Source organism: Pseudomonas sp. ARP3, from assembly GCF_001029595.1.
In the GTDB taxonomy this organism is placed as follows: Bacteria; Pseudomonadota; Gammaproteobacteria; order Pseudomonadales; family Pseudomonadaceae; genus Aquipseudomonas; species Aquipseudomonas rhodesiae.
This window is the reverse complement of the sequence record NZ_LEKF01000011.1, coordinates 111,432-169,102: the sequence shown is the minus strand read 5'-3', so window position 1 is coordinate 169,102 and position 57,671 is coordinate 111,432. Positions and strand designations below refer to the sequence as shown.

Sequence of the window (57,671 nt, the reverse complement as noted above, 5' to 3'; positions counted from 1 at the left end):
ATCGGCGATAAAGCGTCGCTCGCGACCTAGCAGGTCCTGTAGCTGCGCGAGCATACGGTTCAGGGCGGCCTGCATGGGTTCCAGTTCGGTCGGCAAGGGCGTCAGTTGCATCGGCTCCAGGGAGCCGGAGTGCCGGGCGCGTAACGTTGCGGCCATATCAGCCAGGGGCTTGAGCCCCCAACCGATGGCCAGCCAGACCATCATCGCCAAGATCAGGCTGCCCAGCACGTTCGGCCACAAGGTGTGGCGCACGATACGACCGACCAGGTCGGCGCGCACATCGTCGCGTTCGCCGACCCAGATGCGCAGGCCGCTGTTCTTGTCCTTGAGCAAAAAACCGCGCCATTGCCGGCCATTGAGGTCGTCCACATTGCTGTAGCCTGGCTGTTCGGGCGGAGTGGCGAACGTGGGAGCGCTGGAGGTGAACACCAGGCGTTCGCCCTGGGGGCTCCAGACCTGGAAAGCCACCTTGCTTTCGTATGGATGCCCATCGACTTTGGGGTTGGCCTCGGCCAGCGCCTTGTTGAAGGCGCGGTACAGGTCGGCTTGTTGCTCGTTCGCCAGCGGCAGGCTCATCAGGCCTTGCAGCAACCGGGCGTTTTGCGCCAGTTGCGCATCGTAGACTTCGGCAATTTCGTGGTTGCTGTCATGCAGGTTCAATGCGCTGATCAGCAAAAAACCGCCGAGCAGCAGGCCGATAATCAAGGTCAGGGTGCGGCGGCGAATCGAGGTCACACGCGATCCTCCACCAGATAACCCACGCCTCGCACAGTGCGGATCAATTCGCTGGAGAACTTTTTGCGCAAGTGGTGGATATGCACCTCCAGGGTGTTGCTTTCGGCTTCTTCGTTCCAGCCATACAGCAACTGGATCAACTGATCGCGGGTCATGACCCGCCCCGGGGGCGAAAGCAGTTCATGCAGCAGTTGGTATTCCTTGGGGGTCAGCGACACCGGTTGATGGTGATAACTGACTTGCTGGGTGCTGGGGTCCAGGCAAATGCCCGCATGTTCGATCAGCACCCGCGCCCGGCCGGCGCTGCGCCGCAGCAGGGCGCGCAAGCGGGCCTTGAGTTCGGCCAGGTCGAAGGGCTTGATCAGGTAATCGTCGGCACCGGCGTCGAGCCCGGCGATGCGGTCTTCGGTGGCATCCCGTGCGGTCAGAATCAGCACCGGTACGGTGGCACCGCTGTCGCGCAGGCGGCGCAGCACCTCCAACCCGCCCATGCGCGGCAGGCCGAGGTCGAGCACCACCACGTCGAAGGTTTCGCTGAGCAGGGCATGCAGGGCGCTGCTGCCGTCCTTCAACCAGTCGACGGTGTACCCCTCGCGCGCCAGGGCCTGGTGAATCCCTTCGCCCAGGGCTTCGTCATCCTCAATCAGTAATAGCCGCACGCGCGTTCCTGTCAGTTAAGTTGCTTGGCGATCTCGGCCAACAGGCTCTCGATCTCTTTGCGCCGCCCGGCGTCGGCGCGTTCCCGACCTGGGCGGGGACCCGCCAGTAGGGCCTTTTGCAGGGCATCGCGGGCTTGCTCATAACGTTTTTGCCGGTACAGGTGATCGCCCCAGAAGTACAGACTATCAATGCCTGTCGGGTTGACTTGCAAGGCCTGTTTAAGCAACTGCTCGGCCTTGTCGGCGTCACCGAAACCAATCGGCCAGCCCGGAACGCGATCGTACAGCGCCGCCAGGCTGGTATAGGCCGAGCCTTGCAGGGCGGTGGGGTCGAGGCCGAGCGCGCGTTCCAGGTCGGCCTTGGCGGTCTTGGCCTTGCTCAACGCCCCGAGGCCGCCCTGGGCACCGGCCCAACTGCTGGTGACGATACCCGACCAGATCCAGGCTTCGGCGGCCTGCGGACGGGCCTGGGTGAAGGCATTCGCCTGGCCGGCCAGTTGCTCGAAGGCCTGGGTGCGTTGTGCCTCAGGCAGGCCGTATTGGATCTCGGCCCAGCGTTGTTGGATCGTGGTCAGCCGTTGCTGGTCGGCGGCGTCCAACGCCCAGGTGAGGGGGCTCAGGGCACTGAGCACAAGGGCGGCAATCAGTGTTCTCATGGGGTTAGTCCTTGTTAACAGGGTTATCGCTCAAGCGGCGCACCAGGGGCAGTTGTTTACGCAGGCCACGGTCGACCAGCTTCGGCAGCAGGCTGTTGAGGCGCACGAAGAAACGCTCCGGCCAGCCCAGGTACAGGTCGCGACGGTCGTCCACAATCGCCTTGATCACCGCCGACGCCACGGTGTGCGGGTCGTCGACGTTGGACTTGAGCGCCTCGTTCAGCGCTTCGGCCGCCGCGCTGTTCATTGAGGTGCGGGTGGCGCGCGGCGCTACGTACAGCACGCCGACGTGGGTGTCGGCCAGTTCGCGGCGCAGGGCTTCGGAAAACCCGCGCAAGGCAAACTTGGTCGCGCAGTAGGTGGCATAACCGGGGTAGCCGATGGAGCCATAGGTGGAACCGACATTGACCACCCTGGCGCCCGCCGCTTGCTTGAGCATCGGCAACAGCAGCCGAGTCAGACAGATCGGCGCGCCGATATTCAACGCGAGCATCTGGTTGATGTCGGCGTCGTTCAGTTGCTCAAGCATGGCGAAGTGGTTGATCCCGGCGGTATTGATCAGCAGGTTGATACCGCCGATGGCTTCGGCCGCCGCCAGTACCTTGCGCCGGTCGGCCAGGAATGTCAGGTCGGCGCTGACCCAGCACAACTGCTGCGGGTATTGCGCAAGCAGCACATCCAGCGGCGCACGGTGGCGCGCCACCGCCAGTACCTGCGCGCCACTGGCGCACAGCATGGCAGCTATCGCCAGGCCGATGCCGCCGCTGGCGCCGGTCAGCACCACGCGGGCCTCAGACAGGCGCATGGGTGGTCTCCCCAAGGCGTGGCAGGTTGCGGAACATATCGGTATAGAGCGCGTAGACCACCTTGGACGCACGGATCACCGCGGCTTGATCCTCCGGGTCGTCGAGACGGTTCATCAGGCCGCGATAGGTCTGCATATGGCCGATATCCAACGCCCCGTGGGAGTTCAGATAGCTGAACGCCTCGGCCGGCAGTTGCAGGCGCTCGCGGATGCTGCCGGCGGCGTGGGTGGCCAGGGCGATACTGGTGCCTTCCAGTACGTTGACCATGCCGAACAGGCCGACCGGGTTATCGCGGGCGATCAGGTCGTAGAGGTAGCTGACCATCAGCTCAATGGGCAAGCCAGGGCGTCCGTCGCGCACGGCTAGCCTATCACCGCCGCAGGCCTCGATATCATCCAGTACCCAATGTTCATGGCCGTATTCGTCTTCGATGTACTCGCACACCGCCTTGCGCAGCCATTCCAGGCGTGACGGCAAGCGTGCGCCGCAGGCCATCATCAACGGCACTGTGTGGCGGACGTGGTAATAGGCCTGGGCCAGAAAGGCGCGGTAGCTGTCGAGGCTGACCTTGCCTTCCAGGGCATCGCGGATGATCGGCAGGCTGAACAATGCCTGGCGTTCTTGCTGGGTGGCGTCTTGCAGGGTGTCGAAGAAATTCACGATGGCGTGTCCTCATTCAAAGGTTGAGTAAAGTAGGCGTGGTAACGGGCGACGATGGCGTCGCGCCGAGGCCGGCCATTGGCGGTGAGCAGGCCGTTGGCGGCGGTGAAGGGGGCGTCCAGGCGCGTCCACTGGTGGACCTGGGCATAGTCCGGCAGGCCGGCATTGGCCTCGGCCACGGCGGCGGCCAGTTGGGCGTCGCTGCAGTCGGCACGATGGGGCCAGAGCAGGGCGTGGTTGTGGGGCAGGGCTTCGCCGTAGACGAATGCCTGGGCAATGTCGCCGCCCTGAGTCAGTTCGGCCTCGACCCAATCCGGGTTGACGTTGCGCCCGTAACTGGTGACGAACTGGTGTTTCTTGCGGCCCTTGAGGTACAGAAAACCGTCTTCGTCGAAGGCCCCCAGATCACCACTGGGCCACCAGGTGTCGGGCTCTTCGGCCTGGCCGAGGTAACCGAGCAGGGTCGAGCCTTTGATCAGCACTTCACCATCCTCGGCCAGGCGGATATCCACATGGGGCAGGGGTCTTCCGACGCTGCCCGGGCGCTGCGCCTGCGGCACGTTGAGGCTGACCACCGAGGCGCACTCCGACAGCCCGTAGCCTTCGAAAACCGGCATGCCCAACTGCTGGGCGCGCTGCAACAAGGCCTTGGACACACGGGCACCGCCCACGGCGGCAAACCGCAAGCCCCGGGGGCTGAAAGCCTTTTGCTCGGCGGCGATGACCAGCATCAGCAGCAGTTGTGGCACCAGGATCAGGCTGTGGGGTTGGCGCGCGGCCAGGCAACCGAGCAATTGCGCCGCATCCACCGCGCTGGCGCCCTGGATACCCAGGCTTTTTTGGCCCGGCACACTCAAGGTGGCGCCGGCATACAACGCGGCGTAGCAGCCCAGGTTCTCCAGCAGAATCGCCAGGGGCAGCAGCGCCAGGTGATGGCGCGGTTCATTGACGTGACTGGCCTGGTACAGCTCGCGGGCTACCCGCAGCAGGCTCTCGCCACTCAGGCATACACCTTTGGGCGCGCCGGTGGTGCCGGAGGTGAAGGTGACTTTGGCGGTGCCCAGGGGCATTGAGGGTCGCCCGTCGAAGTGCCGGCACCAGAAATCGCCGACCTTGTGGTAGCCCAGGCCCTCCAGCTCCTGGCTCAGATAGGGTTCGGCGATGACCCGCTCGGCGTGGCTTTGCTCCAGGCAGTGGGCACGTTGAGCCGCGCTGAAAAACGGTGGCAACGTCAGGCAGGTCAGGCCCTCGAACAGCACTGCCAGGTCCCAGAGCATGGCATCGACGCCATTGTCCAAGGCCAGCGCCACCACCTGTACGCCCTCATCGCGCAGACGTTCGCGCCGATAGGCCACCTCGGCGAACAATGTGGCGTAGTCCATTTTCAGTGAGTCGCCCCACAGAGCGATGGCACCGTCGTTACGTTCGGCATGGCCACGCAGAACGGCGTGGAATCGCAGGGTTTCAGGCGACATGGCAAGTGTCCTCAAGGGTGGTAGGCAGGCCCAAGCGCGAAAACAGGCCCATGTTGCGTAAATGCGTGAAGCCGGCGCGGATATTGCCCACATGCACCCACGGCTGGCTTTCGTAATAACGGCCCCAGTTATGGCGCTCATCGCCCAAGCGTTGCGGGTCGGCGGCACACAGGGTCACGGGCTTGAGCCCAAGGCGATGGAAGCTGTTGACCAGCCCCGCATTGCCGGTAAAGGCCACCCACTCCAGCCCCCCCATGGCCAATAACCAAGTGATGGCGATGATGCTCAGGCGTGCACTGCCGTTATCACTGGCGGCCAGGTTGCCGACCTCGGCGATGGCGCGCCGCTCCACTGGCTGGCCGGCGGCGGCGCTGACCAAGGCCTCGATCGGATGATCCAGGTATTGCTCCAAAAACAGCGCTTCGCTGCGGGCCAGGCGTACCCCGGCGACGGCGCACAGCTCGCCGTCGGCCTGGCTGACGCCAAACAATTGCGGCATGAAGTGGCGGATGTCCGCGCCATGGGCCAGGCGAAAGCGCTGCTGGATGAACGCTTCGAAGGCCGGGCGCCGAGGGTCGTCGGGCAAGGCGCGGCTCAGGTGCAGCGGGGCGCTGTCGGCGTGGCCGAACAGCAGGGGCAACGGGATGTTCCAGTCGAAATCGGGCATTTGGCGGTTCGCCTCCCACGTCAAGTTGGGAGGAGTATCAGTAGCCTTTCTTAACGAAGTCTGAAGGTGGGCGTAAACATCGTCGTTCGGTCTTCAGACTGGCTTAAGACTGCCAGGGCAGGGTGGCGCGGACTTTCCAGGCCGGCCTCGGCCATCACTTCCTCAAAGGCGACTTTTCCATGAACCAATATTGGGTAACGCAGCGCTACGCCCGGTTATCGATGACCCTGCACTGGCTGATGCTGGCGCTGTTTGTCGGTGTCTATGCCTGCATCGAAATCAAAGGCCTGCTGCCTCGCGGCAGTGTGGCGAGGAGCTTCATGGCGGGCACTCATGGGCTGCTGGGGATGGGTATTTTCCTGTTGGTGTGGGTGCGCTTGCTCGGGCGTCTGGCTCCTCGTCCGGCCATCGTGCCGCGGCCTCCGGTCTGGCAAACGGCGTTGGCGCACCTGATGCACCTGGCCCTGTATGGCTTGATGATCGTGACGCCGCTGCTGGCCTGGCTGATGCTTAGCGCCGGGGGCAAAACCCTGCCGTACTTCGAGTGGTCGTTGCCCGCTCTGGTGGCGATGGACCCGGACCAAGCCAAGGTGTTCAAGCACTGGCATGAGTGGCTGGGCAATGCCGGTTATTGGCTGATCGGCCTGCATGCGGCCGCCGGGCTGTTCCATCACTACTGGGTGCGCGACAACACGCTGATACGCATGCTGCCTAAATCGCGTAATCGCTGAAGTTGCGACAAATCAGCTTGATGAAACGTTTCTTCTAGCGACAAATGGCGCACGCAAGCGCTTGCGTAAGTAAATGTATCTGATTAGAGTCGGTGCCAATCGGCTCTGATCCAAAGGGGGCCGAACGACAAAAATAATAAAACCAGGAGCTCAGACATGAGCCTTGAACCCTTGCTGGAGATGCAGGGCATCAGCAAAACCTTCAACGGTTTGCGCGTGCTCAAAAATGTCGGCCTGAAGGTTTACCCCGGCGAAATCCACGCCTTGATGGGGGAGAACGGCGCCGGCAAATCCACTTTGATGAAAATCCTTTCCGGCGCTTATCAGGCCGATCCCGGCGGTGAAATCCGCATCGGCGGCGAGCCCATCGCCACATTCAATCCCGCCACCGCCAAAGCCCTCGGCATCGCCGTGATCTACCAGGAACTGAGCCTGTGCCCGAACCTGAGCGTGGCCGAGAACATTTACCTGGGCCGCGAACTCCGGCGTGGTTGGACCATCGACCGCGCCGGCATGCAGGACGGCTGCGTCGAAGTGCTGCAACGCCTGGGCGCCGAATTCACCCCGGCCACGCGGGTCAGCAGCCTGTCGATTGCCGAGCGCCAACTGGTGGAGATCGCCCGCGCTTTGCATGCCCACGCCAAGATCCTGGTGATGGACGAGCCCACTACGCCGCTGTCGTCCCGCGAAACGGATCGCCTGTTCGCGCTGATCAAACAGCTGCGCAGCCAAGGCCTGGCGATCATCTATATCAGCCACCGCATGGCCGAGATCTACGAGCTGTCGGACCGCGTATCGGTGCTGCGCGACGGTCAGTACATCGGCGAACTGACCCGCGAGGAGCTGTCGGCCGAGGTGCTGGTGAAAATGATGGTGGGCCGCGACTTGTCAGGGTTCTATAAAAAGGACCACGCGGCGTACGACCCCGGCGCCGTGGTGATGCGCGTGCGCGACATGGCCGACGGCAAACGCGTGCGCCAGTGCAGTTTCGACCTGCATGCCGGTGAGGTGCTGGGCATTGCCGGGCTGGTGGGGGCAGGGCGCACCGAGCTGGCGCGCCTGATCTTCGCCGCCGACCCGCGCACCAGCGGAACTCTGGAAGTGGTGGGCAAGACCGTCACCCAACTGCGCACCCCGGCGGACGCGATTCGTGCCGGCGTGGTGTACCTCACCGAAGACCGCAAGGCCCAGGGCCTGTTCCTCGACATGAGCGTGGCCGACAACATCAACGTCTGCGCCTGTGTGCCGGATGCCCGCGCCGGTGGCGTGCTCGACCGGGCGCACGCCGCGCAACGCTCGAATGACGCGATCAAGTCGCTGTCGATCCGCGTGGCGTCGGGCAAGGTCAACGTCGGCGCGTTATCCGGTGGCAACCAGCAGAAAGTCCTGCTGGCGCGCTTGCTGGAGGTCAAGCCCCATGTGCTGATCCTCGACGAACCCACCCGTGGCGTGGACATCGGCTCCAAATCCGAGATCTACCGCATCATCAATCAGCTGGCGCTGGCCGGGGTGGGCATTGTGGTGATTTCCAGCGAGCTGCCGGAAATCATCGGCACCTGCGACCGCGTGCTGATCATGCGCGAAGGCCAATTGGTGGCCGAAGTCGGCGGGGCTTCCGGCCACGCTATTTCCCAGGAACGTATTATCGACCTCGCCACCGGTGGCGATCAGGTGGCTGCCCATGGCTGACTCAAACAACACAATGACCCTCACACCTATAGGCAAAGCCGAACGCGCCCGCGAGCTGATGCGCACGGTCGGCATGTTGCCGGTGCTGGTGTTGCTGCTGGTGGGCTTTGCCCTGGCCAGTGAAAACTTCCTGACCTTGCAGAACCTGTCGATCATCACCCAGCAAGCCTCGGTGAACGTGGTGTTGGCGGCGGGCATGACCTTTGTGATCCTCACTGCCGGCATCGACCTGTCGGTGGGCGCGATCCTGGCGGCGTCGGCGGTGGTGGCGTTGCAGGCGTCGATGTCGCCGCAGTTCGGTATGTTCGGCATCGCCGCCGGCATCGGCTTCGGGCTGTTACTCGGGCTGGTCAACGGCGGGCTGATCGCCTTTATGCGCCTGCCGCCGTTTATCGTCACCCTCGGCGCGCTCACCGCCATGCGTGGGCTGGCGCGGCTGTTGGCCGACGACAAGACGGTGTTCAACCCGGATCTGCCGTTTGCATTTATCGGTAACGACTCGATCCTTGGCGTGCCATGGCTGGTGGTGATTGCCGTGGCAGTGGTGGCGCTGTCGTGGTTCATCCTGCGGCGCACGGTGATGGGGGTGCAGATCTATTCGGTGGGCGGCAACCCGGAAGCGGCGCGGCTGTCGGGGATCAAGGTGTGGAAGGTGTTGCTGTTCGTCTATGCCATGTCCGGGGCGTTGGCCGGGCTCGGCGCGGTGATGAGCGCTTCGCGCCTGTTTGCCGCCAACGGCCTGCAACTGGGGCAATCCTACGAGCTGGATGCGATTGCCGCGGTGATCCTCGGCGGCACCAGCTTTACCGGCGGCGTCGGCACCATCGGTGGCACGCTGATCGGCGCGCTGATCATTGCCGTGCTCACCAATGGCCTGGTGCTGCTGGGGGTGTCGGATATCTGGCAATACATCATCAAAGGCATCGTGATCATTGGCGCGGTGGCACTGGACCGTTATCGCCAGTCCGGCGCGCGCACCTGATTTATCTCCTACAACAATCACAAGAGAGAAGCGCATGAACTTTAAACGTATCGTTCCCGTCATCGCTCTGGCTGCCCTGATGTCCCAGGCAGTACAGGCCCGTGAACTCAAAGCGCTGGGCATCAGCATGGGCTCGCTGGGAAACCCGTATTTCGTGACCCTGGCCGACGGTGCCACGGCGCGCGCCAAGGCGTTGAACCCCGACGTCAAGGTGACCTCGGTGTCCGCCGACTATGACCTGAGCAAACAGTTTTCCCAGATCGACAACTTCATCTCGTCCAAGGTCGACTTGATACTGCTCAACGCCGTCGACCCCTCGGCCATGGCCTCGGCGATCAAGAAAGCCCGCGACGCCGGCATCGTCGTAGTCGCCGTGGATGTGGACGCTAAGGGCGTGAACGCCACCGTACAGACCGATAACGTCGAAGCCGGCAAGCTGGCCTGCCAGTACCTGGTGGACAAGCTCTCGGGCAAAGGCAATGTGATTATCCAGAACGGCCCGCAGGTCACCGCCGTGACCGACCGCGTCAAGGGCTGCAAAGCTGCATTGGCCGGCGCGCCGGACATCAAGGTGCTGTCCGACGATCAGGACGGAAAAGGTTCGCGCGAAGGCGGCCTGAACGTGATGCAGGGCTATCTCACCCGTTTCCCGAAAATCGACGGCCTGTTCGCGATCAACGACCCCCAAGCCATCGGTAGCGACCTGGCAGCCAAGCAGCTCAAGCGCAGCGGCATCATCATCACCTCGGTGGATGGCGCGCCGGACATCGAAAATGCACTGAAGAGCGATACGCAGATCCAGGCCTCCGCCAGCCAGGACCCGTGGGCCATGGCCCAGACCGCCGTGGACGTAGGCAATGACATTCTCAACGACAAAGCCCCGGCCGACGCGGTGACGTTGCTCACGCCGAAACTGATCACCCGCGACAATGTCGGCAGCTACAGCGGCTGGTCGAGCAAACACTGAGTCCGTCTGAGGAACCGCGCCATGGTCACCATGGACGATGTGGCAAGCCGCGCCGGGGTGTCGACTTCAACCGTGTCCCATGTGGTGAACGGCACCCGTAAAGTCAGCGCGGCGACGGTGCTGGCAGTGCAGCGTGCGATCCAGGATCTGGGTTATATCCCCAACACCCTGGCGCGCTCGCTGGCCCGTTCCAGCACCAGCACCATTGGCGTGGCGATTTCGGCGCTGTCCAATCACTACTTCAGCGAGACCGTGCACGCGATTGAAACCGAGTGCGCCAAGCACGGCTACATGATGCTGTTTGTCGACACCCACGATGACCCGCAGCAAGAGTTGCGGGTAGTGACGGCGCTGCATCATCGGCGTGTCGACGGTATTGTGCTGGCCCCGTCGAATGAGTCCCTGGCCCTGGATTACCTGCGTGCCAACCAGATTCCGGCGGTGCTGGTGGATCGGATGATGAGCGCGCAATTTGATCAGGTCGGGGTGGAAAACGCGCGGTCCACGCAAACCTTGATCGAACACCTGATAAGCCACGGACATAGCCGTATCGGCTTTATCGCCGGGCGTGCGGGGTTCAGTACCACGGATGAGCGGGTGGCCGGCTACACGGCGGCGTTGCAGGGGGCGGGGTTGGCAGTTGATCCGCAGCTGTTGGTAAACGGCGGTTCCAGTACCGAGCCGGCTCGTCAGGCCACGGTGCAACTGTTGGGCCTGGAGTCGCCACCGACGGCGATTATGGCCGGTAATAACTTGATGACCCTGGGCGCGATGCACGCTCTGCGTGATGCGCACCTGGAGGTTCCGGCGCAGATGGCGTTGGTGGGGTTTGATGATTTTGATTGGGCAGACTTTTTCGTGCCGCGCTTGACCCTGATCGCCCAGCCTGTGCAGGCGTTGGGTGCCCAGGCGGTCAATCTACTGCTGCAACGCATGGCGTCGCCCGCTGCGCCCACCCAGTGTGTGCGCCTGGCACCAACCCTGCGAATACGCAATTCCTGTGGCTGCCACTGATTGGAATCACATACGTATGAACAGTCCGGTTTCCTTGGGCATCGATCTCGGCACCTCTGAACTCAAAGCCATCCTGATGGACCTCGACGGCAACGTCCTGGCCCATGCCGGCGTGCGCCTGAGCGTTTCAAGACGCCACAGCGGCTGGTCAGAACAGGCGCCGCAGGATTGGTGGCAAGCCTGTATGCAGGCGCTTGGCCAGCTGCGCAGCCATCCGGCGTATGCCGATGTGGCCTGTATCGGCCTGTCCGGGCAGATGCACGGCGCGGTGCTGTTGGGTGCGGACGACCGGGTGCTGTATCCGGCCATCCTGTGGGATGACTCCCGCGCCGTGGCCGAGGCAGAACGCCTGGGCGCAGATTTCGCCTATGTCACCGGCAGCCTGCCGATGGCCGGGCTTACCGCGCCGAAGTTGCTGTGGCTGCAGGAGCATGAACCAGAGGTGTTCAAAGCCATCGACTGCGTGTTGTCGCCCAAGGATTACCTGCGGTTGTGTCTGACTGGCGAGCGCATCAGCGAGATGTCCGACGCCGCCGGTACGCTGTGGCTGGATGTGGCCCGACGCGAGTGGTTCACGCCGATGCTGCGCGCCACCGGCCTGGCGCCGTGGCAGATGCCTCGACTGGTTGAAGGCGGCGCGCCAAGCGCGCGGTTGACCGCGACGCAGCTGGGGCTTTCGCCCGAGGTAGTGATCGCCGGCGGTGGCGGCGATAACCCGGTGGCGGCGGTGGGCATCGGTGCGGTCCATGCCGGGGACGGTTTCATCACCTTGGGCACCAGCGCGGCGATTGTGGCGATCACCGACCACGCCGCCGGCAACCCGGCCAGCGCGGTACATAGCTTCTGCCATGCGCTACCGGATCGCTGGTACACCATGGGCGCCATGCTCGCCGGTGCCAGTTGCTTGCGCTGGGTCACGCGGTTGACCGGGATGGCGGATGAGCAAACCTTGCTAGCGCAGGTCCAGGCGCAATTACCGATCGAACAGGCCGTGCCGCTGCACACGCCGTTGTTCCTGCCGTACCTGGCCGGCGAACGCACGCCGCACAACGACCCCTTGTTGCGCGGCGGCTTTATGGGGCTGGGGCATGACTGCACACCGGCGATGCTCGGCTATGCGGTGATGGAGGGCGTCGGCTTCGGCCTGCTGGATGCGCTGCACGCGGTGCAATCGGCGGGCGCACAGGTCGGCGCCTGCGCTTTGGTAGGCGGCGGCGCGCGCAGCGCATATTGGGCGCAGTTGCTGGCCAATATCCTGCAACGGGAGATCTACACGTTGCACGGCAGTGAACTGAGCGCCTGCATCGGCGCGGCGAAACTCGGGTTCATGGCGGTGGGCGAGGGCGCAGACTTGCTGGCAGCAGGTATGCCGATCAAGGCGCGCTACTTGCCGGATGCGACGCAGCGGGCGGTGCTGGATGAGCGTTATCGGCGGTTTCAGGGATTGTTGGAGGCGGCGAAAGGGTTGCGGGCCTGAGCAATCAGAGCTTGCCGTCCAGAAAGCTGATCAGTCGCGACTTCGTGATAGCGCCGATTTGCGTCCCTTCTACATGACCGCCACTGAACAGCATCAGCGTAGGAATGCTACGTATGCCATATGTTTGCGGCGTGGCTGGATTCTCGTCGACATTGAGTGTGGCAACCTGCAACCGATCTGCGTATTCCTCGGCGATCTGTTCGATAGACACCGCAAGCATTTTGCACGGGCCGCACCATTCGGCCCAGAAGTCGACCAGTACAGGTTTGGTGCTGTGGATGACGTCGTCCTCGAACGAAGCGTCAGTGATGGCTTTGATCTGACTCATAAATGCCTCCTGTGGTCTTTGAACAGCATCAGCGTGGGCACCTCGTGCACCCCGTACCGGGCCGGTGTGACGCAATGGTCGTCGACATTCAGCGTCACAATGGTCAAGCGGCCCAGGTAATCCTCAGCCATTTGTTCGAGGTAGGGCAGATGGCCGCAGCTATTGTTCCAGTAATACACCAACACTGGGCCTAGGGCCTGCAACACCTGCCTATCGAAATTGGCATCGCTGACTTCTTTGATAAGTGAGCGCGTCATGGGCAACCCTCCAGCCACAGCACCGACGCTAACGCAACGAAGCGGCGAAGGCACCTGTGAAAAATGACAGGGGGTTAGATCGATTGGCGATAGCCCAAGGCGGTGCCTGTATGAGCGGGGTTGCGCCGCACTGGGCCGCGAGGCGGCCCGCGATCAAACTGCGGCGCAGTGTCAGAGCGAATGGGGACAGCCGGTTCCAGGGCTGCTTGTGCAGCCCGGCGCGGGGCAAGCCCGCTCACCACAAAACAGTGTTAGCCGTTGACGAAGTGCAACAGCGTCAGTGCGTGCCCTGATAGATAAGTTTGTCCGGGTTGAAGTGTTCGACCACGCTGCCGGGTTGCGGCAAGCCCAGAATGTGGCCCTTGATCTTGCCCACCACATGCATTTCACACGGCTTGCAGTCGAATTTCAGGGTCAGCACTTCGTCGCCGTGGATCAGTTGCATCGGCGCCACCTTGGTCTTCACGCCCGTGACGCCCTTGGCCTGTTTAGGGCACAGGTTGAACGAGAAGCGCAGGCAGTGCTTGGTGATCATCACCGGCACTTCGCCGGTTTCTTCATGGGCTTCGAAGGCCGCGTCGATTAACTTCACCCCGTGGCGGTGGTAGAAGTCGCGGGCTTTCTGGTTGTAGACGTTGGCCAGGAACGACAGGTGCGCTTCCGGATAGACCGGCGGCGGTGTGGTTTCGGCCTTGCGCCCACCACGGGGGTGCGCCGCGACCCGGGCGGCGGTCAGCGCTTCGATGACTTCGCGGCGCAGTGCCTTGAGCTGCGAGTTGGGGATGAAGAACGCCTGCGGCGCATCCAGCTCGATGGCAGTGGCGTGGTATTCGGTGGTGCCCAGTTGGCCGAGCAAGTCGCGCAAGGTATCCAGCGCCTGTTCCGGTTTGTTGGCCACGCCGAACGGGCCGGGCAGGGTGACGCTGGCGCTGATGCCTTCCTCGCTGGTAGCGGTGACGTGCAACTGCTCTTCACGCAAACGCGCGACCCACGCAAGGCTGATACGGCGCTCGGCCGAGGTCTTGAGCAGCGCCTGCTGCCAGTTGTGGTCGAGGTTGCGGTTCAGCGGATGGTTGGGGCGCAGTTGGTGCAGGCCGGCGGGCATTTCATTCGGCTCAACGCGATAGCGGTAGCGCTTCTGGCCGTCTTCCTCGAACTCGCCCTTGGGCTCGGCGATGTTGGCGCGGAACCCCACCACTTCACGCTTGACCAGCACGTTCAGGCCATCGCCATTGGACAGCGGCTCATGGGTGACTACCTGCAGGTCGCGCTTGCCGGTTTTTTCCACCACACCCACCGGCAGGCCGGTGAAGGTCGGCGTGTCGAAAGCGCCGATGTCGATCTTGCGCTCGCTGACAAAGTAGTCGGTGCTGCCGCGGTGGAAGGTTTTTTCCGGGTCGGGCAGGAAGAAATGCGCGGTGCGACCGCTGGAAGCACGGGCCAGGTCCGGACGATCTTCGAGAATGTCGTCCAGGCGCTGGCGGTAATAGGCGGTGATGTTCTTCACATAGCCCATGTCCTTGTAACGGCCTTCGATCTTGAACGAACGCACACCGGCCTCTACCAGCGCACGCAGGTTGGCGCTCTGGTTGTTGTCTTTCATCGACAGCAGGTGTTTTTCAAAGGCCACGACGCGCCCCTGATCGTCCTTCAAGGTGTACGGCAGGCGGCACGCTTGGGAGCAATCGCCGCGGTTGGCGCTGCGGCCGTTCTGCGCGTGGGAGATATTGCACTGCCCGGAAAACGCCACGCACAGTGCGCCATGAATGAAGAACTCGATGGCGGCATCGGTCTCGTCGGCGATGGTGCGGATTTCCTGCAGGTTCAGCTCACGGGCCAATACCAGTTGGGAGAACCCGGCCTGATCGAGAAACTTGGCGCGGGCCAGGGTGCGGATATCGGTCTGGGTACTGGCATGCAGCTCGATGGGCGGGATATCCAGCTCCATCACCCCCAGGTCCTGCACGATCAGCGCGTCGACACCGGCGTCGTAGAGCTGATGGATCAGCTTGCGCGCCGGCTCCAGCTCGTTGTCATGCAGGATGGTATTGATGGTGGTGAACACCCGGGCGTGGTAACGGCGGGCGAACTCGACCAGTTGAGCGATATCGCTCACTTCGTTACACGCGTTGTGGCGCGCGCCGAAGCTGGGGCCGCCGATATAGATGGCGTCGGCGCCGTGCAGGATGGCCTCGCGGGCGATGGCTACATCGCGGGCAGGGCTGAGCAATTCCAGGTGATGCTTGGGCAAGGACATAGTTTTTTTAGTCAGGCTTGTCACGGTTGAGGCGCGCATTGTAGCCGTGAAATGCCTGACCGGCATCACTTCAGGCCTTGGCCGCCATCGCGGTGACTTCCACGCGCATGCCTTCAACCGCCAGCGCCGCCACGCCAACCGCCGCGCGCACGGGCCAGGGCTTGGCGAAAAAGCGTTTGTAGACCTCGTTGAAGGCCGCGCGATCGGCCATATCCGTCAGATAAATGGTCAGGTGCATCACCCGATCCATAGAACTGCCGGCTTTTTCCAGGGCGACTTTCAGCGCTTGCAGCGTGCATTCGCTTTGCAGGGTGATATCCCCCAGTTCCAGGCTGCCGTCGGCGCGGGTCGGGATCTGGGTCGACACCAGGATGCCGTTGAAGCCGACAACGTCGGAAGAAATGGACTCGGCATCCGGGTCCGGAGTGTAGGACAGATCGTGGTTGGCCATGGGCACCTCTGGTGGGCAAAAACACAAAGGCGCCATGGTCCTCGAAATCATTGGCCAGGGCAAACCGGGGGCTATGGCAATACGTTTTTTTGACGCCAGAAAATAAAAATTAAAGCCGCGTAAAGTCGCTAAAACTGGGGCCGATAGCTACTTTAGAAGCAGGTTCTCCGTACGGCAGAGGGTTCGTCATGTTCAATAACGCATTAAAAACAGAACTGGCGGCCAGGAAGGCCGAAGTCACCGAATACAAAGGGCTGAACGCCGCGTTGGAACGCTCAATGGCGGTGGTCGAATTCGACCTGAACGGCAAGGTGCTGCGGGCCAACGATAACTTTATGAAAACCATGGGTTATAGCGCCGATCAACTGGCCAACAAATCCCATCGCGACTTTTGTTTGCCTGCACTCACCAGCAGCCCGGCCTACAGTGAATTCTGGGCGGATCTGCGCGCCGGCAAATTTGTCTCGGGCACCTTCAAACGGGTGGGTTCCAACGGCAAAACCGTCTGGTTGGAGGCCAGCTACAACCCGGTGTTGGATGAACGTGGCCAAGTGCTGAAAGTCGTCAAGTACGCCTTGGACGTCACCAGCAAGGTCGAGCAGGAGGCCGCAACCCGCAGCAAACTCGCGGCGCTGGACCGGGCCATGGCGGTGATCGAGTTTGATTTGAGCGGCCACGTACTCGATGCCAATCCCAATTTCCTCAATGTCATGGGCTACTCCCTTGCCGAGCTCAAGGGCAAGCATCATCGCATGTTCTGCGAACCGAGCCTGGTCAACAGTGGCGAATACGCCGACTTCTGGCGTCGCTTGAACAACGGTGAATTTTTCACTGGGCAATTCAAACGCATCGGCAAACATGGCCGCCCAGTGTGGCTGGAAGCCAGTTATAACCCGGTCTATGACATCGACGGCACGCTGCTGAAAATCGTCAAGTTCGCCAGCGATATCACCGAACGCGTGGAAAAATTCGAGGAAGACTCGCGCGGCGCCTCGCGTGCCTACCATATCTCGTCGGAAACCGAGCGGTTTGCCGAACACGGCACTCAGGTTATCCACGACACCGCCACGGAAATGCGCCGGATTGCCGAAAACATCGGCGCCTCCGCGCGATTGGTGGGGCAGTTGGGTGATCGTTCGGAGCAGATCACCGCCATCGTCAATACCATCCGCGGCATTGCCGACCAGACCAACCTATTGGCCCTCAACGCGGCCATCGAAGCGGCGCGCGCCGGTGACCAGGGTCGCGGCTTTGCGGTGGTGGCCGATGAGGTTCGCCAGTTGGCCGGTCGCACCAGCCGTTCCACGGCGGAAATCGCCGAGATGATCGGCATGATCCTGTCGGAAACCCGCGACGCGGTGAGCAGCATGAATGCCACCCAGGAGGGCGCGCAGCGTGGCGTCAACCTGGCGGATCAGGCGGGTTCGGTGATTCTGCAGATACGCACCAGCACCAGCGATGCCGTGAAGGCGGTGAGTATGTTTGCGTCGAAGCTGGATGAATCGGAAGTAATTCCGAAAACTGCGGTGGGCTGGGTTGGCTGACCGGGGGACAGACCCGCGTGGGAGGAGGGGGGCAGCCCCCTCGATCCACCGGGTAGTTACTCTTTTACGTCCATGAATTCTTTGGCCCAGGCTACGTAGCTCTCGGGCAACGTGTAGGTGTGGGTCAACTCGGTGGCACTGAGGTTCGAAGTGCTGTGGGTCAGCTGGCGTTGGGCGCGCAGGCTGTCGTAGGTCGCCTTGATCGCCGCGAAGTACGCGCCATGGCCGGCCACGATGACCCGCACACCCAGACTGGCCAGGCGTTGCGCGTCGTTGAGTTTGGGATTGCCGTAGGTCACCAGCATCAACGGCACCGTGAGGTTTTCCGCAATTTTCTCCAAGTGCTCGAAGTCGCTGACGCCCACCATGCAGATGCCATCGGCACCGGCTTTCTGATAGGCCAGGGTGCGTTCGATCACCGCTTCGGTCGGTAATACGCCGGCGTTGGTGCGGGCAATGATCGACAGCTCTGGGTCAACCCGCGCTTCCAGCGCCGCGCGAACTTTACCGATACCTTCGTCTATGGAAATCAAATCCGTGGACTTGCGCCCGAATTGCGCCGGCAGCAGCGTGTCTTCGATGGTCAGCGCGGCGACGCCGGCACGTTCCAGTTCTTCAACGGTGCGCATCACATTCAGCGCATTGCCGTAACCGTGATCGGCATCGGCAATAAAGGGCAACTGCGCGACACGACCGATGCGGGTGGCTTGCTCAACGAACTCACTCAGCGTGATCAACGCAAAATCGGGGGCCGCCAGAACCTGCAACGAGGCCACGGAGCCGCCCAGGATACCGACCTCGAAACCCAGGTCGGCGGCAATCCTTGCCGACATCGGATCAAACACGGAAGCGGTTTCAACGCACGCAGGCGTTGCCAACAATTCACGAAAATTAACGCGCAAGGCTGAGTGGGACTTTTTTGGCATGATCTTTCCTGGTTGGGGCCATTGACGACATACGATCAATGCCTATTGGTAGACGTGTGAGACTACCACGTAGGAAAACGCGGGATTATGACGTTTGAGAATGGGGTATGCGGGAAGCACATAGGACGGGGTTGATGATTTAGATAGAAGACCCCGACATATAATTGAACAAGTGGGCGATGTCAGATGTTCATAAATCGTCGCTGGCCTCGTAGCCTATAGCCTGCGCAAATGCCGATGATTCGGTACGTACACTGGAGGCCGAGAAGGACAACGTCCATATCGAAGCGCTGGACCAGGGCAAGGGCCATGTGATCGTGATCCTGTCCTCTAAGGGGCGCGGCGCAAATGATTATGACGAGGTCACACGGTACCTGGCCGATGGGCAAACATGGGCATACTCCGCAGACCACTTAAGTGATAGTGATCGTGCTATCCGCATTCACGCAGTGAACTTGAACGGCAGAAGCGGGAACCCGTTCGATTATCGAACCCTGAATTCAATGGCTCAGGTACATGGGCTGAATGGGGCGTGCACCGGCTTCAATCGAGCAGGCGACTGACCTCACGCAGACGCGCGTCGTTCAGGTTCCCCGTCGACGCCAGCAGATTGAGCTGCGCGAGCAGAATCGCGTAGCGTTGCTGGGCCAAACGTTGCTGGGTGTCCGTGACTTTCTGCTGTGCGTCCAGTACCTCCGTGTTGATGCGCGCACCGGCCTCGAAGCCGTGGGTCACCGACGTGAGGTTGACCTGGCTGGATTTCAGCGCCTGTTTGAGCGCCTGGTATTGGCTCATGCCGCTGGTCACTTGCAGGTAGGCCTGGCGGGCCATCAGCCCGGCGCTGCGGCGCGCATCTTCGAGTTCATCCAGGGCTTTGCTCTGCAACGCATGGGCTTCGCGCACGCGGCTGCTGGTACGGCCGCCGCCATACAGTGGCACGCTCAGTTTGACCCCGACCACCGTCTGGTTATAACGATTCTCCGGCAGGGTGATGTCGTACACATCGCCGCCGACCGAGGCAAAACGGCCATGGGCGGCGATCAGGTCAAGGGTCGGCAAGTGGCCGGCTTGTTCCTTGTCGATGTCCATTTCGGCCAGGCGCTGGGCAATCTGCGCCCGCTGCACGGCGAGGTTGCCTTGTTGTGCGGTGGTGGCCCAGGCGCCGATCGCGGCGGGCACTGGAGCGCTGAACTGTGGCTCCTTGCCCGACCATGGGCGCGCCTGGGCGGCGGTCAATTGGGTGAGGGCTTCGGTGGCGATATCCAGCGCGCCGCGTGCGGCGATTTGCTCGGCGAAGGCCTGGTCGTATTTGGCCTGAACCTGTTCGAGCGCGTTGTGGGTGCTGGCGCCGTCGGCCAACAAACGCCGGGTGCGGTCCTGGCTCTCCTGCAGGGTTTGCAACTGTTGCGTGCGGGTGTTCAGCAGTTCCTGGTTAAGCAGTACGTTGAAGTAGGCGCGGGCGACACGCAGCATCAGGTCCTGGCGCGCCTGTTCGGTCTGCACCTCGCTGGCGCTGATCATCAGTTTGCTTTGGTCGTGGGCAACCACACTCTGCCAGCGCAACAGCGGTTGGGTGAGAACCACGGCATAGGCGTTGGTGTTATTGCGGTTGCGATGGTAGTCGGACGAATCCTCGGCATCGACCCACGCCGCGCCGCCGGTGACCGACAGGTCCGGTAACAGGTTGGCACGGCTTTGCGGTTCTTTTTCCGCGGTGGCCAATTGTTGCGCCTGTGCGGCGGCGAACTTCATGTCGTGGGTCAGCGCCTTCTGGTACAGCTGGTACAAGTCTTCCGCCGCCGCATTGGCCGGGCAGCAGGCGAGGCTGAGGCCGCACAGGAAAGTGAGCAGTGTGATCGGGTCGAGATGCAGCCCTGGAATACGCAAGGGGATGTGCTCCACTGGAGAAGTTATCGGCTGAGGGTGCTTCTGCGCATCATCAGCACCATGGGAATGCCGATGGCCATGACCGCGCCCAATGTGCCGAACAGCATGCTGAAGGCCAGCATTTGCGCTTGTTCACGCGCTTGCAGGTAAGGCATCAGGGCCAAGGCTTGTTGATGGCTTGCAAGGTTCAGGGACAGAAACAGCGGGTTGGATTCCACGCCGCCCCAGCCACTGGCAACCAGGCTGGACTCGGTCACATGCTCGGACAGCAGGCGATAGCGCTCCCACGAGAACCGCGTGAGCAGGGTCGCGGCAATGGCGATGCCGACGCTGCCGCCCAGCTGGCGCATCAGGTTGAGCACGCCCGAAGCGCCCGAGATCAACGTCAGCGGCAGACGGCGCATGGCCAGGTTGGTCAGCGGTACGAAGATCATGCCCAGGCCCAGGCCGCGAATCACCAGGGGCCAATAGAGCGTGTCCGGGTTGCTGTCGAGGGTGAACTGGGTGTGCAGGAACATCGCATAGCAGTACATGACGATGCCCAAGGTCACGAACACGCGCTCGTCGATCTTGTTTTCCTGGGACAGCTTGCCGATCACCAAGGTGCTGATGGCACTGGCCACCGCCCCGGGGAAAATCACCAGCCCGCTCTGGTACGCGCTCTGTGCCAGCAACGTCTGCAAAAACAGCGGCACCATGAATAACGTGCTGTACAGCCCGAAACCCACGCAAAACGCGCAGATGCAGCCCATCACAAACTCGCGGTTCTGAAACAGCGCCACATTGACGATCGGGTTGGTCGCGCGCCGTTCCCACCAGAAGAACCCCGCCAGGCTGAAGCTGCTGAGCAACAGGCAGGCAACCGTCCAGTTCGATTCCATCCAGTCCCAATGCTCGCCGCGCTCCAGCAGGATCTGCAGGCTGCCGACGCCCAGGGCCAGCAGGCAGAAGCCGCTGTAGTCGACGCTGCTGGGTTTGCTTTCATTGGCGGAGTCGCCGATGCACAGCCAGCACAGCAGCAGGGCCACAGCACCGATAGGCAGATTGATCAGGAATATCCAGTGCCAGGACAAGGTGTCGATCAGATAGCCGCCGACCGTGGGGCCCAACGTCGGCCCCATCATCACGCCAACGCCGTACAAGGCCATGCCGCTGCTGACCTTCTCCTTGGGGAATACGTCGTAAATAATTGCCTGTGAGATCCCCAGCAACCCGCCGCCCGCCAAGCCTTGCAGTACGCGGAATGCCACCAGTTGCCAGAGTTCGGCGGAAAAGGCGCAGCCCACGGATGCCAGCACGAACAGCGCCGTGGAGACCAGGTAATAAGTGCGCCGCCCGAACCAGGCCGACAGCCAGCCGCTGACCGGCAGGATCACTACGTTGGCCACCACGTAGCCAGTGGACACCCAGGAGATTTCATCGACCGACGCCCCGTAGGTGCCCATCAGGCTGGGAATCGCCACGTTGACGATGGTCACGTCGAGCAGTTCCATCATCGACACCAGCGTCACGGTCAGCGCAATCAGATACGGCGACTTCATAACGTGTGGCTGCCGTGCTGTTGCGTGGCGACTTCGACGAAGGCGCTCATGCCGGGACTCAACAAGGCTTTGTAGTCATCCGGCACGTCTTTGAGGGCAATCCTGACCTGCACGCGCTGCACCACCTTGGTGAAGTTGCCGGTGGCGTTCTCTTGGGGCAGCAGTGAAAACTTTGCGCCGGTAGCCGGTGCGAGGCTCTCGACTACCCCGTCGAAAGCCTGCCCGGGAAACGCATCCACAGTGACCTTGGCCAATTGGCCGACCCGCACGCGCCCGACCTGGGTTTCCTTGAAGTTGGCGGTAATCCACAGCGGGTCGGTGGCAATCAGGCTCAACAGCTTCTGCCCGGCGACCACGAATTGGCCCGGCTCGACTTCTTTTTTCGAGACGATGCTGCGCACCGGCGCGGTCTGACGAGTGTCGTGCAGCTTGATCCGGGCCTGTTCAAGTTCGGCTTGCGCCGCCGCGATCCGGTAGTCCTGCACTTTCAGTTCGGCTTTGTTGGCCAAGGTGCTTTGCGCGGCAGCCTGGGCATTGCCGCGTGCCGCTTCCTGGGCGTGGCTCAGGGCGTCGAAACGCGCCTTGGCCACCTCGACATCCTGGGTGCTCAACACACCTTGGGCGCCCAGGCGGCGGGCGCGCCCGTAATCGTTGCGCGCCTGCTCCAGATTGGCGCTCGATTGTGCCAGCGCCGCTTGCGCCGCCTGGCGCATTGCGACCGCGCCGAGGACCTGGCTGTCCAACGCACCCGGACCGCCGCCGCGCCCTGCGGCGGCAAGCAACGCCTGCCATTGCGCCTCACGCTGCTCGACCTGGTATTGATATTCGCTGTCGCGGATCTGAAACAGCAGATCACCGCTTTGCACCGTAACGTTGTCTGTCACCGGCACGCTCATCACCACGCCCGAGAGCTTGGCGCGCACCGGAATGATCACGCCATCGAGCTCGGCGTTATCGGTACTCACGTACGCGTTGGAATACTGCCAACGCTGCCAGCCGAGCAGCAGTAACCCACCGACCACAACGCCGCACAGTGTCAGTTTTATCAATTTACCTTTGGTCATGTCCTGCTCCCTGTGGTCATGCGAGGCTTAGGCACTCAGGGCGGTCCGTGGAGTGTTGCGCTTTGTGCTGCAGGAAGTGATGCACGCCATCCCACAAATCGATGCGCGATTTGATCGCGGTCTTGGCGCTTTCGACCATGTGCTGGTGTTGCACAGGGGTGGTGACGATTTCAGCGATGATGCGTTTAGCGGCCGGGCCATGATCGTCGCCATCCATTTCGATGTGGCGCTTCAAGTAATAAGTGAGCATCGGCACCTCGGTTTCGCTGACCGACCATTGCGACAGCAGGCGTCCGAACATGTCGGGGATGATGTCTTCACGGCCAAAGAAGAAGTACGCCAACACCGCTTCGGTGGTGCCGTGTTGCGCCACATCGAGCGTCTGGCACATGAACACTTTGGCCGCCAATGGGATATCGCGGTCGCTGAGGGCCTTGGCCAGCGGTTCCTTGGCCTGGATGGCCGCGAGGAAACGGCGGAATACCGAGCTGTCGGCGCCGATTTCATCCATGGCGGTCAGATACAGATCCAGGTGGCTGATAAAGCCGCCATTGGGGTGTTCGTCGGTTTCTTCCCCGACCACGATTTCATTGATCAAGCGCGCAGCCGTGATATGCATTGGCGGTACCCACGGCAACTCCACACAGGTGAGGTCGCGCTGGATGCGCTTGAGCAGGGTCATGAAGTCCCATACGGCAAACACATGAAATTCCATCAGTGTGCGTACATCTTCAACGGTGCGGATATTGGCGAAAAGCGGGTGGCCGAATAACTGGGCGCGTTCGGTTTCAATGTGGCGGTCGATATCAAAAGGCATAGCAGCTCCTGCGGCCTGATGGTTCAGGCCAAAATCCATGGGGAAAGTAAGGACCGTTCAGTCGTTCAGCGTGTCGCCACGGTAAGGATGGCGACCGGAGGCGTACTTGAAGGACGGTATGAAGCGTGTCTCCAGCAGGTATTGCCGGTCTGCATACCACCCCGCGTCCAGCAGTTGGCGGTGGACCTTGGGCAGGCGCCAGCACGGCACCGCTGGATAAAAGTGATGTTCCAGGTGAAAGTTCGCGCCGGCGTGCAGCCAGGTGCTCAGGCGCGACGTACGCGAGCGGGCAGGGGGCTGGTCATGGCCCTCGCTGAAGGCATGTTCCTGATAGGCATTAACTGCCGAGAGCAGGAACGCAACCGCCAGGCTCAAGGCAAACCCAAGCAGCAGCCCGGCGATCTGCCACAGGGCGACCGCGTAGACACTCAACCAGCCGACCTGGCATGCGATATTGCAACGCGCCAGTCGTCGCACCTGGGCTGCGCTCAAAGGCGAAGGCAAGGGCGATGGGCTGACCGGCGGGCCGAAAGCCAGGCGCAACGTCGCCTGCAGATAGTTCGAGGTGGCCATCAACCGTGACAGCGCAAGGCGGCTAAACAGGCTCCGATAACGCGAGAAGTGCCGATAGTCCGGGTCCTGTTCGCTGTTGCTGTAGCGATGGTGTTGCCAATGGTCGACGAAGTAACCGGTCACGCAGAATCCAGGCAGCAACGAACTGGTGAAAATGCCCAGGTAGCAACTGTGCATAGGCGTGCTGCTCAGGTTGAAATGGAAACCTTCATGCCCGAGGATCGCTTGCAGAAACCACCCGTACCCGGCCAGCACCCAAAGGGGCGAGCACAGCAACACCCACAGGGTGGTGGCCGTGTTCGCCACCCACACAAACAGCGCGAGGGGCAGCAGGAAGAGGCACAAGGCGTAACCGATGATCAACAAGGACTCACCCGACCGGGCCTTGAACAAGGCCCGATCGAGGCGGACCTGAGGCTTGCTGTGGAGTTGTCTGGCCATTGGCAACGCGTTACTCGATCAGTTCAGGTTTGAGCGCGAGGTGCCCGCCGCGGGTCAGCGTGCGCAGGCGCAGGGCGATAAAGGCGTCGACCACACTTGGTGCGATACGCGCGGTGTACATGGCCAGCGTGCCCATAAAGGTCAGCCCGCGGTTGCGCAGGCCGTCTTTTTGGCAGGCGCGAACCAGGCCATCGGCGGCGGCATCGAGTTTCTCTTCGAGAGACAGCAGGGTCCTGTCACCCCACATGAACGTCACCAGGCGCTTGACCGACAAACCCACGCGCTGGGCGGGCAAGTGAATGGCGGTGTCGATAAAGCCCGGGTACACGGTGACCACGTCGAGCTGCCCGCGATATTGCATGCGCAGCACGTCCGAATAAGCACTCAGCGCGCGTTTGCTGGCAGCGTATGCGGCCACATAAGGCGCGTTCACCAGGGCAAACAGCGACGACACGTTGACCACTTTGCCGCGCTTGCGCAGCAACCCCGGCAGGAACCCGGCCACCAGTTGCCATGGCGCGAACAGGTTCACATCCACCGCGCGGGTGACTAAGTCGGTGACGCCGGTTTCGCCGCGTTCCAGGGTCAGGGTGCCGGCGTTATTCACCAGGATATCGATGTCGCCGAAGTCGGTGCTGATGGCGCCAATCACCTGCGCCAGCGCCGTTCGGTCACACAGGTCGACTTGATAAAACCCATCCAGCAACCCGGGCTCTTGTGGCGCAAGAATGTCCAGGCCGATCACGGTGGCGCCCTGTTTTTTCAATGTGCAGGCCGCCGCGTAACCGAGGCCGCGCGCGGTTCCGGTGATCACGACGATTTTTCCGAGCAGGTTCATGGGTGCGCTCCGGCGATGCTGAAGGTTGAGTGGGACAAGTAGGTGTCGAGGTTGCTCGCCATCGAGATCTTCGCCGGCGGGTGAAACTGCAGGCCACGGCAGGCCATCAACCAGTTCGAACTCTGGTTGCTGGTGATAAACGCCATCCCACCGAGCATGGCGTGGGCCTGGTCCGAAAGCTCGGTGAGCAGTTGTTCGATGCCGTAGCGCACCAGCAGCAGGCGGGCCAGCACGTTCGGCAGGTCCTGCGGGTTGCGTTCGATATCCAGCGCCGCGCCTTCCAGGGCACTGATCGCCAGTTGCAGCTGAGCCGCCAGCTCCACGCGGTGATGGGGCGTCCAGCGCCCGGCCTCGATCACAGACTCGACCAAACCGGCGCAGACCCCCACGTAGGACGCGCAAATCAACAGCTCGAACCAGATGAAACCGACGGTTTGCACGTCGCCCAACAGGTGTTTGTAGCCGGCGGAAAACAACATGCGTTCGGGCACGAAGACTTCGTTGAGGCGCACCTCGATGCTCTCGGCGGCGGCCAGTGCGCTGTTCTGCCAGAACGGCGACCGCGTGATGCCCGGTGCATTCGCCGGAATCAGTGCGACCATCAGCTCTTCGCCCTCGGCGGTCTGGCGGGTGTAGCTGGCGGTGAGCAAGTCCATCGACTGCCCGAGGCAGCAGGGCTTTTTGCTGCCACTGAGCAATACACCTTCAGGGGTTTGCAGCGCCTGCATGTTCGAATCGAGAATGCCGGCACCCGAGTTGCCTTCGGCAAACCCCGAGGACAGCAGCAAGCGCTTTTGTGCGACCGCCGCCAACAACAAACCTTCGGCACCGCCGCCGTTCTGGGTGAGGGCCAACAGGCTCGCCACGGAAAACTGATGCATGGTGCTGGCCACCGCCAGCGAGGGTGAGCGCGCGCCCAGGGCGATCTGCACATGCACGGCATCAAGGATGCCCGCGCCCAACCCGCCCGCGGCACGGTTGACCAACAGGCCGACCGGCCCTTGTTGCTTGAACAGGGCGATGACTTCGCTAGGCGGCGCTTCGCGTTCGGCGAATGCGATGCTCGCCAGGCGTTCGTCAAAACCTGGGGCGTAGCTGTGCAGCAAGGCACGCGAGCGATTCAACAGTGAAAGGGACATGGTTCAGGCCTTCAAGTAACTCGCCGGGAACAGACCGGTGATGATCGAGTGAATGTTGTCGCGGATGGCTTTGTGGGCCACGGGGTCGAGCATGTCGGCGAGCATCGGCAGGCCCAGGTCAAAGCGCGAGGCGAAGGTGATGACCGCGTCTTTGCCGTCCGGCAGTACTTGCCAGGTGCCGGAGAAGTGATCGACATCGCCGCTCATTTGCTCGAAGTGGATTTCCCGGGTCTGGGTATTGAACGTGTCACGCTCCTGCCACTTGAGAATGCCGCTGTGGAAATTGACTACCCAGGAAGTGAACGACACCTGCTCGCTGACCTTATTAATCGTGATATTGCGCACCGACTCGCACAGCTCGACGTAGTTGCTGAAGTCGCTGATCACGGCAAAGACTTCATCAGCGCAGGCACTGGGGATATGGGCCAGTACGTTGACTTCTTGCATGGGGGAAACTCCAATCAAAGGGATGGTATTGAGGTGGTCAGCGCGTGGGCGAACCCCTCGATCAACCGATTGCAATCCTGGGCTGTCAGCAGCGGGGAAGGCGTGAGCCTGACGACCCGGTGGTCATTGAGCGAGTGGCACACAATGATTTGCTGTTCGATCAGGGCCATGACCATGTTCGCGGCGACCGAGGCGTCGCTGAATTCAAAGCCCAGCAACAAGCCGGCACTGCGCAACTTGACGCGCTCGGCCAGGCCCCTCTGCTGCAACAGCGCGCTGAAGCGGGCGCGCAGGTCCTGGCCCATCAGCCGGGCACGTTCCACGAGGTCTTCCTGCACCATCACTTGCAACGTGGCCTGCACGGCCGCCATGGCCAGCGGGTTGGCGCCGAAGGTCGAGGTATGCACCGTGGGGTTGCGGTTGAACGGCGCGTAAATTGCCGCGCTGGCGACCATGGCACTGACCGGCACGCAGCCACCGGACAGGCTTTTGCCCACCAGCATGATGTCGGGCACCACCTGTTCCTGGTCGCATGCCCACCAATGGCCGGTACGGCCCATGCCGGACTGGATTTCGTCGATGATCAGCACGGCGCCGTATTGGTCGCACAGTGCGCGGACACGTGTCAGGTAGCCTGGCGGCGCGAGGATCACACCCGCTTCGGCCTGGATCGGTTCGAGAATCACACAGGCCTTGTCCGGCGAAGCGCGCAATTGCTGTTCCAGCGCGGCGCTGTCGCCGAAGGGGACGAACGTGCTTTCACTAAGCAGGCCGCTGAACGGCTCGCGGTAGCTTTCGCGGCCAGTGACGGCGAGTGCGCCGAGGGTCTTGCCGTGGAAGCCGCCGAGGGTCGACAGCGTGCGGCGACAGCCGTTGAGCCGGGCGAGTTTCAGGCCGGCTTCGGTGGCCTCGGCACCTGAGTTGCAAAAGAACACGTAGTCCAGGTTGCCAGGGCAATGCGCAGCCAGGGCTTGCGCGGCGAAAGCCTGTTGCGGGTTGAGCAACAGCTTGCTGGCCAGGGCGTTTTGCTGCAGCTGCCGGGTGACGGCCGCCACCACCACCGGGTGGCCGTGGCCGAGGAAAAATACGCCATAGCCGCCGGCATCCAGGTACTTGCGGCCTTGGCTGTCGTAGATATAGACGCCATGGCTGGACTGTTCGATCGGCAAATTCATCAACGACGCGAGGCGCGCATACCCTGAGTTCACGTGCCGGCGGAAGTACTGGTCCACCTGTGCGGCGTCGGCTGCGGGTTCGGTAAGAAGCGGGGTCATGCGACTGACGCCTGTGCGACGGTTGGCATCGGCTGCTTGAGCATGCGCGTCAACGCGCCCAGCTTGGGCGCCAAGTGGTTGAGCGAGAGCAGTAACTCACGGCTGACATCCCGTGCGCTGAACGCCGGCTCGCCGAGTAACTCAGGGAGTGACGTGGGCAGCGGTGTACGCAGGCAGGCATAGCGACACAGCTGGTTGGCGCGGCCCAGCGCGGCCTGGATATTGCCGGTCAGTGCCGGGAGGAACACTGGGCGGATCAGCCGCTCATAAATATCCGGCGCCATGCAGCGCGGCCGGGTGAAGGCTTGGGCCTGGGCTTCCATGGATTGGCACATCAGGTCCAACAGGCCGTTGAGATCAAGCGCCTGCGGGCCACTGGTGAGAAAGTAGTCTGCGCCGATCAGGCGCTGGCGCAACGCGTTGGCAATCGCCCGCGCCGCCACGTCACGGGCGATCAAGTCGATATACCCGGCAGGCGGGCAGGGCACGATAGGCAGCACGCCGGACATCATCAGCCCCATGGTCATATGAAACCCCTGGAAGTTGGGCATGTGCCCGCTGTCCGAGTCGCCGATGATGATGGAGGGACGAAAGATCGAAACATCGATACCCGCTGAGCGCACCAGCGTTTCAGCCTGGCGCTTGGCGACTTCGTAAGGCGTTTCTGCTTGCACGCCTTCGTAGTAGTCGCACGGATGGGTGAAGGCGGTGCTGATGTGGTAAAGCGGCACGTTCGCTTGCTGGACAAAGTTCACGACGTTTTCGGTGCCGAGGTAGTTCACCGAAAAAATCTGGTCGATATCGCCATCCATGCGGGTCACCGCTGCGGCGTGGATCACCCAATCGACACGCTTGAGCAGCGCTTCATAATCGCTGACGTCCAGCCCCAGTCGCGGGCTGCATATATCGCCCTTGAGCACCTCCACTCGCGGGTGGCAAATGCGGCTTTTACGCGCCAGGCATACCAGGTCAAAGTCCTCTGCCAGGCAGTCGATCAGTGATTCACCGAGTACGCCTGAGCCCCCCGTGAGAAGGACGGTTAATTTTTGCTGTTCTGACATGTAGGACGCTTCCTGCGGACTCATCGAAAGAATTAACGGTGCGTTCCGCCAAATCCCGGGCACGGATACCCCTGGCGAACACTCTTGCATTCACTGTCGGTAGCGCTGAGGTGCTGTGTGAGGCCGGCAATCAGCGCTTATCGTTTTCGCGAATAAGATGCGATCGATATTGGCTTTTTGATATCAATGCGTCTTGAACGAAACGCTTGTCTTTCGCAAAACCCTGGCAGCGGTGCGGGGCGTCATGCCAATCATGCGGCGCATGATGCGGGCCAAGTGCGCCTGGTCGGAAAAGCCGCCATCGGCGGCGGCATCCGACAAGGTGGAACCGTCAGCGAGGGATTTGGACGCGCGCTCGAGTTTGTTCCAGATGATCCATTGGGACAGCGACACGCCCATCTGGTGCGTGGCGACATAGCGCAAGCGCGGGCTGGACAGGCCGACCGCACTCGCGGCGCGGCTGACGGAGCCCGGACCGTCGCGGTCCAGGCGCAGAATGTTCAAGGCCTTGTAGAGGCGTTGGTCGATGGGCGACGTAATCGCCAACAAGCGCCCCAGCGCTTCCACAAACTGAGACAGGGAGCTGGAGTGGCGAAAGCACTCGAGCAGTTCGTCACTGGCCAGGGCGATGCCATTGTCTTGCAGCAACGCGTTGAGCGCACGCCCCAACGGGGTATCCGGGTTGACGTAGACAAAGGCCACCGGATGAATTTCGGGCACGGCGCGGTGCTCGACATTGGGCCCGATGATCACGCCGGCCGCGCGGATCGACTGGCCTGGCAGCTCCAGGGTGACGGGCTGGTGTACGCCGATGCACAGCTGAATGGCAACATGGGAGTGGGCAGTGTTCTGATCCGCGCGGCCAATGTAGCCGGCCCATGAATCACCAAAGGTAACGTTGCCATCCCACATGTAAGGTCTTCCTGACTCAGAGGGTGAATTTTCCGTGTGCAGGGTAGGCCTGCGCCGGCCTTGATTCAAGCATCGGGCAGCGGGTTATACCTGCAACGCGGCGCGCATGCCCGCCAATTTGATGCAGGTTTCGTCGTATTCGCTGGCAGGGTCGGAGTGTTCGACGATGCCACAGCCGGCAAATAGACGGGCTTGGTTGTCGTTGAGCAAGGCGCTGCGCAAACCGACGATGAATTCGCCGTTGCCGTGGGCATCCAGCCAGCCTAACGGCGCCGCGTACCAGCCACGGTCAAAGCCCTCGAATTGGCGAATATGCTCCAGCGCCTGGCCGCGTTCATGGCCGCCGACGGCGGGCGTCGGGTGCAGGACTGCGACCATGTCCAGCAAACTGCTCTGCGGGCGCAGTGCGCCTTCGATCAGCGTCGCCAAGTGCTGCACGCGGCTGAGCCGCTTGATGTGCGGCGCAGGGGGAACGTGCAACGGCCGTACCCAGGGCGCCAGGTCACGCTGAATGATCTGCACCACCACGGCATGCTCATGCTGGTTCTTCTGGCAGCCGAGCAGCGTTTGCGCCAGTTGCGCATCCTGCTCCGGGCAGGGATCGCGCCGGGCTGTGCCCGCCAGCGCCAGGGTTTGCAGGTGACCGTTGTGCAGCTTGACCAGGCGCTCTGGGGAGGCGCCGATAAAACACGCGTGGTGGCGTCGAAACGCGAACAAGTACGCCGTGGGGTCATTGATTGCCAGGGCAGCCAAGGTGCGCCCGGGACTGATAGGCCGGGAAAACTCGCTGACCACTTCCCGCGCCAGCACCACCTTGTTCAACGCGGTGTCGCGCAACACGTCCAGGGCATGCGCGACTTTGCTTTCCCAGCAGGCCCGCGGCAGGCTCTGGTCGCGGGTGTGCTGCCGTGCAGCCGTCGGAGGCGCGCCGCTGACGTAGCGATCCATCAGCGTGTTCCACTCCTTCAGTACGTGCTCGCAACAGCAACGTGCCGCATCGCTGGGCGCGACGCGCTGTTGGCACACCAGCCAACAGTCTGCACCGTCGCGCACCAGCAATAGCGTCATCAGCCACAGGGACGCATCGCCAAAACCCTGCCAGGCAGGGCTGGCCTTGACCTGATGATCGAACCGAAAGCCGCCGCACACCGAAGGCGCCAGCGGGCCGTGTATCACCGCGCTTTGCAGCCAGTGTCGCCATTGCGCATCGACCGAGGCAAAACGCTGAGGGCCCGCACTGCTCAGTTCCGCCGCCACCCCCCAGCCGAACAGGCTTTTATCGTCTTCCGGCGCCCGCCAGAACAGGCACTCGGCGCCAGGTTGGTCGACGCTGCCAAACAGTGCCAGCAAGTCCAGCGGGGCGATCCTCATCGAGTAACTGGCCAACACCGGCTCACCTTGTTCGACGGCACGCCGCTGGGCGTGCTCGAACACCTCGGTCATCCCCTCGGCATGGGCGTGCAACTGTGCAAAGGCCTTCATGCCAGCGTTCTCATCGCGCGCCAGTGCAACACTTGCTGGCCGATGTACCAATGGATGATCTGGGCAAACAGGGTTTCGACGAAGTGCGGGTCCAGCCCGGCCTGCTCGGCCCACTCGCGGCGTTGCGGGAGCATCTGGGCAACGCGTTCGGGCGCGGCGATGCTGCTTTCGGTCGGCTTGAAGCGCGCGGCGGCTTTGACGTAAGCCATGCGTTGGCGCATGAGGTCGATGATCTGGTGGTCCAGTGAATCGATGGCGTGACGAATGTCCTGCAGGCCATCACAGGCGTCGGGGGTTTTCATTGACAGGTTTCCTTCAAGGAGGGCGATGGGGTCGACAGCGTCGCGACGATGGCGTCGATGAGTGCCTGGCGCTGTTCGACCAGGTAAAAATGTCCGCCTTGCCAGCGCTGCAGGTGCAGTGGCCGGTGGCTGGCGGCTTGCCAGGCCATGGCTTCATCAAGCTCGATTTCCGGGTCTTGCTCGGGGTAGAACACCCCGATGTGGCTCTTGAGTGGCCGCGGTTGTGCGCAGGTGTAGGTTTCAACGATGCGGTAATCGTTGCGCAAGCCGGGCAGGAACAATTCGCACAGGGCCGGGTTCTCCAGCAACGCATTGGGGCGCTCGGCCAGGCGCCGCACATCGTCCAGCAAGGCCGCGTCGGGGCCCAGGTGCAACTGCCCGCCGCGTTGGCGCTGCGGCGCCGGGTGGGCGGACACGAACAGATGGTCGACGGCGATTGCCCGTTGTTCCAGGCGCGTCGCCACTTCATACGCCACCACCGCGCCCAGGCTATGGCCGAACAACACCAGCGGCCGGTCGGCGTAACACGACAACGCGTGCGCGGCACCGTCGGCGAGGCGCTGCATGTCGGTCAGGCACGGCTCGCTGAAACGGTCTTCGCGGCCCGGGTATTGGATGGCCAAGAGGTCGATGTCGGCGGGCAGGGCGTGGACCCAGTCGCGGAAGAAACTCGCACTGCCCCCGGCATGCGCGAAACACACCCATCGCCAGCGTGGCATGGGCGTGAGTCGATAAGCGCGTACCCAGCGTTTGTCGTGCAGGCTCACGAAGCGGCACTCTGCAGCCAGGCCTGGCGAAGGCGCTCGCGCAGGTCCTTGCGGCTGACTTTGCCCACGCCGGTGTGCGGGAAGTGTGCGACGAACTCGATACGATCCGGCACCTTGAACGCCGCCAGGCCGTGGCCGCGCAGGTAATGCTTGAGTGCGAAGGCCGAGGGCGCCGGGTCACGCGCGACGATAAAGGCACAGGTGGATTCGCCGAGCACAGCATCCGGCATCGCCACCAGTGCGGCGTCGTGTACCTGGGGATGGCCGATCAGCAGGTTTTCCACTTCTTCGGCAGCGACTTTTTCACCGCCGCGGTTGATCTGGTCCTTGTCACGACCTTCGACCACCAGGTAACCGTCGGCGGTGCGCCTGACCCGATCACCGCTGCAATAGAATCCATCGGCGGTGAACGCCCGGGCATTGTGTTCGGGCAGGCGATAGTAGCCGCGAATGGTGTAGGGGCCGCGCACTTGCAGTTCACCCACCTCTCCCTCGGGTACCGGTTGGCCCTGTTCATCGACAATGCGTACTTCGTCATCGGCGCTCAGCGGACGGCCCTGGGTATGCAGCAGCAGATCCGGGCGGTCATCCAGGCGGGTAAAACACAATAACCCCTCGGCCATGCCCAGCACTTGTTGCAAGGTGCAGCCCAGCGTCGGCGTGACCCGTTCTGCCGCGCTGCTGAGCAATTTCGCACCGCCCACTTGCAGCACGCGCAGGCTGGACAGGTCGGCCTGGCGCTGGTCCTGGGCGTCCAGCCAGAGCATCGCCAGCGGCGGCACCAAGGCGGTCACGGTGACCCGCTGCTCGCTGATCAGCGCAAAGCAGGACTCCGGGTCCGAGCGGCGCGTACACACCACGCGCCCACCGGCCAGCAGGGTGCCGATCACACCCGGGCAACACAGGGTGAAGTTATGCGCCATGGGCAACGCGGTGAGGTAAACGGTGCGCGCATCCAGTTTGCAGACTTCGCTGCTGGCGCGCACGTTATAGAGGTATTCGGCGTGCCGCCTCGGGATCAACTTTGGCGTGCCGGTGGTGCCTCCCGACAGCTGGAAACACGCCACGGCGTCGGCGCGACCGGCGTCCCGTTCCAGCGGCGCGCTGTTGTAAAGCTCACTCAACACGGTGAACTCCTGCGCATCGCCGTCGATCACCACGTGGCGCAACAGCGGGTTGGCAGCGGCCAGTCGGCGCGCCATCGAGCGGCAATCAAAGCCCTCTAATTGAGCGCAGCCGATGTAGGCCGAGGCCTGGGCAAACCCACAAACCCCGCCGATCTCATGTTGACGGTGGGCGGGCAGGGCGAGGATCGGCCGGGCGCCCAGGCGGAACAACGCAAAGCACACTTCGATAAACGCAGTGCCGTTGGGCAAGTGCACCACCACATTGTCGCCCTCTGCGATCCCTTGCGCGTGCAAACCGCCAGCCAGGCGCCGACAGCGGTCTGCCAGGCTGCGGTAATTGAGGTGCAAGGGGCCGTCGGTTATCGCGATGGCCGATGGGTTGCGCGCGGCGACCGTATCGAGGGCCTGAGCGAAGGTCTGGTCTTGCCAGTAACCGGCCTGGCGGTAGCGTTCGGCGAACGCGGCAGGCCAGCCGGGCGCGTCGCCAACGCTGTCTGAATCGGGTGCGCAGGTGTGCAATGACATGGAATCCCCTATTTGTAGAAATAATTGGCTACAAACGTCTAAATGAGATCTATTATCATTGTCCTTCGCCGAGCGCTTCTCAACGCCAAGGCTTTCGGACCTGTGACTTTTTCATTAGATGAAATACACAGCGGCTATAAACAGGGAGGTTTAAGGTTTAAAAGCCTCCTCCTCATTCAGGTCAGGCCCCGCGTAATGGCCTCAGGATCAAGGGAAAACCCAATGACTATTACGATCATCGCCCCCAGTCGACAAGAGACGCAGGCCGAACCCAAGGGCAACCAACCCGGAACGGTCTATCTGGACCCGCACATGACCCTGGTCACCGGCACGTTGTGGTCAGACAGCGAAAACTGGGTCGAGGACCCGCTGGAGCGCGGCCTCAAGTTGATTCTGGTGCAAAGTGGCGAGCTGTCGTGCCGCATCCCCGGGCACAGCGAGCAGTCGATCAAGGGGCCGAGCCTGTGCACCATCGTCAACGATGGCGAGTTCACCTCGTCGCAGATCTACGGCACCACCACACCACTGCGCTACACCATCGTCCAGCTGGACCTCGAATCCCTCGACCGCCACCTCGGCCTGGCCCCGCGCAATCTGCTCAGCAGTGGCGGCGGCGACCCGTACATGATGGTGCGCCCGGCTCCGCGCGCGATGCAGGCACTGGCCACGCAAATTGCAACATGCCCGATGCAGGGCCCGAGCCGCTCGTTGTACCTGGGTGGCAAGGCGCTGGAATTGACCGCGTTGAGCGCGCAGTTCCTGCTCGGTGAGCGCGGGCAGCCTGAGCATAAGCTGCGCATCACCTCGTCGGATGTGGAGCGTGTACACGCCGCCCGGGACCGTCTGGTGCGCTCGCTGCTCGAACCGCCCAGCCTGAACGCCCTGGCCAGCCACGTGGGCATGAGCCCGCGCAAACTGACGGCGGGGTTTCGCAAAGTGTTCGGTACCAGCGTGTTCGGCTACCTGCACGAACATCGTCTCAACGAAGCCCACCGCATGCTCAGCGACGAGGAAAGCAATGTGTCTACCGTCGCCTATGGCGTGGGATTCAGCCCGGCGCATTTTTCCATCGCCTTTCGCAAACGCTACGGTGTATCGCCCAGCGAAATCCGTTGATCACGGCACGGTGTCTCTGAATCGAATGAAAAGGCCTGTTTATCTAAAGCCCTGAGCGCTTCCTGAAAAACCGCTTGCGATAGAGTTCCAATTGAGAATGGCTTCCATCTTGGTGAGCCAGGGACTTTATCTAGACGGGTCACAGGAAGCTTTTCATGAGCGAGCTGACAACAGCAGACACCACCGCACTGCGCAGATGGCTGATCGAACACCTTGCCCAGTTGCTGGGCGCTACCGTGGAAGAAATCGACAGCCTGGGCGATGAGGAAAACCTCTTGGGCTGCGGGTTGGATTCCATACGCCTGATGTACTTGCAGGAGCGCCTGCGCAGCCATGGGTTGCGGGTCGACTTCGCCCAACTCAGCGCCGAACCCAGCCTCGCGGCCTGGCTTGACCTGCTGCATGGCCAGGCGGTGCGGCGTGTGGAGGTGACTGATGTCGCCCCGTTGAGCGCAGCCGACGACAGTTTTGAACTCAGCGCGGTGCAACAGGCGTACTGGCTGGGGCGCGGGCCCGCCGAAGTGCTGGGCAATATCAGTTGCCACGCATGGCTGGAATTCGATTGCCAGGGCATCGATGCGCAACGCCTGGAAGCGGCAGTCAAGTGCGTGCAAGCGCGTCACCCGATGTTGCGGGCCAGTTTCAACGACGGCCGCCAACGCATTCTTGGCGCAACGCAATTGCCGGTTTTCGACCATCAGGATTGGCGCCACCACACTCAAGCGGTTGCGCAAGACGCCTGGCACGCGCTGCGTGAATGGCGATCGCATGAATGCCTGGCCGTGGACGCGGGGCAGGTGTTGCTGGTCGGCCTGGTGCAGTTGCCCGAAGGCCGCGATCGTGTGTGGTTGAGTGTCGACCTGCTGGCCGTCGACGTGGAAAGCCTGCGCCTGTTGATGGCGCAACTGGGCCAGGCCTATCAGGCGCCGGCCGCGCTTGCGCCCGCGCCGGACGTGCAGTTTGCCGACTACCTGGGCCGGCGCCGCCAACGTCGCGCAGAGGCGTATGCGCGAGATCGTGAGCATTGGTGCAAACGCCTTGCGCAGTTGCCGGACGGCCCCGCACTGCCGCTGGCCTGTGCCCCGGAATCGATCCGTGCGCCACGGTTTACCCGCCAGGCTTACGTACTCAGTCACGCAGAAGCCGAACGCCTGCGACGCCAGGCGACGGCCCATGGCCTGACGTTGCCCAGCGTGTTCGCCACAGCGTTCAACGCGGTGTTGGCACGCTGGAGTGAACAGTCGAGCTTCCTGCTCAATGTGCCGTTGTTCGATCGTCACGATGATCAGCAATCCATCGACCAGGTGATTGCCGACTTCACCACCTTGCTGCTGGTGGCGTGTGAAGATACGCCGCAGTTGCCGTTTGCCGAAGGCGCCCGACGCTACCAGCGCGACTTGCACGCCACCATCGACCACGCGGCGTTTCCCGCGCTGGAAGTGCTGCGTGAGGCACGTCGCCAAGGTCATCCGCGTTCCGCGCCGGTGGTGTTTTCTTGCAACTTGAGCGATTCGGGTTTTGTCCCCGCCAGCTTTCGCGAGGTGTTTGGCGACCTGCACGACATGCTCTCGCAAACCCCGCAAGTGTGGCTCGACCACCAACTGTATCGGCTTGAGGACGGCGTGCTGCTGGCCTGGGACAGCGTTGCCGAACTGTTCCCGCAAGGCGTGCCGCAGGCGATGTTCAGCGCCTATGTCGAGCTGGTGCAGCGTCTCGCCGACAGCGACTGGAACCAGCCGCAACCGGTGTTGTTGCCGCTGGCGCAACAGGCGCGCCGCGACCAGCAGAACAGTCTGCCGGCGTTGGCGCCGGGGCGTGGCCTGCTTGAAGACTTTTTTCGCCAAAGTGCCCGGCAACCCGACGCACTCGCCCTGATCTGCGGCGCGCAACGCTGGACATATAACGATCTGGCCACCCAAGCCCTGCGTATAGCGGCGGGTTTGCTTGAGGCGGGCATGCGTCAGGGCGAGGCGGTGGAGGTCTGCCTGCCGCGTGGGCCTCGCCAGATCGCCGCGGTATTCGGCGTGCTGGCGGCCGGTGGTTGCTATGTGCCGGTGGATACCGCACAGCCGGTTGCGCGGCGCAGCCTGATCGAATCGGCTGCGGGCATCACCCGAGTGATTGCCGATCAGCCGCCGGGCAACGCGCTGCAATGGCTTGACCCGGCGGTGCTTGAGCAGTCCGCGCCATTGGCCGCGCCGAAAACGCTATCGCCGCGCGCCAGCGCGTATGTGATCTACACCTCGGGCTCTACCGGCATTCCCAAAGGTGTTGAAGTCTGCCATGGCGCCGCAATCAACACGATCGATGCGGTGCAGGCCGAACTGCAGGTCACACCGAATGATTGCCTGCTGGCCGTGTCGGCGCTGGATTTCGACTTGTCGGTGTACGACCTGTTTGGCGTGCTGGGGCAGGGCGCTCGCCTGGTGCTGCTGCAACCTGAAGAAACCCGCGATGCGGCGCGTTGGGCGCAACTGATCGCCGAACACCGCGTGAGCTTGTGGAATTCGGCCCCGGCATTGCTGGAAATGGCCCTGGGCGTCGGCGCCGATGCCTGTGATTACCGAAGCCTGCGGGCGGTGTTGCTGTCGGGCGACTGGATTGCCCTCGACCTCGCCGCACGCCTGCGGCGCCACGCCACCGCGCAGTGCCGCGTGTACGGCCTGGGCGGCGCCACCGAGGCGGGTATCTGGTCGAACCTGCAAAGCATTGATGAGGTCCCCGACCACTGGCCGTCGATTCCCTATGGCAAGCCTTTGGCCGGCCAGGCGTATCGGGTGGTGGACGCCACCGGGCGCGATGTGCCGGACCAGGTGATCGGGCAACTGTTGATCGGTGGCGCAAGCCTGGCGCGGGGGTATCGCAATGACCCGTTGCTGACCGCACAGCGCTTTCGCAGTGATGAGCACGGGCGTTGGTACCACACCGGCGACCGCGGGCGCTTCTGGGCTGATGGCACCCTTGAGTTTCTCGGGCGCATGGACCAGCAGGTCAAGCTGCGCGGGCAGCGTATCGAACTGGGGGAAATCGAAGCGGCGCTCACCGCCCACCCACGGGTTGAAAGCGCCTGTGCTGCCGTGTTGAACGGCAGCCTCGGCGCGGCCGTGGTGATCAGCCCTGAATCTGCATCGGCGCAGGCGTTGCCGGCCGTCTCGATGCTCGACGACACCTTGGCCGCAGAGCACCAGGTCACCGCGCAGCTGTTGCGCCGCCTGCTGCAAGACCCGCCGCCCAGCGCCCTGCTCGACACGTGGCGCGAGTGGCTGGCCGAGCATGTCGAGTCGCTCAGCCTGCACGACGCGTTGGCGCACTTAGGGTGGCGCGAGGCGGATCTGCACCGCATGGTCGGTGCCTTGCAGGTGCTGTTGCGCACCGAAGACGGCGCCTCGCAAGTGTTGTTCGATCCGTTGCTGGCACCGCAGGCCATGGTGTTGAACCTGCCGGCGGGCCGCCAGGTGTTGGACACCCTGAGCCAGGAGCTTCAACAACACAGCGGCACACCGCTGAAAGTCGCGGTGCTGGATGTGCGCGGCGGGCAGTTGCTGGAGCAATGGCTGGACCATGCGAGTTCGCGCGACGTGCAACTGACCTTGTTCGAGAGCAGCCCCGGCCTGCTGGCGGCCAGCGTGGGCAAGCGCCGGCGCGTGGCGAGCCAATTGCTGGTGGAGGGCGTGCTGCCCGCTGAGCACTGGTCACAGTACGACGTGGTGATCAGCTTCGCGGCCTTGCACAGTTATGCTCAGCCCGGCGATGGGCTGAATCTGGCGCAGGCACTGCTCAAGCCGCAAGGCCGCCTGTTGCTGGCCGACCTGTTGCGCGACTCGCCGTTGCGGCTGGTCAGCGCGGCGCTGCTGGATGAGCGCGCACCGGTATTGCCTGACGCTGCCGAACTGGCGCACCTGCTCGGCCAGAGCGGTTTTCGCCACCTGGAATGCCTGTGGCAAAACCCCGCGATGCTGCTGTTGAGTGCGCGTGCGGCGGATGAAACCCTGACCGCTGAAAGCCTCGACCAATGGCTGCAACAACGCTTGCCCCAGGCGATGCGGCCCGAACATCTGTGGTCCGTACCGCGCCTGACACTGAATGCCAACGGCAAGATCGACCGCGCGCGCCTGCACGCCAGCCTCAGCGACGCGTTGCAACGCAGGCAACCGGCAAACAACGAAGACGGCGAACTCAGTGCCGAGCTACAGCCCCTGGCAGCGTGCTGGGAGGCCATCCTGGGACGGCCGGTGCGCAGCGCCCAGGCGAGCTTTTTCAGCCTGGGCGGCGACAGCCTGCTGGCGACGCGGCTGCTGGCCAGCGTGCGTGAACAACTGGGTGCCAGCCTGCGCATGAGCGATTTCTACCTGCAGCCGACATTGGCAGGCATGGCCGCGTTGCTGGTGCGCAGCGGCGAAGTGGCTATCGAGGAGGGCGTGTTATGAGCCTGGATGATGTGCTGCACATCTGCCGTGAACGCCAGATCGAACTCTGGGCCACTGACGGCAAGCTGCATTTTCGCGCGCCGCAAGGCGCATTGGATTCAGCCCTGGCGGAGCGTATTCGCGCCCAGCGGCCAGCGCTGTTGGTGCATCTTGCGCCCCAACAATGGCGCGCGCAGCCGGAGCAGGCGCTGCAACCCTTCGCCTTGAGCGCGGTACAGGGCGCCTATGTACTGGGACGCAACCCGGCCTTTGACTATGGCGGCAACGCTTGCCACCTGTATGTCGAATACCCGTGGCCGGCGAACGTCGACACCGGGCACCTTGAACAGGCCTGGAACGCCGTGGTGCAACGTCACCCGATGCTGCGCGCGGTGGTCGATAACCATCAGCAACGTGTGCAAGCCCAGGTGCCATGGCAACAGCTGCCGGTGCATGACCGCCGCGACGCCACGCCCGAGGAATTCGAGGCGCACCTGAACAGCGTGCGCAAGCGCCTGGACCATGCCTGCCATGCGCTCGATCAATGGCCGATCCTGCTGCCCCAACTGAGCGTGGGACGCGAGCAGGCAATCCTGCATTGCTCGGTGGATTTCACCTTGTTCGACTACGCCAGCCTGCAACTGCTGCTGGCAGAACTCACCCAGCGCTACTTGGAACCGACGCGCCACTGGCCGGCGCTGGAAGCGACCTTTCGCGACTACCTCGAGCACGAACAGCAAGCGCGTGGCAGCACCGCCTGGCACGCCGACAAGGCGTGGTGGCTGGCGCGCCTGGACAGCCTGCCCGGGCGTCCGGACCTTCCGCTGAGCGAGCACGCGGGCTTGGGCTCCACGCGTTTCGCCCACCACCATGGCGTGTTGAGCAGCGGGCAATGGAACGCCCTGTGCGCCCTCGCCAGCGCCCAAGGCTTCAGCGCGGCGGGCGTGACGCTGGCCGCGTTTGCGGAGGTGATCGGGCGCTGGAGCCAAAGCCCGGACTTTTGCCTGAACCTCACCGTGCTCAACCGACCGAACCTGCACCCGCAGTTGAACCAGGTCGTGGGAGACTTCACCGCGCTGAGCCTGCTCGCGGTGGACGGCACCGAGGGCGCCAGTTTTGTCCAGCGTGCGCGGCGTATCGGCGCGCAGCTTTTCGATGACCTCGACCACAGCCGCTTCACCGGCGTTGAGGTACTGCGCGAACTGGCCCGTGTGCGAGGGCGTGGCGCCGACCTGATGCCGGTGGTGTTCACCAGTGGCATCGGCAGCGTCGAACGCATGCTCGGCGATGCCGGGCGTGTGTTGCAGCCGCCCAGCTACATGATCAGCCAAACCCCGCAAGTGTGGATTGACTGCCAGGTCAGCGACCAATACGGCGGTTTGCAGATCGGCTGGGATGTCCGCATCGGCGTGTTGCCCGAGGGCATGGCCGCGCAGATGTTCGCAGCCTACGTCGACTTGCTGCAACGCTTGGCCTGCGACCCGCAATTGTGGCAAGCGCGTGGCGATATCGTGCTGCCCGCGCAGCAGGCAAACCCGCCAATCCACGCCAGCGCCCCAGCGCGCAATATCGCCGACGGCTTCGCCCAACAGGCGCTGCGAACTCCGGATGCCCTCGTGATCAGCGACCGCGACGGCCGTTACCGCTATCGTCAGGTCGCCCAGCATGCCGCCGCGGTGCGCAAGGCGCTTGAAGCGCTCCGCGTGAAGCCGGGGGCGCGGGTGGCGGTGATGCTGCCCAAGAGTGCCTGGCAACTGATGGCGGTGCTGGGCATTACCCAGATGGGCGCGGCCTATGTGCCGGTGGACATCCGCCAACCGGCCTTGCGCCGCGAGGCGACCCTGCGCGACGCGGGGATTGCTGCGGTGATTGTCTTGCAAGCCCAGGCATGGCCGGACAGCCTTGAACTTCCGCGCGTCGCCATCGATACGCTTGCCGTCGACCCGCATTGGCCACCCCGTGAGCCGCTGGCGGTAGAGGCCGCGGACCTGGCCTACATCATCTACACCTCAGGCTCCACCGGCACGCCCAAAGGCGTAATGCTCAGCCATGGCGCGGTGGTCAACACCCTCGATGACATCAACCAGCGCTACGCGGTGAACGTCGATGACCGCGTGCTGGGCCTGGCAGAGTTGAGTTTCGACTTGTCGGTGTATGACTTCTTCGGCGCCACGGCGGTCGGTGCGCAGGTGGTGCTGCCCGACCCCGAGCGCGGCGCCGATCCTTCGCATTGGGCGCAATTGATGCAGGAACACGGCATCACCTTGTGGAACTCGGTGCCCGCACAAGGGCAGATGCTGGTGGATTACCTGGAGACCGAGCCCGGCGCAATCCCCGGGCCGCGCTGTGTGCTGTGGTCCGGCGACTGGATTCCCACCACGCTGCCGACCCGCTGGTGGCAACGCTGGCCCGAAAGCCAGTTGTTCAGCCTGGGCGGCGCCACCGAAGCGGCGATCTGGTCGGTGGAGCATCCCATTCGTGCCGAAGATACGGCCTTGCCAAGCATCCCCTACGGCCGGCCCCTCAAGCACCAGACCCTGGAAGTACTCGACGCGCTGGGCCGCCAGTGCCCGGTGGGCGTGCGTGGTGAGATTCATATCGGCGGACTCGGCCTGGCCCTGGGTTATGCCGAAGACCCGCAACGCAGCGCCGAGCGGTTCATCACCCATGCCAGCGGGCGTCGCCTGTACCGCACGGGTGACCAGGGGCGTTACCTGGACGCGGAAGGCTTGATCGAGTTTCTTGGGCGCCAGGATGACCAGGTGAAGATTCGCGGTCACCGCATCGAACTGGCGGAAATCGACGCGGGCTGGCTGGCCCATCCGCAGATCGCCGCGAGTACCACGGTGTTGCTCGGCGAGCGTCACGAACGTTCGCTGTGCAGCTTCGTCACCCTGCACACCAACGCGCCTGCGCCTCACCTGAACACGCAGTTGGGCGAAGTCCTGCGCCAGGCTCGCCACACCCTTGAACACGCGGATTTCGGCCCGCGCGCCGCCATCGAAGCAGCACTGGCTGCGCTGGATCGGGCGGCGGATGTGTCGTTGCTGCACTGGTTGGGCGGCAGTGGCTTGCTGATCCCGGGGCAGTCCGTGGCATTCGACTCGCTGTGCCAGGCCTTGCAACTCGACGCCGGTCAGCATCGCCTGTTGCGGCATTGGCTTACGTTGTTGACCGACAGCGGCTACCTGTGTGCAGACAATGACGGTTGGCGCTGCCAGGTCAGCACGGCTGAACTGAACCAGGACGATGCCTGGGCACAGTTCGCCCGTCTGGCGCCGAGCGGTCTTTGGCCGCTGGAATTGGTCGATTACCTGCGCACCAGCGCGACCCGCCTGGCCGAGCAATTGGACGGGCGCCTGAGCCCGGCAAGCCTGATGTTCCCGCAAGGCTCGGCACATATTGCCGAGGCGATGTACAGCCGTGGCCAGCATGCCCAAGTGCTGCATCGGGCCATGGCCGAGGCGGTTTGCGCGATCGTTGCGCGCCAGAGCCAGCGCCGCTGGCGCATCCTGGAAGTGGGGGCCGGCACCGGTGCCGCCAGTGCGCTGATCATCCCCGCGCTGGCGCCGTTGGTGGCGGACGGGGTGCAGATCGACTATGTGTTTTCCGACGTGTCGAGCTATTTCCTTAACGCTGCGCGCGAACGCTTTGCCGCGTATCCGTGGGTGCGCTTCATGCCGTTCGACATGAACAAACCCGCCTGCGAACAAGGGCTTGCCGCGGGGTCGCTGGACCTGCTGCTCAGCTCCGGCGCATTGAACAACGCCCTGGATACACCGCGCCTGCTCGCCGGGTTACGCCAATTGCTGCAAGCCGATGCCTGGCTGGTGATCCAGGAACTGACCCGCGAACACCGCGAAATCAGCATTAGCCAAAGCCTGATGATGGAGACGCCGCAGGACGTGCGCGCCGCCACCGGGCAGCTGTTCGTGCATACGGACCAGTGGCTGGCGTGGCTGAACAGCGAGGCCGGCGATCAGGCCGAATCGCTGGCGTCGGCCGACAGTGTGCTGCACCTGCTGGGCTACGACCTGTTGGTCGCACGCGTGAAAACCGACCGGCCATTACTGAGCCAGGAGACGTTGCTGGCCTTCATCGCCGAGCGCGTGCCGCGTTATATGGTGCCGGCGCAGGTGCGGATACTCGACCGCTTGCCGGTCACCGCCAATGGCAAGATTGACCGCCGCGCGCTGACCACCCAAGCCGAGCAGCGCCAGCTCGAACCGGCACGCCGTGCGCGCACGGAAGTGGCGGATGAGTTGGTGCAGCGCTTGATCGCGCATTGGGAGCGAGTACTCGATTGCAGTGGGGTGTCGGCGGATCAGGATTTCTTCGGCGCCGGTGGTGACTCGCTGCTGATCGCACAATTGATCGCCGGCTTGCGCGAGCAAGAGCCATTGGCCCGTGCGCAACCCTTCGACCGCCTGTTGCGCTGGGCTCTCAGCCAGCCGACCCCGGAAGGCCTGGCCCAGCGCTTGCGCAGTGAGTCGAGCAGCGAAGCCCCCGCAGTGGTGCCCTCCACGGACCCCCGCCGTGCGCCGCTGGGTGGGCGCGGGCGGGTGGATGCGCTGACGGAACTGGCCGCGGGTGAAGGCACAGCGCGGGTGCTGGTGCATGAAGGGCTCGGCACGCTGCTGCCGTATCGCGGGTTGATCGCCGAACTGGCCGGCAGCGGCCCGTTGCTCGGATTGGCGGTGCACGACAGCGATGATTACTTGAGCCTGCCGCCGGAGCATATCAACGCTACCCTCGGCAAACGGTATGCCCAGGCGCTGTGGGACAGCGGCCGGCGTCGCTTCGACTTGCTGGGCTACTGCTCCGGCGGGCTAGTAACGCTGGAGCTGGCCAAGGCCCTGCTGCAATTGGGCGCCGAGGTGCGTCGGGTGGACATCGTATCGAGCTACCGCATTCCGTACCTGGTGGAGGATGAAGTGCAGATGCTCTACAGCTTCGCCGGCACCCTGGGGCTGGACACCGCTGCGCTGGGGTTGCCGGCGGCCGAGCCGTTGCTCGACAAACACCTGGGTCTGGACGCCACTGCGCTCAAATCTCGCGTACTGGCGGCGGCCAAGGGCATTGCCGATGAGCAGTTGTATCGGGTGTTCGCTCATTCCGTGCGCGCCAGCCACTACAGCGACGGCGCGCCGTATGTGGGCGCCATCCGCCTGTTTGTGCCGAGCGTCGCCAACCCGTTGATCCCCGATCACCAGGCCGCTCTGCAGGCCTGGTGGCAGGCGGCGTCGTTGGCGCCGCTGACTGTGCAGACCCTTCGCGGCAATCACTTCGAGTGCTTGAACGCCGGGCTGAGTCGTTACTTGCTGGAGGAACGCCCATGACTATGCCTGTGAAAACCCTGGTGGTGGGCTCGCGCTTCGGCCAGTTCTACGCCGTTGGTGTGGCTGCGGCCGAGCACCTGGAACTGGTCGGGGTGCTGGGGCAGGGCAGCCGTCGCTCCCGCGCACTGGCTCGCTATCTCGAAGTGCCGTGTTTCGAGGCCTTGGCCCACGTACCCGCCGACACACAACTGGCCTGCGTGGCGGTGGGCGGCGCAGCAAGGGGCGAACAAGGCCCCGCCTTGGCGCAAGCGCTGATGGAGCGGGGCATTGATGTGCTGATCGAGCACCCGTTGCTGCCCCAGGAACTGCAAGACTTGCTGAGCACGGCGGCGCGCCTGCATCGGCGCTGCCTGCTCAACAGTTTCTATCCGCAGTTGCCGTGCGTGGCGCGGTTCATCGAGCTGGCGCGGCAGCTGCATCGTCAACAGGGCATTCGCCATATCGACGCCGACTGCGCGGTGCAGGTGAGTTACGCGACCCTCGATGTGCTGGCGGCGCTGTTGGAGTCGGTAGGCCCATGGTCGGTGGACTGCGTGGCACCGGCGCTGTCGGCCTGGCGGGATATCAGCCTGGTCATGGCGCAAGTGCCGGTGTCGCTGCGCGTGCTCAATGAGTTGGCCGCCAATGATGACGGGCGCATGCAGAGGCTGCAGCGCATCAGCATCGCCACTGACAGCGGCACGTTGCTATTGGCCTCGCCCCACGGGCCGTTGCTGTGGCTGCCGGCCGTGCGTGCGCCGGTGCAAGATGTCGACGGGGTGTTCGACCTGTTTGGGCCGCAGGCCGATGAGCCGCTGCCGTGCGCCGAAGTGTTGGAGGCCGCGGCGGCGGATTGGGCGCAGGTTTACCGCCGCGTCTGGCCGACAGCCGCGGCCAGTGCATTGCAACCGCTGATCACGGGGGTGGGGCTGGCGCGCCTGCAACAGCGCAGCCTGGAAGTGGTGAGGCTATGGCAGCAGGTGACGGCGGCGCTCGGGTTCCCGCTGCAGCCGTCGCTGACGTTGCCGGCGGCCGGCCTGGCCCAGGCATTGGAGCACGTCCGATGAACCACTTGAGCGAAATGCTGCGTCCTTTCCGTGCGCGCTTAGGGGCGGCGATCGCGTTGCAGGCCGTCGCCGGGATCTGCTCGCTGCTGCCGCTGATAGCCTTGGCGCAACTGGCGGACAGCTTGCGCCAGGCGCCGCCGCTGGCGTCTTCGGCACTGAACTGGGTGGTGGTGGCGGTGGTGGCGTCAGCGCTGTGGTTGTTTGGCCAGACCCTGGCCTTGCACCTGACCCATCAGGTGGACGCCGACCTGTGTGACCGTCTGCGCGTGCGCCTGGCCGAGCATCTGCAACGCTTGCCCTTGGGCTGGTTTGCTCGGCTGGGGGCCGAGGGCGTCACCCGTTACGCCGAGCAGGATGTGCGGGCCTTGCACCAACTGGTGGGCCATGCGCCGACCGACCTAGTCAACCTGCTGTTGATTCCCATGGCCACCTTGGCCTACCTGCTGTGGAGCAACAGTGCCCTGGCGCTCTGGTGCCTGCTGCCGTTGGCATTGGGCGTGCTGGGCTATTGGCGCCTGGGCTCGGCGCATTACCGCGAGGACGTGGCCCAGCGCAATAGCGCAATCCAGCGGTTGTTCAGCGACTACAGCCAGTTCGCCGGCAACCTAGGCCTGGTCCGGCAATTTCCCAGCGCGGGCATTCATCGCCGTGTGCAAGAGGCGGTGCAGCAGTTTGATCAGCGCTTCAGCCATTGGGTGAGCCGCGCCGGTCATCTTGCTGCGCTGATCCAGGTCCTTCTCAGCGCACCGTGGCTGTTAGCCTGGGTGGTACTTGGCACACTATTTATCGGCGTGAGCGAAGTGGGCGCCGTGCAGGTGTGCGGCTTTTTGCTGCTGGTGCGCGCCATGGCGGCGCCGGTATTGGCGCTGGGGCACGGCTTTGATGCGCTGAACAACGCGCGCGCAAGTGCCCGGCGCCTACAGGAGGTGTTGAGTACACCGCCGTTGATCGAACCCGACGCGCCGCAATCGCCTCGGGACGCCAGCGTGGAGATGCTCGATGTGAGCTTCTCCCAGGGTGATGTCACGGTACTGAAGGCGATCAACCTGCGCCTGGAGCCGGGCACTACCACCGCGCTGGTGGGGCCGTCCGGCGCGGGAAAAAGCACCTTGGCCGGTTTGATCGCCCGCTTTATGGACGTCGACAGCGGGCATGTGCGCGTGGGCGGGGTGGATGTTCGGCAGATCGCCAGCCGCCAATTGCAGCAGTATCTGGCTCTGGTGTTTCAGCAGGCGGGGGCATTGCGCCTGTCACTGGCGCAAAACATCGCCCTGTATCAGCCCCACGCCAGTGAAAAACAGATTCGCGCCGCGGCCAAGGCGGCCTGCCTGGATGACTGGATCATGGGGTTGCCCAAGGGCTACGCCAGCGTGGTGGACGATGATGTGCGGCTGTCCGGCGGCGAATTGCAGCGCCTGGCGATTGCGCGGGCGCTGCTTTCGCGTGCGCCGATCATGTTGCTCGACGAACCCACCTCCGCTACCGACCCGCAGACCGAGCGCGCCTTGCGTACTGCACTGCGCGACGACGCGGCCGGGCGCACGCGGCTGATCATCGCCCATCGCCTGGAAACCATCGCCCATGCCGAGCAGATCCTGGTGCTCTGCGAAGGGCGCATTGTGCAGCGCGGATGTCATGCACAGTTGTTGGCCGTGGACGGTCTGTACCGCCAGCTGTGGGACGAGCAAATGTCGATGGCCGATCAACTGGAGTTCGTGTCATGAGTGTACTTTCGCCGTTGCGTCATTTGCCCGACCAGGCCCGGCGCATACTGCGCGGCGCCCTGGGGTGGATGCTACTGGCCGCCGTGCTGGATGGCTTGGCGGGGTTGGCGCTGGTGCCGCTGATACTGGCCTGGTTCGATCAACAGAGTGTGCAGCCAAGCGTGCTGCTGTTGATGGGGCTGACGTTGCTGCAGGCCTTAGTCAGCTACGTTGCCCAGCGCCGTGGTTATCTGGCGGGAGCCGGGTTGGCGGCCGGCCTGGTCTCGCAACTGGTGCAACAGCTGCCGCGTTTGCCATTGGCGCGTCAGGGCCAGCTGGAAGATTTGGTGCGCGGGCCGGTGTTCAACAGCATGGGCATCCCGGCGCACTTGCTGGCGCCGCTGGTAACGGCGCTGGTGACGCCGACGATGGTGGTGCTGGGGCTGATCTTTATTGAACCGCGTTTGGCGCTGGCGTTGGCCCTGGCTTATCTGCCGTTGTTCGCCCTGCTGCGTTGGGCCGGGCGACGTAGCCTGGCGCTGGAGCAACTGCGCCAGCAAGTCGACCGTCGCGCCGGGCAGCTGTTGCAGACATTCGCGCAGCAACAGGCCTTGATCCGCAGCGCCGGTGATGCCAGCCAGGGCCAGTTGGCGTTGCGTCAGGCCTTGCACGAGCAACACCAGGCCACGCACCGTCTCAACCGCCGCGCGTTGCCCAGCGGGCTTGGCTTTGCGGCGGCGGTGCAGGTGGTGTTTTCGCTGATGTTGGCAGGTGGCGTGCTGGCGGTGGCGGCGGGGCAGTTATCCGGCGCGCTGTTGGTGGCGGTGTTGGTGTTGCTGATGCGCTTCATCGAACCGCTGTCGCAACTGGCTTACCTGGACCAGGCTTTGCGTATGGCGTGGCAGGCGTTGTCTCAAGTGCTCGCGGTGTTGGCCGTGCCGACGCTGCACAGCCCGCACCCCGGAGAGCAGCCTCAGGATGCAAGTTTGCAAGGGCAAGGCTTGAATATCTGCGGCGAAGGCGGCGAGCAGTTGCTCAAGGATGTGGACATCCATTGCGCGCCGGGAACGTTCACAGCGATTGTCGGACCGTCGGGCGCGGGTAAAAGTACTCTGCTGGCCTTGCTGGGGCGTGGCATGGACCCGCAGACCGGCGCAGTACGACTCGGCCAGGTGGACATTCGCCAGCTAAGCGAACACACCTTGGCCAACCACCTTACGCAAGTGTTCCAGAACAGCGGGCTGTTTGCCGGCAGCCTGCTGTGGAATGTCAGCATGGCCCGGCCGCAAGCCACGCCTGCGCAACTGCAACACGCCGCCAAGGATGCTGCATTGGATGAGGTGCTCAGCAGCCTGCCGCAGGGTTGGCACAGCGAGGTGGGGCCGGGCGGCGCATTACTCTCGGGCGGCCAGCGGCAACGGGTCGGCCTGGCGCGCGCGCTGCTGTCCCCGGCGCCGATCCTGTTGCTTGACGAACCCACCGCCAGCCTCGATGCGCGCTGCGAAGCACGGGTCAATCGCAGCCTGCAGGCGCTGCATGGCAGGCGCACCGTGGTGTTGGTGTCACACAACCCGATGTTGGTGCGCGGTGCCGATCAGATCCTGGTGCTGGAAGGCGGCAGCGTCAGTGGCTGCGGCAGTCATGAGCAGTTGCTGGCCACGCACCGCTGGTATGCGCAGTTCGTCGAGCAAAACCTGCCGGGCAGCCATTGAAAAAGTCCCTTAATCGAAAAGTCGCAGCGTTCGTTTAAACGATACTAATGCGAATTATTATCGATAAAGAGGCTGGGCAATGTCACACCGGGGAGCAACAAAGGCGGGGCGGGGTTTCCAACGTAATGGGGCGCAGCTTGGGATGGTGTTGGTGCTGGGCCTGAGCCCGTTGGCACAGGCGATTGCGACCGTGCAATTGCCTGTCATCAAGGTCGCGGGTGACGACACCTCGGGCGAGGTGACCCCACCCGGCGTCACCGCCATCGGCAAGCTACCGCTCAAACTGCGGGAAACGCCGCAGTCGGTGAGCGTCATCGACCACGAGCGCATCGAGCAGCAAAACCTGTTCAGCCTCGATGAGGTGATGCAGCAGGCCACTGGCGTGACGGTGCAGCCTTTCCAGTTGCTGACCACCGCGTACTACGTGCGTGGCTTCAAGATCAACTCTTTCGAACTGGATGGCGTGCCGGCGATGCTCGGTGAAACCGCCGGTTCGCCTCAGGACATGGCGGTGTATGAGCGCGTCGAAATCCTGCGTGGCTCCAATGGTTTGCTGCACGGCAGCGGTAACCCGGCGGCCACGGTCAACCTGGTGCGCAAGCGCCCACAAAAGGCATTCGCCGCCAGCACCACCCTCAGCGGCGGCACCTGGGACCGTTACCGTGGCGAAGTGGATGTCGGCGGGCCGCTGACCCAGACTGGCAATGTGCGTGGGCGCGTGGTGGCGGCCTACGAGGATCGCGACTACTTCTACGATGTCGGCAAGCAAGACACCCAGTTGCTCTACGGCATCACCGAATTCGACCTGACCCCAGACACCCTGCTGACCCTGGGCGCGCAATACCAGACCATCGATTCGGTGACCAACATGGCCGGCGTGCCCATGGCCAAGGACGGATCGAGCCTGAACCTGTCGCGCTCCACCTATCTGGACGTGGACTGGGACCGCTTCAAGTGGACCACGCGCCGGGTGTTCGGCTCTCTTGAGCAGCAACTGGATCACGACTGGAAAGCCAAGGTCGCCGCCGAATACCAGGATGCCGACTCAAGCCTGCGCTATGCCGGTGCTTTTGGCGCCATCGACCCGCTCACCGGCGATGGCGGTCGCTTGATGGGCGCTGCGTATAAATTCAGCAGCACTCAAAAGAGCGTGGATGCCTCGGTCAATGGGCCGTATTCGTTGTTTGGCCGCAGCCATGAGTTGCTGTTGGGCACCAACTACAGCCACGGCGAAACCGAGCAGCGCACCGCCCAGTTCACCACGCCGCTCAACGTGCCAGTGAATGTCTATCGCTGGGACCCGAGCAGTGTGCCCAAACCCGGGATCGGCGCCTATACATCGCCCGGTTCCACGACGACCACCTCCAAGGGCGTCTACGCGCTGACCCGCTACAAACTGCTCGATCCGCTGACCCTGGTCATCGGCGGCCGGGCCAGTTGGTGGGACCAGAACGCGCCGACCAGCCACTTCACCCCCGGCCGGGAAATAACCCCGTATGGCGGCTTGATCTGGGACTTTGCGCAGAACTGGTCGTGGTACGCCAGCTACGCCGAGGTCTACCAGCCGCAGACCGGGCAAACCTGGAGCGGCGACCTGCTCAAACCGGTGGAGGGCAAGACCTATGAAACCGGGATCAAGGGCGAGTTGGCGGACGGGCGTTTGAATATGTCGCTGGCGGTGTTCCGTATCGACCTGGAGAACAACCCGCAAGTCGACCCGGACCATCCGGGTGTGGGGTCGACCACCTACTACATCAGCGGCGGCAAGGTGCGCAGCCAGGGCTTCGAGCTGGAGAGCAGCGGTTATATCACCCCCGAATGGAACGTCTCCGCCGGTTATACCTACACCAGCACCGAGTACCTCAAGGACACCAACGCTTCGGGTGAGCGCTATGCCAGCTTCACGCCGCGCCACATGGCGCGGGTGTGGACCCAGTACGAGTTGCCGTGGCAGGACCGCCGCTGGAGCGTCGGTGCCGGCATGCAGGCGCAAAGTGATTACTCCACCCAATCCGGGGCTGTGACCCTGGAGCAGGGCGGCTATGCCTTACTCAATGCGCGGGTCGCCTACCGCATCGACGAGCATTGGACTGCCGCGGTCAACGGCAACAATCTGGCGGACCGCAAGTACTACCAGAGCCTGTCCAACGTCAATTGGAACAACCGCTATGGCGAACCGCGCAGCCTCAATCTGACCCTGCGAGGTACGTTCTGATGGCCGCGCCGGCCCTTGGTTCCTGGCCGCTGCGCATTTGTCTGGCGCTGGCGGGCAGTGTGCTCAGCAGCCTGCAACTGGCCGTCCTGCTGGCGCGGCATTATCCGTGGGGCGGTGGGCTGGAGCGGCTGTATGCCGGCGTGTTCCTGGGCTTGGGGTTTCTGGTGACGGTACTGCTGTGGTCGTTGCTGGCGCCGGATCGCAAACGCGTGGTGTGTCGCTCCAGCGTCTGGCTGCTGCTGTTTACGCCCTGGCTGCTTTGGGATGGAGCCTGGCGATGAACCTGATGGGCGCACCGAGGGCATTGGTCCAGCGTGTACATGCCGGGGCAGGCGGGGTGTTTGGAGTACTGCTGTTCGTGATCCTGCTGACGGGGGCGTGGAGCATGGCCCATGAAGACTTGCGCGCCTGGTTTCGCGGCCCGGCGGCGTTGGCTCACGGACCGGCGCTACCGGTCGCGCAATGGCCGGCTATCGCTCGCGAGCGCGGCCTGGCGCTCGGTGAATTGCGCATTCGTTTGCCGGACAGCCGCCACTCGGTGGTCGAGTTGTGTGCATCGCCCAAGGACTGCACGGTCGCCTTGGACCCCGTCAGCGGCCGTGAGCTGGCGTCAGGCAACGCGGCTGATATCCTGTTCAACCTGCACAAAAGTCTGTTCATCGGTTTTCCCGGCCGGATTTTGATCAGCTTTTTGGGCGTGGTGTTGTTGCTGGTGATCTGGGCAGGCAGTGCATTACACAGTGGGCGCCTGCAAGACCTCAAGCGCCTGCGGCGCGACCGTGGGGCACGGGTGTTCGCCCATGACTTGCACAGCCTGATCGGCCGTTGGTGCGGGCCCTGGTTGCTGCTGTTTGGTATCACTGGCGCGTTGTCCGGTCTAGGGGCGCTCGGCACCTTGGGGCTAGCCGCGCAGGCGTTCCCGGGCGCGCCGCAGCAAGCGTTCATGCAGTTGCTGGGGGCACCGCCGCAGGTCGACCGAACAACGGCTTCAGCGCCGGCGGTCGATCTGGATCAGTTGCTGCACCAGGACGCCGTCGCCCATCCGGGGTTCTCTGCTCAGAACGTCGCCTTGCACCACTGGGGTGAGCCGGATGCCTGGGTGGAAGTGAGCGGTATCCAACAAGGCCTGCCCAGTACGGCCGTCTTTGAACGGCATGCCTATCGCGCCGCTGACGGCCTCGCCGTCGGCTCCAGCAGCGCCAGCGGACGCGGTCTGTGGTTGCAGGCGTTTATTGCGGTGCAGCCGCTGCACTTTGCCGACTACCGCTGGGTGCCTGTTGGCGGGTCACTGCTGCGCGCCGTGCATTTCGGCATGGCGTTGGCGGCGGCGGGGTTGGTGCTCAGCGGCTTGTACCTGTGGCTGGAGCGTCGGCGCCTCAAGGCCGGCGGCGGTTGGCAGGTGCTACTGCGCCTGGTGGTCGGCGGCGGTGGCGGGTTGCTGGCGGCCACGGCGGTATTGCTCTGCGCGGGGGCGCTGGGCAGTGCCAACCTGGCGTGGTGGTTCTGGGGCGGTTGGCTTGCCAGCCTGCTGCTGGCCTGCCTGATGCCCCCCAGGCATCAACCGCTGCACCTGCTGCTGGCCATGACGGGCCTGGGCTTCCTGGCGGCGGCGCTGCTGCACCTAGCCGGCAGCCTGAAACAAGGCAGCGTGCCGCTGTGGCCCATCGATATTGTGTTGCTGCTGTGCGCGGCCAGTGCCCTGTGGGCATTGCGGCGCCTGATTTCTTTTACGCGCGCGGCACGGGCTGCCGCCGCCAATGTTGCCTGAGGGGAGACTTGTAATGCTGGATCTGTTGAAACATTGGCGCATGGTGCTGACCTTTGCACTGTTGTACCTGTCCCAAGGCATTTGCTTCGGCATCGCCATGGACGCCTTGCCGACCCTGCTGCGTCATGACGGCGCGGCGCTCCACGCCTTGGCGTTCCTGCCGTTGGTGGGGATACCGTGGGTGGTCAAGTTCCTCTGGGCGCCCCAGGTGGATAACCATTGGAGCCCACGCCTGGGGCGGCGCCGCAGTTGGATCATTCCCATGCAGATACTGGTGCTGCTGTGCATTGCCTGCCTGGCAAGCATCGGCCTGCGCGTCGAGACGGCAGGCATCGCCGTGGGCCTGCTGATTGTTGCCTCGCTGGCCAGCGCCACCCAGGACATCGCCACCGACGGCATGGCGGCCGAGTACTTTAGCGGCAACATGCTCGCGCGGATTAACGCCATTCAAGTGGGCGGCACCATGGTCGGCTTCTTCGTTGGCGGCGCCGGCACCTTGCTGCTTAGCGGCTACCTGGGGCAAACCAGCGCGTTCAGTCTGCTGGCTTTGGTGCCGTTGTTGAGCCTGGTGTGCGTCGGCTGGCTGCACGTGGCACCGGCCAAGGAAAAACAGCCAGATGTGGCGCATGCCTCATTATGGCGGTTCATCAGGCGGCCAAAGGCGCTGGCGCTGTTGGTGCTGGCCTTGTTGTCGGCCATGACGTCAGTGTCGGGTTTTGGCTTGTCAAAGCTGTTCCTGAATGACGCCGGTTGGTCCTTGCAGGCTATCGGCCAACTGGGCATGAGCGGCGGCGTGGTCACCATCGTCCTCGGCTGCAGCGGTGGTGCGTGGTTGATCCGGGTGTTGGGGCTGTGGCCGACGTTCATCCTGGCGGTAGGCATGGCCGGCGCTGCCGCGTTGACCTGGCTACTGCAAGCCAACGGCATGCTTGCCACGCAAACCGGACTGATCTGGTTGGCCGTGGGCCTGGGCTCGTTCGCGACCGGCGCCACCTCGGTGGTGATCATGACCGCCTCCATGGCCTTCGCTGCGCAAAGCGACCAGGCCGGTACGGACATGACCGCCGTGCAAAGCACGCGTGATCTGGGGGAAATGCTGTCTTCGACCTTACTGGTGGGGTTGACTGCGCAGGCGGGGTATAGCGGTGGGTTTCTGGCGGGGATGGTGATGGCGATCCTGGCGTCGTTGGTGGCGTTGAATGTGTCACGTCAACGTGTGGGGGAAAGAGCCGCGGGCTGATTGATAGGTTGGGCGATCGTCAAAGGCGCTCAACGGATCAATCAGTGCGAGCGCTCGTGATCTTCCGACATCAAGCGTGCGGCGCGGAGCCGCAGTGAGTGCACGCCTGCAGCCCGTCGATCGAGCTGTTAGCGCCCAACGTGCCCATGAGTTTATTGATATCCGTGGTGTAGAACTTCAGAAGTTCTCCACGACGGATGCCTGTCTCCAAGAGCAATCCAATCATTAGCCAATTGCGCAGTTGCAAACGTTCCGGGAACGGATTCTCTGCAGCGCTGGTGAGCCTCATGAACATTTATGACATGTCATATGATTTAACATAATATACATTATGCGTAACGTAATGTTACATAATCAGAGGCGATGCCCGTCACATTTCAACGGGCAAAACCCCTTGCTGTGTCAAACCTGAGCAAACCCGCCATCCACGAACATCTCGCTGCCGGTCATAAAACTGCTTTCGTCCGACGCCAGGAACAATGCGGCCGCTGCCACCTCTTCGGCTTGACCAATTCGGCCCAGAGGAACCTGCCCAGTCATGTCGTCAATGATCGCGTCTTTCTGACCGGTTCCGCTCAATGCCAGGTCCAGTCCGGGTGTCGAGATCGGTCCAGGAGAAATAACGTTGACGCGAATGCCTGTGCCTTTAAGGTCCAGCGCCCAACTTCTGGCGAAATTGCGCAGTGCCGCCTTGGTTGCGCTGTAAACGCTGAACGCTGGTGTTCCCATGGTGCCAGTCGTAGAACCGGTGAGCATGATCGAGCCGCCGGCGCTCATCAGTGGCAGCGCGTTTTGCACAGTGAACAGTGTGCCTTTGACGTTGATGCCAAACGTGCGGTCGAACGATGCTTCGGTAATTGAGCCGATAGGCTCGAAATCACCTAGGCCCGCATTGGCGAATAACACATCAATCCGACCCTTAGTCGCCTTGATCTGCGCGAAGATGCGTTCCAGATCATCCAGTTTGGCAATATCACCCTGAATGGCGATGCCGTGCGGGCCGATCAGGTCGAGCGCCTTGTCGAGTTCTTCTTGCCTGCGGCCGACGATGACGACCTGCGCGCCTTCCTGCGCAAAGCGAATCGCGCTCGCCAAGCCTATGCCGCTGTTGCCACCGGTGATGACTGCAATCTTGCCGTTGAGCCTGCTCATGTTGCACTCCAAGGTATGTGGAGGCACAACTGTAGATCCGGACTATTCTTTTGAATAGTATGCACCTTTTGGTAAGTACCCTATGGAGTGCCCGAATCATGGCTAATACGTCATTCAACTGCGGCCTTGAAGCTGCGCTCGCCGTGATCGGCGGCAAATGGAAACCGCTGGTTCTCTACAATCTGGCGAAGGATGTCCATCGCTACGGCGAATTGCGCCGCGCCATCGGTGGCGTGACCGATAAAGTGTTGATTCAGCAACTCAAGGAATTGGAGCGCGACGAGATCATCGTGCGAATCGATTTTCAGGAGATCCCGCCGAAGGTGGAGTACTCGCTGACACCGTTTGGCGAATCCTTGGCCATTGCATTGGGCACCTTATGTACCTGGGGCACCGAACATATGCAGACGGTGGAACGTATCAGCCAGCGCCGTGCGGCCGCCCTCGCCCAGTCTTGAGCCCCCTCTTCTGGCATCCAACTCAACTAAATAGTCATTTAGTTGAGTTAAATCAATAGCTTACGAAATCAAAGCTGAAACCGATCTACCGACTGGGACAGCTTGCCGGCCAGGTTCGACAGCTCGTCCGTGGTCGACGCTGTCTGGCCTATCACACGACTGTTGTTCTCCGACATCCCGGCAATCATCTCCACCTGATGGGAGATTTCATTGCTGGCCAGGCTCTGTTCACTGATGGTGCGCGAAATGTCGTGCACCAGTTCCGTGGTGTTGAGGGTTGCCTGCAGGATCTCGCGAATAGCGCGTTCCACATCGGCGGTAACCGCCATGCCTTTGTCCACTTGAGCGACGCCCTCCTCCATGCTGGTTACCGCTTCCCGGGTGCTTTGCTGGATGCGCCCAACCATGCTGGCGATTTCCTGGGTCGACGCACTGGTACGCCCCGCAAGGCTGCGCACTTCATCGGCCACCACCGCAAAGCCGCGCCCCTGCTCCCCGGCCCGCGCCGCTTCGATGGCTGCGTTGAGGGCCAGCAGGTTGGTTTGGTCAGCGATGCCTTTGATCACTTGGATGATGCTGTAGATCGCCTCGGATTCCTTGTCCAAGGTGCGGATCACCTGGGCCGATTGCTGGGAGGAACGGGCGATACCGTCCATGTCGCTGACCACCTGGTGTATGACTCGCCCACCGTCCTTGGCCAGGGCTTCGGCCTGGTTGGCCATTTCCAGTGCGTGCCCGGCGTGGCGGGTGATTTCTTCGATACTGGCAGTCATTTCACTGGCGGCAGCGGCCATGGTGCTGGCGGCTGAACTTTGCTGCTGGCTGCTGTTGGCGACTTCATGACAGCCATGACTCAGTTGTTCGGTAACGCCGGTGATGCCGTGTGCGTTGCTGCGCACTACGTCGATCATGCCGCGCAAATCACGCTGCATGGTCGCCAGGCTGCGGATCAATGAGCTGGCTTCGTCCTTGCGATGCGGCTCGACAATGGTTTCGCTCAAGTTGCCCCGGGCGATGCTGGCGGCAATCCGGCTAGCG

47 protein-coding genes and 1 pseudogene (2 of these 48 cut by a window edge) are annotated in these 57,671 nt (G+C 63.2%); 18 read left to right on the top strand and 30 right to left on the bottom strand.

Annotation, left to right across the window (positions count from 1 at the left end):
- The 7 genes in view from ABX75_RS15080 to ABX75_RS15050 are tightly spaced (at most 11 nt apart) and all read right to left on the bottom strand, a layout consistent with a single transcriptional unit that may run on beyond the window.
- Positions 1-735: the 5' portion of an ATP-binding protein gene (locus ABX75_RS15080; RefSeq protein WP_034097824.1), read on the bottom strand. 630 nt of this gene lie to the left of the window's left edge; only the first 735 of its 1,365 coding nucleotides appear in the window; its start codon is at positions 733-735; its stop codon lies off the left edge, out of view.
- On the bottom strand, positions 732-1,394 hold the full coding sequence (locus ABX75_RS15075; protein ID WP_034097826.1) for a response regulator: 663 nt from the start codon (positions 1,392-1,394) through the stop codon (positions 732-734). The genes ABX75_RS15080 and ABX75_RS15075 overlap by 4 nt, the downstream gene beginning before the upstream one ends.
- 11 nt (positions 1,395-1,405) lie before the next feature.
- Positions 1,406-2,050 (bottom strand): tetratricopeptide repeat protein, encoded by a 645-nt coding sequence (locus ABX75_RS15070; protein ID WP_047882209.1) that lies wholly within the window; start codon positions 2,048-2,050, stop codon positions 1,406-1,408.
- A gap of 4 nt (positions 2,051-2,054) precedes the next feature.
- Positions 2,055-2,855 (bottom strand): SDR family oxidoreductase, encoded by an 801-nt coding sequence (locus ABX75_RS15065; protein ID WP_047882208.1) that lies wholly within the window; start codon positions 2,853-2,855, stop codon positions 2,055-2,057.
- Complete coding sequence (locus tag ABX75_RS15060; protein ID WP_034097831.1) at positions 2,842-3,516, bottom strand: TenA family transcriptional regulator; 675 nt, start codon at positions 3,514-3,516, stop codon at positions 2,842-2,844. The genes ABX75_RS15065 and ABX75_RS15060 overlap by 14 nt, the downstream gene beginning before the upstream one ends.
- Positions 3,513-4,991 carry an AMP-binding protein gene (locus ABX75_RS15055; RefSeq protein ID WP_047882207.1) on the bottom strand — a complete coding sequence of 493 codons (1,479 nt, stop codon included), beginning with the start codon at positions 4,989-4,991 and terminating at the stop codon, positions 3,513-3,515. The genes ABX75_RS15060 and ABX75_RS15055 overlap by 4 nt, the downstream gene beginning before the upstream one ends.
- Positions 4,981-5,658 carry a thermostable hemolysin gene (locus ABX75_RS15050; RefSeq protein ID WP_047882206.1) on the bottom strand — a complete coding sequence of 226 codons (678 nt, stop codon included), beginning with the start codon at positions 5,656-5,658 and terminating at the stop codon, positions 4,981-4,983. The genes ABX75_RS15055 and ABX75_RS15050 overlap by 11 nt, the downstream gene beginning before the upstream one ends.
- A 179-nt stretch (positions 5,659-5,837) precedes the next feature.
- Between ABX75_RS15050 and ABX75_RS15045 the strand changes: the two genes are divergently transcribed.
- From ABX75_RS15045 to xylB, 6 genes are all read left to right on the top strand, one after another.
- Positions 5,838-6,389 (top strand): cytochrome b, encoded by a 552-nt coding sequence (locus tag ABX75_RS15045; RefSeq protein WP_034097835.1) that lies wholly within the window; start codon positions 5,838-5,840, stop codon positions 6,387-6,389.
- A 156-nt stretch (positions 6,390-6,545) separates the two neighbouring features.
- Positions 6,546-8,078, top strand: a complete 1,533-nt coding sequence (locus ABX75_RS15040) for a sugar ABC transporter ATP-binding protein (RefSeq protein ID WP_034097836.1) — start codon at positions 6,546-6,548, stop codon at positions 8,076-8,078.
- Between the two features lie 13 nt (positions 8,079-8,091).
- Complete coding sequence (locus tag ABX75_RS15035) at positions 8,092-9,060, top strand: ribose ABC transporter permease (RefSeq protein WP_094065826.1); 969 nt, start codon at positions 8,092-8,094, stop codon at positions 9,058-9,060.
- Positions 9,061-9,094: 34 nt separating this feature from the next.
- Positions 9,095-10,027, top strand: coding sequence for an ABC transporter substrate-binding protein (locus tag ABX75_RS15030; protein WP_034097840.1), 933 nt, complete (start codon positions 9,095-9,097; stop codon positions 10,025-10,027).
- A 6-nt stretch (positions 10,028-10,033) separates the two neighbouring features.
- Positions 10,034-11,041, top strand: coding sequence for a LacI family DNA-binding transcriptional regulator (locus ABX75_RS15025; protein WP_256203863.1), 1,008 nt, complete (start codon positions 10,034-10,036; stop codon positions 11,039-11,041).
- A gap of 16 nt (positions 11,042-11,057) precedes the next feature.
- Positions 11,058-12,518, top strand: a complete 1,461-nt coding sequence (gene xylB, locus ABX75_RS15020; protein WP_047882204.1) for a xylulokinase — start codon at positions 11,058-11,060, stop codon at positions 12,516-12,518.
- Positions 12,519-12,522: 4 nt separating this feature from the next.
- Here xylB and trxA read toward each other — a convergent pair whose 3' ends face one another.
- The 4 genes from trxA to ABX75_RS15000 all read right to left on the bottom strand — a co-directional run bounded on the left by trxA (position 12,523) and on the right by ABX75_RS15000 (position 15,811).
- A complete protein-coding gene (gene trxA / locus ABX75_RS15015; protein ID WP_034097846.1) occupies positions 12,523-12,846 on the bottom strand; it encodes a thioredoxin in 324 nt (107 codons plus the stop codon).
- Positions 12,843-13,103: a co-chaperone YbbN gene (locus tag ABX75_RS15010; protein ID WP_047882203.1), complete on the bottom strand. Its 261-nt coding sequence runs from the start codon at positions 13,101-13,103 to the stop codon at positions 12,843-12,845. The genes trxA and ABX75_RS15010 overlap by 4 nt, the downstream gene beginning before the upstream one ends.
- Positions 13,104-13,380: 277 nt before the next feature.
- Complete coding sequence (locus ABX75_RS15005) at positions 13,381-15,360, bottom strand: U32 family peptidase (RefSeq protein ID WP_047882202.1); 1,980 nt, start codon at positions 15,358-15,360, stop codon at positions 13,381-13,383.
- A gap of 70 nt (positions 15,361-15,430) precedes the next feature.
- Entirely contained in the window at positions 15,431-15,811 is a 381-nt protein-coding gene (locus ABX75_RS15000; RefSeq protein WP_034097850.1) for a RidA family protein, read from the bottom strand.
- A gap of 188 nt (positions 15,812-15,999) precedes the next feature.
- On the opposite strand from ABX75_RS15000, the gene ABX75_RS14995 reads away from it, so the two are divergent.
- Entirely contained in the window at positions 16,000-17,355 is a 1,356-nt protein-coding gene (locus ABX75_RS14995) for a PAS domain-containing methyl-accepting chemotaxis protein (RefSeq protein WP_034097852.1), read from the top strand.
- A 56-nt stretch (positions 17,356-17,411) separates the two neighbouring features.
- Here ABX75_RS14995 and ABX75_RS14990 read toward each other — a convergent pair whose 3' ends face one another.
- The 16 genes from ABX75_RS14990 to ABX75_RS14915 form a co-directional block, all read right to left on the bottom strand.
- Complete coding sequence (locus tag ABX75_RS14990) at positions 17,412-18,281, bottom strand: oxaloacetate decarboxylase (RefSeq protein WP_034097854.1); 870 nt, start codon at positions 18,279-18,281, stop codon at positions 17,412-17,414.
- A gap of 543 nt (positions 18,282-18,824) precedes the next feature.
- The gene (locus tag ABX75_RS14985; RefSeq protein WP_052229565.1) at positions 18,825-20,168 is read right to left on the bottom strand and encodes a TolC family outer membrane protein; all 1,344 of its coding nucleotides are present in this window, start codon (positions 20,166-20,168) and stop codon (positions 18,825-18,827) included.
- A 23-nt stretch (positions 20,169-20,191) separates the two neighbouring features.
- The gene (locus ABX75_RS14980) at positions 20,192-21,709 is read right to left on the bottom strand and encodes a DHA2 family efflux MFS transporter permease subunit (protein ID WP_034097855.1); all 1,518 of its coding nucleotides are present in this window, start codon (positions 21,707-21,709) and stop codon (positions 20,192-20,194) included.
- Entirely contained in the window at positions 21,706-22,773 is a 1,068-nt protein-coding gene (locus ABX75_RS14975) for an HlyD family secretion protein (RefSeq protein ID WP_034113704.1), read from the bottom strand. The genes ABX75_RS14980 and ABX75_RS14975 overlap by 4 nt, the downstream gene beginning before the upstream one ends.
- Before the next feature lie 16 nt (positions 22,774-22,789).
- Entirely contained in the window at positions 22,790-23,590 is an 801-nt protein-coding gene (locus ABX75_RS14970; protein ID WP_047882201.1) for a DUF3050 domain-containing protein, read from the bottom strand.
- 57 nt (positions 23,591-23,647) lie between these two features.
- Positions 23,648-24,604, bottom strand: coding sequence for a fatty acid desaturase (locus ABX75_RS14965; protein WP_047882200.1), 957 nt, complete (start codon positions 24,602-24,604; stop codon positions 23,648-23,650).
- A 10-nt stretch (positions 24,605-24,614) separates the two neighbouring features.
- Positions 24,615-25,442, bottom strand: coding sequence for an SDR family oxidoreductase (locus ABX75_RS14960; RefSeq protein WP_034097864.1), 828 nt, complete (start codon positions 25,440-25,442; stop codon positions 24,615-24,617).
- Complete coding sequence (locus ABX75_RS14955; protein WP_034113710.1) at positions 25,439-26,581, bottom strand: acyl-CoA dehydrogenase family protein; 1,143 nt, start codon at positions 26,579-26,581, stop codon at positions 25,439-25,441. Before ABX75_RS14955 ends, ABX75_RS14960 begins: the two co-directional genes overlap by 4 nt.
- A gap of 3 nt (positions 26,582-26,584) precedes the next feature.
- The gene (locus ABX75_RS14950) at positions 26,585-27,028 is read right to left on the bottom strand and encodes a type II toxin-antitoxin system RatA family toxin (protein ID WP_047882199.1); all 444 of its coding nucleotides are present in this window, start codon (positions 27,026-27,028) and stop codon (positions 26,585-26,587) included.
- Between the two features lie 14 nt (positions 27,029-27,042).
- A complete protein-coding gene (locus ABX75_RS14945) occupies positions 27,043-28,302 on the bottom strand; it encodes an aspartate aminotransferase family protein (protein ID WP_034097869.1) in 1,260 nt (419 codons plus the stop codon).
- Positions 28,299-29,363 (bottom strand): SDR family oxidoreductase, encoded by a 1,065-nt coding sequence (locus ABX75_RS14940; RefSeq protein ID WP_047882198.1) that lies wholly within the window; start codon positions 29,361-29,363, stop codon positions 28,299-28,301. Before ABX75_RS14940 ends, ABX75_RS14945 begins: the two co-directional genes overlap by 4 nt.
- 183 nt (positions 29,364-29,546) lie before the next feature.
- A complete protein-coding gene (locus ABX75_RS14935) occupies positions 29,547-30,275 on the bottom strand; it encodes an AraC family transcriptional regulator (protein WP_034097871.1) in 729 nt (242 codons plus the stop codon).
- Between the two features lie 84 nt (positions 30,276-30,359).
- Positions 30,360-31,757, bottom strand: a complete 1,398-nt coding sequence (locus ABX75_RS14930) for an isochorismate synthase (protein WP_082136165.1) — start codon at positions 31,755-31,757, stop codon at positions 30,360-30,362.
- Complete coding sequence (locus tag ABX75_RS14925) at positions 31,754-32,059, bottom strand: isochorismate lyase (RefSeq protein WP_017849081.1); 306 nt, start codon at positions 32,057-32,059, stop codon at positions 31,754-31,756. Before ABX75_RS14925 ends, ABX75_RS14930 begins: the two co-directional genes overlap by 4 nt.
- A complete protein-coding gene (locus ABX75_RS14920; protein ID WP_034097874.1) occupies positions 32,056-32,826 on the bottom strand; it encodes a thioesterase II family protein in 771 nt (256 codons plus the stop codon). Before ABX75_RS14920 ends, ABX75_RS14925 begins: the two co-directional genes overlap by 4 nt.
- A complete protein-coding gene (locus ABX75_RS14915; protein WP_047882197.1) occupies positions 32,823-34,478 on the bottom strand; it encodes a (2,3-dihydroxybenzoyl)adenylate synthase in 1,656 nt (551 codons plus the stop codon). The genes ABX75_RS14920 and ABX75_RS14915 overlap by 4 nt, the downstream gene beginning before the upstream one ends.
- 222 nt (positions 34,479-34,700) lie before the next feature.
- Here ABX75_RS14915 and ABX75_RS14910 point away from each other — a divergent pair, with 222 nt between their 5' ends.
- From ABX75_RS14910 to ABX75_RS14865, 10 genes are all read left to right on the top strand, one after another.
- Positions 34,701-35,594, top strand: coding sequence for an AraC family transcriptional regulator (locus tag ABX75_RS14910; RefSeq protein WP_047882196.1), 894 nt, complete (start codon positions 34,701-34,703; stop codon positions 35,592-35,594).
- A 155-nt stretch (positions 35,595-35,749) separates the two neighbouring features.
- Complete coding sequence (locus ABX75_RS14905; protein ID WP_047882195.1) at positions 35,750-40,021, top strand: non-ribosomal peptide synthetase; 4,272 nt, start codon at positions 35,750-35,752, stop codon at positions 40,019-40,021.
- The gene (locus ABX75_RS14900) at positions 40,018-45,339 is read left to right on the top strand and encodes a non-ribosomal peptide synthetase (protein WP_047882194.1); all 5,322 of its coding nucleotides are present in this window, start codon (positions 40,018-40,020) and stop codon (positions 45,337-45,339) included. Before ABX75_RS14905 ends, ABX75_RS14900 begins: the two co-directional genes overlap by 4 nt.
- On the top strand, positions 45,336-46,385 hold the full coding sequence (locus tag ABX75_RS14895; protein ID WP_034113724.1) for a Gfo/Idh/MocA family oxidoreductase: 1,050 nt from the start codon (positions 45,336-45,338) through the stop codon (positions 46,383-46,385). Before ABX75_RS14900 ends, ABX75_RS14895 begins: the two co-directional genes overlap by 4 nt.
- Positions 46,382-48,109 carry an ABC transporter ATP-binding protein gene (locus ABX75_RS14890; RefSeq protein ID WP_047882193.1) on the top strand — a complete coding sequence of 576 codons (1,728 nt, stop codon included), beginning with the start codon at positions 46,382-46,384 and terminating at the stop codon, positions 48,107-48,109. The genes ABX75_RS14895 and ABX75_RS14890 overlap by 4 nt, the downstream gene beginning before the upstream one ends.
- Positions 48,106-49,800, top strand: coding sequence for an ABC transporter ATP-binding protein (locus ABX75_RS14885; RefSeq protein WP_047882192.1), 1,695 nt, complete (start codon positions 48,106-48,108; stop codon positions 49,798-49,800). The genes ABX75_RS14890 and ABX75_RS14885 overlap by 4 nt, the downstream gene beginning before the upstream one ends.
- 142 nt (positions 49,801-49,942) lie before the next feature.
- Positions 49,943-52,015, top strand: coding sequence for a TonB-dependent siderophore receptor (locus ABX75_RS14880; protein WP_099311866.1), 2,073 nt, complete (start codon positions 49,943-49,945; stop codon positions 52,013-52,015).
- Entirely contained in the window at positions 52,015-52,296 is a 282-nt protein-coding gene (locus tag ABX75_RS14875) for a hypothetical protein (protein ID WP_034097888.1), read from the top strand. The genes ABX75_RS14880 and ABX75_RS14875 overlap by 1 nt, the downstream gene beginning before the upstream one ends.
- Positions 52,293-53,783, top strand: coding sequence for a PepSY domain-containing protein (locus ABX75_RS14870; protein WP_053060096.1), 1,491 nt, complete (start codon positions 52,293-52,295; stop codon positions 53,781-53,783). Before ABX75_RS14875 ends, ABX75_RS14870 begins: the two co-directional genes overlap by 4 nt.
- Positions 53,784-53,796: 13 nt before the next feature.
- The gene (locus tag ABX75_RS14865; protein ID WP_047882191.1) at positions 53,797-55,023 is read left to right on the top strand and encodes a RhtX/FptX family siderophore transporter; all 1,227 of its coding nucleotides are present in this window, start codon (positions 53,797-53,799) and stop codon (positions 55,021-55,023) included.
- A gap of 402 nt (positions 55,024-55,425) precedes the next feature.
- Here ABX75_RS14865 and ABX75_RS14855 read toward each other — a convergent pair whose 3' ends face one another.
- Positions 55,426-56,175, bottom strand: coding sequence for an SDR family NAD(P)-dependent oxidoreductase (locus ABX75_RS14855; protein WP_047882189.1), 750 nt, complete (start codon positions 56,173-56,175; stop codon positions 55,426-55,428).
- 98 nt (positions 56,176-56,273) lie between these two features.
- On the opposite strand from ABX75_RS14855, the gene ABX75_RS14850 reads away from it, so the two are divergent.
- Positions 56,274-56,633: a helix-turn-helix domain-containing protein gene (locus ABX75_RS14850; RefSeq protein ID WP_034097895.1), complete on the top strand. Its 360-nt coding sequence runs from the start codon at positions 56,274-56,276 to the stop codon at positions 56,631-56,633.
- Positions 56,634-56,701: 68 nt separating this feature from the next.
- On the opposite strand, the gene ABX75_RS30010 is transcribed toward ABX75_RS14850, so the two are convergent.
- Both ABX75_RS30010 and ABX75_RS30005 read right to left on the bottom strand, forming a co-directional pair.
- Entirely contained in the window at positions 56,702-57,427 is a 726-nt protein-coding gene (locus ABX75_RS30010; RefSeq protein WP_371263993.1) for a methyl-accepting chemotaxis protein, read from the bottom strand.
- A 132-nt stretch (positions 57,428-57,559) separates the two neighbouring features.
- Positions 57,560-57,671 (bottom strand): annotated as a pseudogene (locus tag ABX75_RS30005) (MCP four helix bundle domain-containing protein); its annotated part runs 644 nt beyond the window's last position; the annotation flags it as partial.

What these genes read in the sequence shown, in the direction of transcription:
- ABX75_RS15070 (WP_047882209.1), bottom strand. Translation starts at nt 2,050, where the DNA reads ATGAGAACACTGATTGCCGCCCTTGTGCTCAGTGCCCTGAGCCCCCTC.
- ABX75_RS15065 (WP_047882208.1), bottom strand. Translation starts at nt 2,855, where the DNA reads ATGCGCCTGTCTGAGGCCCGCGTGGTGCTGACCGGCGCCAGCGGCGGC.
- ABX75_RS15055 (WP_047882207.1), bottom strand. Translation starts at nt 4,991, where the DNA reads ATGTCGCCTGAAACCCTGCGATTCCACGCCGTTCTGCGTGGCCATGCC.
- ABX75_RS15050 (WP_047882206.1), bottom strand. Translation starts at nt 5,658, where the DNA reads ATGCCCGATTTCGACTGGAACATCCCGTTGCCCCTGCTGTTCGGCCAC.
- ABX75_RS15045 (WP_034097835.1), top strand. Translation starts at nt 5,838, where the DNA reads ATGAACCAATATTGGGTAACGCAGCGCTACGCCCGGTTATCGATGACC.
- ABX75_RS15040 (WP_034097836.1), top strand. Translation starts at nt 6,546, where the DNA reads ATGAGCCTTGAACCCTTGCTGGAGATGCAGGGCATCAGCAAAACCTTC.
- ABX75_RS15035 (WP_094065826.1), top strand. Translation starts at nt 8,092, where the DNA reads ATGACCCTCACACCTATAGGCAAAGCCGAACGCGCCCGCGAGCTGATG.
- ABX75_RS15030 (WP_034097840.1), top strand. Translation starts at nt 9,095, where the DNA reads ATGAACTTTAAACGTATCGTTCCCGTCATCGCTCTGGCTGCCCTGATG.
- xylB (WP_047882204.1), top strand. Translation starts at nt 11,058, where the DNA reads ATGAACAGTCCGGTTTCCTTGGGCATCGATCTCGGCACCTCTGAACTC.
- trxA (WP_034097846.1), bottom strand. Translation starts at nt 12,846, where the DNA reads ATGAGTCAGATCAAAGCCATCACTGACGCTTCGTTCGAGGACGACGTC.
- ABX75_RS15010 (WP_047882203.1), bottom strand. Translation starts at nt 13,103, where the DNA reads ATGACGCGCTCACTTATCAAAGAAGTCAGCGATGCCAATTTCGATAGG.
- ABX75_RS15005 (WP_047882202.1), bottom strand. Translation starts at nt 15,360, where the DNA reads ATGTCCTTGCCCAAGCATCACCTGGAATTGCTCAGCCCTGCCCGCGAT.
- ABX75_RS15000 (WP_034097850.1), bottom strand. Translation starts at nt 15,811, where the DNA reads ATGGCCAACCACGATCTGTCCTACACTCCGGACCCGGATGCCGAGTCC.
- ABX75_RS14995 (WP_034097852.1), top strand. Translation starts at nt 16,000, where the DNA reads ATGTTCAATAACGCATTAAAAACAGAACTGGCGGCCAGGAAGGCCGAA.
- ABX75_RS14990 (WP_034097854.1), bottom strand. Translation starts at nt 18,281, where the DNA reads ATGCCAAAAAAGTCCCACTCAGCCTTGCGCGTTAATTTTCGTGAATTG.
- ABX75_RS14980 (WP_034097855.1), bottom strand. Translation starts at nt 21,709, where the DNA reads ATGAAGTCGCCGTATCTGATTGCGCTGACCGTGACGCTGGTGTCGATG.
- ABX75_RS14975 (WP_034113704.1), bottom strand. Translation starts at nt 22,773, where the DNA reads ATGACCAAAGGTAAATTGATAAAACTGACACTGTGCGGCGTTGTGGTC.
- ABX75_RS14970 (WP_047882201.1), bottom strand. Translation starts at nt 23,590, where the DNA reads ATGCCTTTTGATATCGACCGCCACATTGAAACCGAACGCGCCCAGTTA.
- ABX75_RS14965 (WP_047882200.1), bottom strand. Translation starts at nt 24,604, where the DNA reads ATGGCCAGACAACTCCACAGCAAGCCTCAGGTCCGCCTCGATCGGGCC.
- ABX75_RS14960 (WP_034097864.1), bottom strand. Translation starts at nt 25,442, where the DNA reads ATGAACCTGCTCGGAAAAATCGTCGTGATCACCGGAACCGCGCGCGGC.
- ABX75_RS14955 (WP_034113710.1), bottom strand. Translation starts at nt 26,581, where the DNA reads ATGTCCCTTTCACTGTTGAATCGCTCGCGTGCCTTGCTGCACAGCTAC.
- ABX75_RS14950 (WP_047882199.1), bottom strand. Translation starts at nt 27,028, where the DNA reads ATGCAAGAAGTCAACGTACTGGCCCATATCCCCAGTGCCTGCGCTGAT.
- ABX75_RS14945 (WP_034097869.1), bottom strand. Translation starts at nt 28,302, where the DNA reads ATGACCCCGCTTCTTACCGAACCCGCAGCCGACGCCGCACAGGTGGAC.
- ABX75_RS14940 (WP_047882198.1), bottom strand. Translation starts at nt 29,363, where the DNA reads ATGTCAGAACAGCAAAAATTAACCGTCCTTCTCACGGGGGGCTCAGGC.
- ABX75_RS14935 (WP_034097871.1), bottom strand. Translation starts at nt 30,275, where the DNA reads ATGTGGGATGGCAACGTTACCTTTGGTGATTCATGGGCCGGCTACATT.
- ABX75_RS14930 (WP_082136165.1), bottom strand. Translation starts at nt 31,757, where the DNA reads ATGAAGGCCTTTGCACAGTTGCACGCCCATGCCGAGGGGATGACCGAG.
- ABX75_RS14925 (WP_017849081.1), bottom strand. Translation starts at nt 32,059, where the DNA reads ATGAAAACCCCCGACGCCTGTGATGGCCTGCAGGACATTCGTCACGCC.
- ABX75_RS14915 (WP_047882197.1), bottom strand. Translation starts at nt 34,478, where the DNA reads ATGTCATTGCACACCTGCGCACCCGATTCAGACAGCGTTGGCGACGCG.
- ABX75_RS14910 (WP_047882196.1), top strand. Translation starts at nt 34,701, where the DNA reads ATGACTATTACGATCATCGCCCCCAGTCGACAAGAGACGCAGGCCGAA.
- ABX75_RS14905 (WP_047882195.1), top strand. Translation starts at nt 35,750, where the DNA reads ATGAGCGAGCTGACAACAGCAGACACCACCGCACTGCGCAGATGGCTG.
- ABX75_RS14900 (WP_047882194.1), top strand. Translation starts at nt 40,018, where the DNA reads ATGAGCCTGGATGATGTGCTGCACATCTGCCGTGAACGCCAGATCGAA.
- ABX75_RS14895 (WP_034113724.1), top strand. Translation starts at nt 45,336, where the DNA reads ATGACTATGCCTGTGAAAACCCTGGTGGTGGGCTCGCGCTTCGGCCAG.
- ABX75_RS14890 (WP_047882193.1), top strand. Translation starts at nt 46,382, where the DNA reads ATGAACCACTTGAGCGAAATGCTGCGTCCTTTCCGTGCGCGCTTAGGG.
- ABX75_RS14885 (WP_047882192.1), top strand. Translation starts at nt 48,106, where the DNA reads ATGAGTGTACTTTCGCCGTTGCGTCATTTGCCCGACCAGGCCCGGCGC.
- ABX75_RS14880 (WP_099311866.1), top strand. Translation starts at nt 49,943, where the DNA reads ATGGTGTTGGTGCTGGGCCTGAGCCCGTTGGCACAGGCGATTGCGACC.
- ABX75_RS14875 (WP_034097888.1), top strand. Translation starts at nt 52,015, where the DNA reads ATGGCCGCGCCGGCCCTTGGTTCCTGGCCGCTGCGCATTTGTCTGGCG.
- ABX75_RS14870 (WP_053060096.1), top strand. Translation starts at nt 52,293, where the DNA reads ATGAACCTGATGGGCGCACCGAGGGCATTGGTCCAGCGTGTACATGCC.
- ABX75_RS14865 (WP_047882191.1), top strand. Translation starts at nt 53,797, where the DNA reads ATGCTGGATCTGTTGAAACATTGGCGCATGGTGCTGACCTTTGCACTG.
- ABX75_RS14855 (WP_047882189.1), bottom strand. Translation starts at nt 56,175, where the DNA reads ATGAGCAGGCTCAACGGCAAGATTGCAGTCATCACCGGTGGCAACAGC.
- ABX75_RS14850 (WP_034097895.1), top strand. Translation starts at nt 56,274, where the DNA reads ATGGCTAATACGTCATTCAACTGCGGCCTTGAAGCTGCGCTCGCCGTG.
- ABX75_RS30010 (WP_371263993.1), bottom strand. Translation starts at nt 57,427, where the DNA reads ATGGCCGCTGCCGCCAGTGAAATGACTGCCAGTATCGAAGAAATCACC.